At 45.1% G+C, this 57,671-nt stretch carries 47 protein-coding genes and 1 tRNA gene (2 of these 48 cut by a window edge); 14 read left to right on the top strand and 34 right to left on the bottom strand.

Annotated features, from left to right (window positions below; translation table 11 throughout):
- The 5 genes from lpdA to ACFPFU_RS11570 all read right to left on the bottom strand — a co-directional run.
- Positions 1-156, bottom strand: the 5' portion of a protein-coding gene (gene lpdA, locus ACFPFU_RS11590) for a dihydrolipoyl dehydrogenase (RefSeq protein ID WP_377064639.1). 1,224 nt of this gene lie to the left of the window's left edge; 156 of the gene's 1,380 nt are visible here — the first part of the coding sequence; its start codon is at positions 154-156; the stop codon falls past the left edge of the window.
- 21 nt (positions 157-177) lie between these two features.
- Positions 178-459 carry a DUF427 domain-containing protein gene (locus ACFPFU_RS11585; protein ID WP_377064637.1) on the bottom strand — a complete coding sequence of 94 codons (282 nt, stop codon included), beginning with the start codon at positions 457-459 and terminating at the stop codon, positions 178-180.
- Between the two features lie 67 nt (positions 460-526).
- Positions 527-1,570: a pseudouridine synthase gene (locus ACFPFU_RS11580; RefSeq protein WP_377064635.1), complete on the bottom strand. Its 1,044-nt coding sequence runs from the start codon at positions 1,568-1,570 to the stop codon at positions 527-529.
- 308 nt (positions 1,571-1,878) lie between these two features.
- Positions 1,879-2,439 carry an SMC-Scp complex subunit ScpB gene (gene scpB / locus ACFPFU_RS11575; RefSeq protein ID WP_377064633.1) on the bottom strand — a complete coding sequence of 187 codons (561 nt, stop codon included), beginning with the start codon at positions 2,437-2,439 and terminating at the stop codon, positions 1,879-1,881.
- A 3-nt stretch (positions 2,440-2,442) separates the two neighbouring features.
- The gene (locus tag ACFPFU_RS11570) at positions 2,443-2,826 is read right to left on the bottom strand and encodes a TraR/DksA family transcriptional regulator (protein ID WP_377064631.1); all 384 of its coding nucleotides are present in this window, start codon (positions 2,824-2,826) and stop codon (positions 2,443-2,445) included.
- Between the two features lie 192 nt (positions 2,827-3,018).
- On the opposite strand from ACFPFU_RS11570, the gene ACFPFU_RS11565 reads away from it, so the two are divergent.
- From ACFPFU_RS11565 to ACFPFU_RS11550, 4 genes are all read left to right on the top strand, one after another.
- The gene (locus ACFPFU_RS11565; RefSeq protein ID WP_377064629.1) at positions 3,019-4,098 is read left to right on the top strand and encodes an isoaspartyl peptidase/L-asparaginase family protein; all 1,080 of its coding nucleotides are present in this window, start codon (positions 3,019-3,021) and stop codon (positions 4,096-4,098) included.
- A 96-nt stretch (positions 4,099-4,194) separates the two neighbouring features.
- Positions 4,195-4,830 (top strand): 3-keto-disaccharide hydrolase, encoded by a 636-nt coding sequence (locus ACFPFU_RS11560; RefSeq protein WP_377064627.1) that lies wholly within the window; start codon positions 4,195-4,197, stop codon positions 4,828-4,830.
- A gap of 108 nt (positions 4,831-4,938) precedes the next feature.
- Positions 4,939-6,045: an Ldh family oxidoreductase gene (locus ACFPFU_RS11555; RefSeq protein WP_377064625.1), complete on the top strand. Its 1,107-nt coding sequence runs from the start codon at positions 4,939-4,941 to the stop codon at positions 6,043-6,045.
- 57 nt (positions 6,046-6,102) lie between these two features.
- Positions 6,103-7,263, top strand: a complete 1,161-nt coding sequence (locus ACFPFU_RS11550) for a hypothetical protein (RefSeq protein WP_377064623.1) — start codon at positions 6,103-6,105, stop codon at positions 7,261-7,263.
- 182 nt (positions 7,264-7,445) lie between these two features.
- Here ACFPFU_RS11550 and ACFPFU_RS11545 read toward each other — a convergent pair whose 3' ends face one another.
- The 9 genes from ACFPFU_RS11545 to ACFPFU_RS11505 form a co-directional block, all read right to left on the bottom strand.
- Positions 7,446-9,023, bottom strand: a complete 1,578-nt coding sequence (locus ACFPFU_RS11545; RefSeq protein WP_377064621.1) for a calcineurin-like phosphoesterase C-terminal domain-containing protein — start codon at positions 9,021-9,023, stop codon at positions 7,446-7,448.
- A 213-nt stretch (positions 9,024-9,236) separates the two neighbouring features.
- Positions 9,237-10,367, bottom strand: a complete 1,131-nt coding sequence (locus ACFPFU_RS11540) for an FG-GAP repeat domain-containing protein (RefSeq protein ID WP_377064619.1) — start codon at positions 10,365-10,367, stop codon at positions 9,237-9,239.
- Between the two features lie 58 nt (positions 10,368-10,425).
- The gene (locus tag ACFPFU_RS11535) at positions 10,426-11,172 is read right to left on the bottom strand and encodes a multidrug transporter (protein WP_377064617.1); all 747 of its coding nucleotides are present in this window, start codon (positions 11,170-11,172) and stop codon (positions 10,426-10,428) included.
- Between the two features lie 201 nt (positions 11,173-11,373).
- The gene (locus tag ACFPFU_RS11530; RefSeq protein WP_377064615.1) at positions 11,374-12,180 is read right to left on the bottom strand and encodes an alpha/beta fold hydrolase; all 807 of its coding nucleotides are present in this window, start codon (positions 12,178-12,180) and stop codon (positions 11,374-11,376) included.
- Positions 12,181-12,185: 5 nt separating this feature from the next.
- Entirely contained in the window at positions 12,186-13,010 is an 825-nt protein-coding gene (locus ACFPFU_RS11525; protein WP_377064614.1) for a sugar phosphate isomerase/epimerase family protein, read from the bottom strand.
- Positions 13,011-13,056: 46 nt separating this feature from the next.
- The gene (locus ACFPFU_RS11520; protein ID WP_377064613.1) at positions 13,057-13,908 is read right to left on the bottom strand and encodes a sugar phosphate isomerase/epimerase family protein; all 852 of its coding nucleotides are present in this window, start codon (positions 13,906-13,908) and stop codon (positions 13,057-13,059) included.
- A gap of 73 nt (positions 13,909-13,981) precedes the next feature.
- Entirely contained in the window at positions 13,982-15,025 is a 1,044-nt protein-coding gene (locus tag ACFPFU_RS11515; RefSeq protein ID WP_377064611.1) for a ThuA domain-containing protein, read from the bottom strand.
- 211 nt (positions 15,026-15,236) lie between these two features.
- Positions 15,237-16,736 (bottom strand): RagB/SusD family nutrient uptake outer membrane protein, encoded by a 1,500-nt coding sequence (locus ACFPFU_RS11510; protein WP_377064609.1) that lies wholly within the window; start codon positions 16,734-16,736, stop codon positions 15,237-15,239.
- Positions 16,737-16,761: 25 nt separating this feature from the next.
- Positions 16,762-19,863 (bottom strand): SusC/RagA family TonB-linked outer membrane protein, encoded by a 3,102-nt coding sequence (locus ACFPFU_RS11505; protein WP_377064607.1) that lies wholly within the window; start codon positions 19,861-19,863, stop codon positions 16,762-16,764.
- A gap of 355 nt (positions 19,864-20,218) precedes the next feature.
- On the opposite strand from ACFPFU_RS11505, the gene ACFPFU_RS11500 reads away from it, so the two are divergent.
- A complete protein-coding gene (locus tag ACFPFU_RS11500) occupies positions 20,219-21,172 on the top strand; it encodes a glycoside hydrolase family 43 protein (RefSeq protein ID WP_377064605.1) in 954 nt (317 codons plus the stop codon).
- Positions 21,173-21,391: 219 nt separating this feature from the next.
- A complete protein-coding gene (locus tag ACFPFU_RS11495; RefSeq protein WP_377064603.1) occupies positions 21,392-22,525 on the top strand; it encodes a hypothetical protein in 1,134 nt (377 codons plus the stop codon).
- Between the two features lie 36 nt (positions 22,526-22,561).
- Here ACFPFU_RS11495 and ACFPFU_RS11490 read toward each other — a convergent pair whose 3' ends face one another.
- From ACFPFU_RS11490 to ACFPFU_RS11480, 3 genes are all read right to left on the bottom strand, one after another.
- A complete protein-coding gene (locus ACFPFU_RS11490; RefSeq protein ID WP_377064601.1) occupies positions 22,562-26,710 on the bottom strand; it encodes a hypothetical protein in 4,149 nt (1,382 codons plus the stop codon).
- A 38-nt stretch (positions 26,711-26,748) separates the two neighbouring features.
- The gene (locus ACFPFU_RS11485) at positions 26,749-32,013 is read right to left on the bottom strand and encodes a hypothetical protein (protein ID WP_377064600.1); all 5,265 of its coding nucleotides are present in this window, start codon (positions 32,011-32,013) and stop codon (positions 26,749-26,751) included.
- Between the two features lie 395 nt (positions 32,014-32,408).
- Positions 32,409-33,344, bottom strand: a complete 936-nt coding sequence (locus tag ACFPFU_RS11480; protein ID WP_377064598.1) for a helix-turn-helix domain-containing protein — start codon at positions 33,342-33,344, stop codon at positions 32,409-32,411.
- Positions 33,345-33,798: 454 nt separating this feature from the next.
- Here ACFPFU_RS11480 and ACFPFU_RS11475 point away from each other — a divergent pair, with 454 nt between their 5' ends.
- From ACFPFU_RS11475 to arsB, 4 genes are all read left to right on the top strand, one after another.
- Positions 33,799-34,134, top strand: a complete 336-nt coding sequence (locus tag ACFPFU_RS11475) for an ArsR/SmtB family transcription factor (RefSeq protein ID WP_377064596.1) — start codon at positions 33,799-33,801, stop codon at positions 34,132-34,134.
- Positions 34,135-34,212: 78 nt separating this feature from the next.
- A complete protein-coding gene (locus ACFPFU_RS11470) occupies positions 34,213-34,704 on the top strand; it encodes a DUF6428 family protein (RefSeq protein ID WP_465263031.1) in 492 nt (163 codons plus the stop codon).
- A gap of 127 nt (positions 34,705-34,831) precedes the next feature.
- Entirely contained in the window at positions 34,832-35,443 is a 612-nt protein-coding gene (locus tag ACFPFU_RS11465; protein ID WP_377064592.1) for a low molecular weight phosphatase family protein, read from the top strand.
- A complete protein-coding gene (gene arsB, locus ACFPFU_RS11460; protein ID WP_377064590.1) occupies positions 35,443-36,477 on the top strand; it encodes an ACR3 family arsenite efflux transporter in 1,035 nt (344 codons plus the stop codon). Before ACFPFU_RS11465 ends, arsB begins: the two co-directional genes overlap by 1 nt.
- Positions 36,478-36,574: 97 nt before the next feature.
- On the opposite strand, the gene ACFPFU_RS11455 is transcribed toward arsB, so the two are convergent.
- The 7 genes from ACFPFU_RS11455 to atpB all read right to left on the bottom strand — a co-directional run bounded on the left by ACFPFU_RS11455 (position 36,575) and on the right by atpB (position 41,877).
- A tRNA-Thr gene (locus tag ACFPFU_RS11455) sits at positions 36,575-36,650 on the bottom strand.
- A gap of 227 nt (positions 36,651-36,877) precedes the next feature.
- A complete protein-coding gene (atpG, locus tag ACFPFU_RS11450; RefSeq protein ID WP_377064589.1) occupies positions 36,878-37,753 on the bottom strand; it encodes an ATP synthase F1 subunit gamma in 876 nt (291 codons plus the stop codon).
- A 45-nt stretch (positions 37,754-37,798) separates the two neighbouring features.
- Complete coding sequence (atpA, locus tag ACFPFU_RS11445; protein WP_377064587.1) at positions 37,799-39,379, bottom strand: F0F1 ATP synthase subunit alpha; 1,581 nt, start codon at positions 39,377-39,379, stop codon at positions 37,799-37,801.
- Between the two features lie 39 nt (positions 39,380-39,418).
- Complete coding sequence (atpH, locus tag ACFPFU_RS11440) at positions 39,419-39,979, bottom strand: ATP synthase F1 subunit delta (RefSeq protein ID WP_377064585.1); 561 nt, start codon at positions 39,977-39,979, stop codon at positions 39,419-39,421.
- 6 nt (positions 39,980-39,985) lie between these two features.
- Positions 39,986-40,480 carry a F0F1 ATP synthase subunit B gene (locus ACFPFU_RS11435; RefSeq protein ID WP_377064583.1) on the bottom strand — a complete coding sequence of 165 codons (495 nt, stop codon included), beginning with the start codon at positions 40,478-40,480 and terminating at the stop codon, positions 39,986-39,988.
- A gap of 75 nt (positions 40,481-40,555) precedes the next feature.
- Positions 40,556-40,813 carry an ATP synthase F0 subunit C gene (gene atpE / locus ACFPFU_RS11430; RefSeq protein ID WP_377064581.1) on the bottom strand — a complete coding sequence of 86 codons (258 nt, stop codon included), beginning with the start codon at positions 40,811-40,813 and terminating at the stop codon, positions 40,556-40,558.
- A gap of 41 nt (positions 40,814-40,854) precedes the next feature.
- Positions 40,855-41,877 (bottom strand): F0F1 ATP synthase subunit A, encoded by a 1,023-nt coding sequence (atpB, locus tag ACFPFU_RS11425; protein ID WP_377064579.1) that lies wholly within the window; start codon positions 41,875-41,877, stop codon positions 40,855-40,857.
- A gap of 226 nt (positions 41,878-42,103) precedes the next feature.
- Between atpB and ACFPFU_RS11420 the strand changes: the two genes are divergently transcribed.
- Positions 42,104-42,286, top strand: coding sequence for a hypothetical protein (locus ACFPFU_RS11420; protein ID WP_377064577.1), 183 nt, complete (start codon positions 42,104-42,106; stop codon positions 42,284-42,286).
- A 12-nt stretch (positions 42,287-42,298) separates the two neighbouring features.
- Here the strand turns inward: ACFPFU_RS11420 and ACFPFU_RS11415 are convergent, their stop codons facing one another.
- The 3 genes from ACFPFU_RS11415 to ACFPFU_RS11405 are packed head-to-tail and all read right to left on the bottom strand — an operon-like array spanning position 42,299 to position 43,812.
- The gene (locus ACFPFU_RS11415) at positions 42,299-42,538 is read right to left on the bottom strand and encodes an AtpZ/AtpI family protein (RefSeq protein WP_377064575.1); all 240 of its coding nucleotides are present in this window, start codon (positions 42,536-42,538) and stop codon (positions 42,299-42,301) included.
- Positions 42,501-42,935: a bactofilin family protein gene (locus ACFPFU_RS11410; protein WP_377064573.1), complete on the bottom strand. Its 435-nt coding sequence runs from the start codon at positions 42,933-42,935 to the stop codon at positions 42,501-42,503. Before ACFPFU_RS11410 ends, ACFPFU_RS11415 begins: the two co-directional genes overlap by 38 nt.
- 1 nt (position 42,936) lies before the next feature.
- Positions 42,937-43,812, bottom strand: a complete 876-nt coding sequence (locus ACFPFU_RS11405; protein ID WP_377064571.1) for a M23 family metallopeptidase — start codon at positions 43,810-43,812, stop codon at positions 42,937-42,939.
- Positions 43,813-43,922: 110 nt separating this feature from the next.
- On the opposite strand from ACFPFU_RS11405, the gene porW reads away from it, so the two are divergent.
- From porW to uvrC, 3 genes are all read left to right on the top strand, one after another.
- Entirely contained in the window at positions 43,923-46,589 is a 2,667-nt protein-coding gene (gene porW, locus ACFPFU_RS11400; RefSeq protein WP_377064569.1) for a type IX secretion system periplasmic lipoprotein PorW/SprE, read from the top strand.
- An 8-nt stretch (positions 46,590-46,597) separates the two neighbouring features.
- Positions 46,598-48,910, top strand: a complete 2,313-nt coding sequence (locus ACFPFU_RS11395; RefSeq protein ID WP_377064567.1) for a penicillin-binding protein 1A — start codon at positions 46,598-46,600, stop codon at positions 48,908-48,910.
- A 65-nt stretch (positions 48,911-48,975) separates the two neighbouring features.
- Positions 48,976-50,772, top strand: a complete 1,797-nt coding sequence (uvrC, locus tag ACFPFU_RS11390; RefSeq protein WP_377064686.1) for an excinuclease ABC subunit UvrC — start codon at positions 48,976-48,978, stop codon at positions 50,770-50,772.
- A 36-nt stretch (positions 50,773-50,808) separates the two neighbouring features.
- On the opposite strand, the gene porN is transcribed toward uvrC, so the two are convergent.
- From porN to ACFPFU_RS11355, 7 genes are all read right to left on the bottom strand, one after another.
- Positions 50,809-51,633, bottom strand: coding sequence for a type IX secretion system ring subunit PorN/GldN (porN, locus tag ACFPFU_RS11385; protein WP_377064565.1), 825 nt, complete (start codon positions 51,631-51,633; stop codon positions 50,809-50,811).
- A 60-nt stretch (positions 51,634-51,693) separates the two neighbouring features.
- A complete protein-coding gene (porM, locus tag ACFPFU_RS11380) occupies positions 51,694-53,298 on the bottom strand; it encodes a type IX secretion system motor protein PorM/GldM (RefSeq protein WP_377064563.1) in 1,605 nt (534 codons plus the stop codon).
- Between the two features lie 58 nt (positions 53,299-53,356).
- Positions 53,357-54,169 (bottom strand): type IX secretion system motor protein PorL/GldL, encoded by an 813-nt coding sequence (gene porL, locus ACFPFU_RS11375; RefSeq protein WP_417574905.1) that lies wholly within the window; start codon positions 54,167-54,169, stop codon positions 53,357-53,359.
- Between the two features lie 90 nt (positions 54,170-54,259).
- The gene (gene porK, locus ACFPFU_RS11370; protein WP_377064559.1) at positions 54,260-55,354 is read right to left on the bottom strand and encodes a T9SS ring complex lipoprotein PorK/GldK; all 1,095 of its coding nucleotides are present in this window, start codon (positions 55,352-55,354) and stop codon (positions 54,260-54,262) included.
- A 116-nt stretch (positions 55,355-55,470) separates the two neighbouring features.
- Positions 55,471-56,436, bottom strand: coding sequence for a PorP/SprF family type IX secretion system membrane protein (locus ACFPFU_RS11365; protein WP_377064557.1), 966 nt, complete (start codon positions 56,434-56,436; stop codon positions 55,471-55,473).
- A 78-nt stretch (positions 56,437-56,514) separates the two neighbouring features.
- Entirely contained in the window at positions 56,515-57,288 is a 774-nt protein-coding gene (locus tag ACFPFU_RS11360) for a uroporphyrinogen-III synthase (RefSeq protein ID WP_377064555.1), read from the bottom strand.
- Between the two features lie 19 nt (positions 57,289-57,307).
- Positions 57,308-57,671: the 3' portion of a DUF4271 domain-containing protein gene (locus ACFPFU_RS11355; protein WP_377064553.1), read on the bottom strand. 755 nt of this gene lie beyond the right edge of the window; the window shows 364 of its 1,119 coding nt (coding positions 756-1,119); its start codon lies off the right edge, out of view; the stop codon is at positions 57,308-57,310.

The following is a 57,671-nucleotide window of genomic DNA, read 5'->3' as shown; positions in this document are numbered from 1 at the left end:
CATGGTTTTTGTGGGCGAGCAACCGTCATTGATACAAGTACCGCCTATCGCCCTTTTCTCTATAAGTGCTACTTTTAACCCTTTTTTACTGATGCTTCTGGCCAAAGGCATGCCCGCCTGTCCTGCCCCGATGATGATGGCATCATAATGTTTCATAGGTGCTGTGTTGTAAAATATTCACTTTTCAATTTTAACCCCCTTCCAAAAAGCCACATAATCTTTAAACTCACTGGCCAATGTTTTAGGACTGGGATAAAACCAAGCTGCGTCTCTGTTCAATTTTTTACCGACCCTTATATGATAATAATGGACGGTACCGTTCCAAGGGCATTCAGAGGTATTGGTGGACATTTCAAAAAATTCCCTCTTGATGGTATTTTGGGGGAAATAGTGATTGTTTTCCAAACACTTGGTTTCTTCTGATTCGGCCAATATTACACCTTTCCAAATAGCTTTCACAATGGACAAGAGTTGGGTAAGGTAAAACGTCAGCCAAATATCGTGCTAAAAACAAAAAAGCGGTTTTTTAATTCCGCTTTCTGTTTTTATGCTTATTCATATATTTCAGGTTGATGACCTCTTTTTCAGACAGAAACCTGTATTTCCCCCTCGGAATGTCTTTCTTGCTCAATCCGGCAAACATTACCCGGTCCAAGGCCACCACATCATAACCAAAATGGGCAAAAATCCTTCGAACAATCCTGTTTTTACCGGAATGAATCTCGAGGCCCAGGATGGTCTTGTCTTTCGACAACACCTGTAAGTCATCAACTTCAGCTTTGCCGTCCTCCAATTCCACCCCTTCCAGAATAAGCTCAAGGTCGTTTTTAGTGAGCGGCTTGTCCAATGTCACCTGATAGATCTTTTTGATTTCATTGGAAGGATGGGTGAGCTTATCGGAAAGTTCACCGTCATTGGTAAACAATAAAAGGCCTGTGGTATTCCGGTCAAGCCTTCCTACAGGAAACACCCTTTCTTCGCAGGCATTTTCTATCAGTCTCATGACCGTCTTTCGTTCAAAAGGGTCATCCGTAGTGGTGATGTAATCTTTTGGCTTATTGAGTAACAGGTAGACCGGCTTTTCAGGATTTAAAAACCTCCCCCTATAAGCTACCTTATCACTTCGCTTCACCTTCAGACCAAGTTCGGTAACTACCTTGCCATTGACTGATATTTCTCCTTTCCCGATCAGCGCATCAGCTTCCCTTCTTGAACAGACACCTGCATTGGCTATGTATCTGTTAAGCCTTATTTCGTCACCCTGCGGAGCTCCTTTTTGTATAGCCTTTATATCATATTGTGGCTTTTTCTCCGGCATATCCCCTGCAAAACGGGATTTTCGCTGTTCCGGAAAATCATCTCGTTTACGCGGCCCTCCTTTTTTTTCAGCGCGATCGTCAAAGCGGGGGTTTCTCCCGCTGCTTTTACCCCGGGAGGTGCTTCTGGAAGTTGGTTTGCTGTCGGACCTGTCAGGATAACGGGAGGTGCCGCCTCTCCTTACCTTATCTCCATTGTGCTCTCTGGTCTCTTTGGAGAAGCTGTTTCTGTTCTTTTTTCCGAAATTTCTCATAATTGTTGCAGCATCTCTGCTGTAATTGGATGAATAAATAAACCACTGACCCCAAAACACTTATAGGTGTTTATAAAGACTTGCAAAGGTAAGGGAATATTACGGAAAAAGCCCCATGGATTTTCATGTGTTTAAAATTGTTTCTGAATGGCCACATAGCCTGTCCCAGCCTGCCCCGAACTTGATTCGGGGAACTGGTTTCGAGGAACTTGATTCGGGAGCTCCTCGCGTATTTCCCCCACCTCCCGGTAACTATCGGGGCATCTCAATGTGTGAGGTCCGTCATCATGCCAGGTTTCAAACGAAATCTAATCTTTATTTTCTCCAATTTCGTTTTCTTCAGGTTTGAAATCTTTGGGCTGAGGCAGATCCCTGATATCATTGATGCCGAAATAATCCATGAATTTCAGGCTTGTACCATACAGAATAGGTCTTCCCAAGCTTTCTGATTTGCCTTTAATGACAATAAGCTCTTTCTCCAAAAGCTTCTGCACGGAATAATCGCAATTAACCCCCCTGATCTGCTCCACTTCAGATTTGGTCACCGGCTGACGATAGGCGATGATGGACAAAGTCTCCAATTGCGCGGTAGACAGCCTTTTCTGGGATTGTTGCTTGAGCAATATGGATATGCTGCTTTGGTAAGCAGGCTTGGTGAGAAACTGGTAGCCACCACCCGATTTTTCAAAAGCAAAAGCGAATTCATCAGCTCCGTATTTTTCCTGCAATGAAACCACCGCTTCTTCAAGGTGTTCCATAGGCACCTCCGATTCAAACATTTCCGTAAGGCATTTTTGCATATCTTCCAGTCCCAGCGGATCAGACGAACAAAACACCAGTGCCTCGATATGTTTATGAAGAAAATCCAATCCTTATTTTTTTGCCAATTTTGCTTCAATGCTGTGCATGGTATGGGGCACAGCTCTCAGTCGTTCTTTACTGATCAGTTTTCCGGTATCCACACAGACGCCGTAGGTTCCGTTTTTGATCCTGCGCAAGGCATTTTCCAAATTGATGATAAACTTCTGTTGTCTGGCAGCCAACTGGCTGAGGTTTTCTCTTTCCAGTGTATCCGCCCCATCTTCGAGCAACTTAGATGTAGAAGCAGTATTGTCCGTCCCACTGTCGTTCTTTTTACTCAAAGTTTGTTTCAGCTGGGCCAATTCCTCCCTGGCTACAAACAATTTTCCATTGATTAATTCCTCAAATTCCTTGAGTTCCTCCTGGCTATAACTGGTTTTTCCTTCCTGGCTCATATACTATTATATTTATAAATCTGTTTCTTTTTCAAGGGGCAGGCCTCAAAAATTTCCCTAAAATACGTTTAGCTTTTTAAAATCAAAAATCTAATTTTTTTAATTTTTTATGTTAATTTAACGCTAAGGAACTTAACCTATTATATATTTTAAGTTTTGCTATAAAATCTGTAAATAAAAAATTTAAATTTCATGAATTTACTAAAATTCATACTATTATTCTCCATATTGTTGCCAATCGAATTCACATCATTTGCTTTGTCTTTCCAAAAAAAGGCTTTTGGGCCGCCTCTTGAGCAGGGCCGGCCTGCCCTGGTAATCCACGGAGGAGCCGGTACCATCACCAGAAAAAACATGAGCGAAGATATGGAGCAAGCTTATAGAGAAGTCCTGAAGGAGGCACTGGAAACCGGCTATGCTATCCTGGATAATGGGGGAAGCGCAGTGGAAGCGGTGATAGCAGCGGTAATGGTGATGGAAGACAGTCCCCTTTTCAATGCAGGCAAAGGGTCCGTGTTTACCAATGAGGGAAAAAACGAAATGGATGCGGCGATTATGGAAGGGGAATACAGAAATGCAGGGGCCGTAGCCGGCATCACAACCGTTAAAAACCCCATTAAGGCTGCTTTCGAGGTCATGGATAACTCTCCTCATGTCTTAATGGCCGGAAAAGGTGCGGAAAAATTTGCAGCCGAGCGCCACCTTGAGATTGTTGATCCCTCCTATTTTTTTGAAGAAAAACGATATCAGCAACTCCAAAGGATCATAGATACAGAAAGACAGCAGCTGGACCACTCCCATCTATCGGAATTGGAGGAGGATCCTTTTTTCAAAGACCAAAAATTTGGCACTGTAGGTGCCGTGGCCCTGGACAAGCAGGGCAATGTGGCAGCTGCCACCAGTACCGGGGGCATGACCAACAAGCGCTATGGCAGGGTTGGAGATGTACCCATTATCGGCGCAGGCACCTATGCTGATAACCGTACCTGCGCTGTTTCTGCTACCGGTCACGGAGAGTACTTCATCCGGAACGTGGTAGCCCATGAAATCGCATCTCAAATTAAATATGCCAACAAATCCCTGAAGGAAGCTGCACATCATGTCATTATGGAACAAATGGTTGATTTCGGTGGAAGCGGCGGCGTTATCTGCATTGACAGTAAGGGAAACATCAGCATGCCATTTAATTCATCCGGTATGTACAGAGGATACATAAGAAAAAAAGGCAACCCCAAAACCTTCATTTACAATGATGAGGCTGAGGGGCTGTAAGATTAATAGTTTCATCCGTATGAAAGTTCTTGAATTATCTGCATTAAAATACTACTTTGGCTTTTCTAAATTACTATAAACCGCAATTCTACTATAATGAAACAATTTGTTTTAGTACTACTTTCCGCTGTTCTCTCCTTCACTGCATTTGGTCAAAAAGCTGACAAAAAAGGCTGGGTCACGATATTTGATGGCAAAACCTTCGAAGGATGGAAAGCCAGCGAAAACCCGGACTCCTTCTCTATCGAAGACGGCGTGATCAAGGTAGATGGCCCCAGAGCCCATCTCTTCTATGTAGGTCCTGTTGGGGATCATGATTTCAAAAATTTTGAATTGATGGCCCAAATCAAAACGGAACCCAATGCCAATTCAGGCATATTCGTCCACACGGCATATCAAGAAGGAGGATGGCCCGAAAAAGGTTACGAAATACAGGTAAACCAGACGCATGGCGACTGGAGAAAAACCGGCAGCGTATACAGTTTTAAGGATGTCAAGGAAACTTTTGTAGAAGACAATGAATGGTATACCAAACACATCATCGTAAAGGGCGATAAGATCACTGTAAAAGTCAACGGCAAAGTGATCAACGAATATGTAGAATCAAAAGACAGGGAATCACCTGCTGGAGACAGCCCCAAAAAACTCAGTAGTGGAACCATCGCCCTACAGGCACATGATCCAAAAAGTGTCATTTATTATAAAGACATCAGGATCAAACCATTGAAATAATCCTGTTTGAAACTGCAGTGTCAAACCATATTCTATCCAGCCCCTTTTTCAAGGCTGGATTTTTTGTTCCCATTCAGTCCCTCTTCAATGATCTATTAAGATAAAACCATGGATAACCTATTTAAACCCCAACACCTTCGGGATTTCATGACCGAAATATTTCTTTCTTTCGATCTACCCCATGAGGACAGCTTACTCGCGACAGATGTCCTGGCATATAGTGACGAACATGGCATAGATTCCCATGGTGTGGCAAGACTGAAAACCTACTATGACTTGCTAAAAGCCGGGAAGATCAACCCAAAACCGAAAATGAGGGTTGTCCGGGAAAAAACCTCTGTTTCCACCGTGGACGGGGATAATGGTTTGGGGCTGGTCATTGGCCCAAAATGCATGGAAATGGCCATGGATAAGGCAGGAAAACATGGATCCGGATGGGTGGCCGTCCGCAATACGAATCACTACGGTGCTGCCGGATACTATCCAATCATGGCGTTGCCAAAAAACATGATAGGGCTGTCCATGACCAACTCCTCTAAAGGTGTAGCGCCTTTCAACGGAAAGGAAAAGATGTTGGGAACCAATCCTATTGCGATGGCATTCCCCACAGAAAAGGAACCCCCTGTGGTGGTGGATTTTGCGAGCAGTACGGTCGCTTATGGGAAAGTGGAAATAGCCAAGAGAAAAGGAGAAAAAGTTCCTTTGGGCTGGTGCATCGACAAAGAAGGTCGCGCTACTACGGTTCCGGATGCCATGATGGAGGGCGGTGCACTCTTGCCACTGGGGGGCACCAAAGAGGGTAGCGGGCATAAAGGCTTCTGTTTGGCCACTATGGTAGACGTACTCACGGCTGTCTTGAGCGGGGCAAACTGGGGGCCGTTTGCCACTCCTTTTGCTATCCACGTGGCCCCGCCTGAGCGCAAGGTGGGAAAAGGGATAGGCCATTTCTTCGGTGCCTGGGACATTGATGGATTTATTGAGGTGGATGAATTCAAACGCAATATGGATGACTGGATCAAAACCATGAGAGCAACGCCCCCACTTCCCGGAGCAGAAAAGGTCATGATTCCCGGAGACCCCGAAAGATTGGCCTACGCAAAACGGATAAAAAACGGAATCCCTCTCAATGGGGAGGTCATCAAAAGCCTTGAAATCATCTCCCGGGAAACCGGAATCCCCTTGCCGGAACACACCTTATCATCGGGGGATGGATAGAACCGCCATCATTGAAAAATTGTTATGGGGATAACTTCCCGTCAATTCAGGCCATACATGATGCAACTTTCATCTCTCAGAATATGCTCCCCACCGCAGAAAGGCAAAAGCCTTCAGCAGGTGCTTCTGATACGGGTCGCTTTGGTCCTGATATCCCTTGCCCCTGCAAAAGCCGCACAGTTTTCTAACCTTGAGCCGATCGAGTTAAAAGTTCCCCAACAGCTTTTTGTCCCGAATGAGTTTTATATCAAGGGCCTTTTGGATGAGCGTACGGACCGTTCTCCCGTAGCTTTCCTGGTCCCATCCATCAGCAGTGGCAACCAGTTGCAAACCGTAGACCTCAAAGGAGGAGCCATACCGGCCTTGGAAAACTTTATGTTTAACAGTCTTCCCCAAAACCCGGCCCTAAGGCCGGTCGTGGTGAAAATAAAAGACTGTAAAATTATGGAGACACTGGTGGACAATCAAAAAGGCGTTGTTGAAGGACAGGTATTTTTGGATTTTGCTTTTGAGTTGGTGAGAGGAGATGATCTTGTGCATCTTTTGGATTTTCAGGGAGGCATGTCTTACAAAAGAGGCACCCGGCAACATGCAGTAATAGAACCTGTGTTCAGGCGATCACTGGGAAATGCATTGAATTATTTCAACGACTGGATAGAGAAAGAGGCCCCGGTCAATGAAAAACTGGCCAAAACCGTAAAAGTATCGATCCGCGATTACAGGCACGACTACGATGATGACACCGTCTTTTATGACCCCCAAAGACCCTTAAGATGGACGGATTTTCGGGGAAGACCCAGATTTAGCCAGTACGCTGCCTCCATTTTCGCCAGCATTTCTTATGAAGGAAACAGCAAAGTGGTGGGTGGTGAAGTCCATCTGGATTTGATCCTGAAAACCTACATGCTTAAAAGTTCTTCATGGGTGCGCGGCCAAAATCCGGATGGGCATGGTCTCAACCATGAACAACGGCATTTTGATATCGCCAAAATCGTCACAGAAAGGTTGCGGGAAAAAATATCACAACTGGAGCTGCTCCCCCATAATTTTGACAGGGTCATTTCCTACCATTATTTAGAAGCTTACCGGGAAATGAACCGGTTGCAGGAACAATATGACCAAGAAACCTCCCATGGGATGAACAAATCGGCACAGGAACGTTGGAACAGAAAAATCGACGATGAACTTAAAGCCTTTAACCTCCTAGACAATGGATAGACTCTAAAAGGCCGCAGATGAAGTACTAGCTGATGGCAGTATCACACGCAAAGCCCCAATATAATATAAGAGGAACCGGAAGGGGAATTCACATCACCCCTTCCGGTTCCTCGCTGTCCTTTTTAATGAATCAGTATGATTTTTAACCCAACCCGGGAAAAGGAAAAAAACAAACCTTTATCTTAATATGCTACCGGTTCCGCTATTCTGTAGTCGCTTTTTTCCGTAAACACCCTCCCGAACATATCGGTGGCCCTTACCTCAATATGGTGTTTTCCTAAAGACAAATTAGTAGGAATCGCTGCCCTCCAAAGATGCGTGGACGGGACCGCATTGGATGGCCTTCTTCCCGGCATCAATTCCTCGACAAGATCCCATTCCACGAGGCCCGCCGTATAATCGGGATCAGCAGCTTCCACCCAGGTCATCGGTTTCCATTCCCCGTTGTCTATACGGTATTCCACCTTGCTGTCTTGATGGCCCATGTAAAAGTTGGCAAATATCCCTGCAGAGGTTCCTCTGTTATTGGCGACCACTTTGGGATTATACAGTCTAATCTGATGTTGCAAAGGTTGGCCGATTGTCTGATAGTCTATGGTGTATTTACTCCCTTCCACGCGTAACAAGGCATACCCTTTAGGGGTGCCATCACGCATGGTGGACACCGGTACCCCTTCCGCATTGAGTTTTCCCGAATACCAGTCTCCGGAAGTAGTACCGGCATTGTATTCGTGAAAAGGCTGGGCGCCGTCCCATCCATCGCTTCCGGAATAAAAATTCTGCCGTTGCAGGTGCGTATGGGCAGACATGGCCAACACATTCGGATAATCTTTCAGTAAGTCAAACAATCGCTGCCTGTCGCTATTCCTAAAAGTATTCTCATTGACATGCCAAAGAGGGATATGAAAGGCCAAAACCACCAATTTGTCCTTATCTACGAATTTGAGGTTATTTTCAACAAAATCCAGCTGGTCTTCTCTAAAGCCTCCCCAATACCCTTGCCCATCCCTGGGATCGGGATATAAAATATCATCCAAAACGATGAAATGGGCATTTGCATAATTGAAGGCATAATTCGCCGGTCCAAAAGTAGCCTCAAATGCTTCGTCAGCGTGCTCGTCCACTTCTGCATCGTAATTCATGTCATGGTTCCCCATCACATTGTACCAGGGAAGGCCCATATTCCTCATCACCTGGGCATATTTCGGATGAAGGTCCAGATCATCACCCACCAAATCACCCAGGCTGATTCCAAAACTTGCCTTTTTTTCCTTTGTTGCTTTATCCACCACGCCTTTGGTGAACAGCTCCAGCTCCTTTTCTGTGTAGGGTTGGGGGTCTCCAAAAACGATAGCGGTGAAGTTATTCTCCTCCTGCTGGGGATACAAAGCAAAATCCACTGATTTAGGAAGTCTCCCGGTAGGCTCGACACCCTTGTACTTCAAATCAGGAGAACCATTGGGTTTATGGATATAGAAATATCGGGGCAGATTATTCTCATCCAAAGGTGCTGTGTAACTGCTTGGTTTGATGACAAAAATAATATTGTCATCATCTACCGGAAGGACGTATTTCCCCTGGTTATCTGTCAGAACCACCTCCTTACCGTTGCTGACGGCAACTCCGGGAATTCCTTTTTCACTTCTTTCTTTTTTTCCATTTTGATTGGCATCATGGTAAACAAAACCCGTGGCCTGCTGGCGGGCATCCACATGAATAGATAATGTTATTACACTGATGATCAATAATAATTTTTTCATAGCATAAAGAGAGTTTATTGAACGCTTAAAATTAATCCATCTCCCGATAATACAAGAACTCCCTGGCATTAAGGAATCATTATGTCATATATGACGCTTTTAAAACGACCGTCATAAGACCCTCGAAAAGTTAACCAGTCACCCCTAACCAAAAGAGGAAAACCATTTTCCCACTATCACGCTATTGGGAAAACCCGTCCGCCGAAGTCCATTTTATTCATTGCCAAGATTAAAAAATACCACAAGTCCATCTTTACCGGCTACGACAATATCCTGATAACCTGAGTCATTCAGGTCTTCCACTGAGAAATACAACCCTGCACCTTTGCCTTCCCCAAAAGGGCCATAACTGATGATATTTTTTGTAAATGATTCCCCGTTCCACTTAAAATAATAAAGTCCCAACGGGTCATCTGCACCGGGATCATTGCCATTGTGCGCCCTGTACCTTTTTCCGGTTACCAGTTCTTTTTGCCCGTCATTGTCTATGTCCACCCAAGCCATCGTGTGGTATTGGGATTGAAACGGATCAATGGGATGCTTTACAAACCTGATCTCCCCGCCATCCCTTACCTGTTCGTACCAGTCAAGGCCATATCCGTGCCCTTGGCCCACAATAAGATCGTTGAATCCATCACCGTTCACATCCTCTACCAGGATGGGTACGCTTGCACTTCCCAGTTCAAAGCTTTCATGGAGTTTCCATTCCCCATTATCTCTGTCTTCAGGAGCCTCAAGCCAACCCTCCGGAATGACGAAATCACCCCTTCCATCCCCGTTAATATCTCCAAAGCCAAGGCCATGCCCATGTGTACCCGTTACCTCCGTTCTTTTGAATTCCCCGGTTCCTTTTTCCGCAGCGTCCCTAATTAAGGTGTAATATGCTAAAGGTTTATTGGGTGTGTTGGGCACTATTTCCAGCTGACCATCCCCAGTGACGTCCCATGCCCTGACCGTTTCTACATTACCGGTTCCCGCGATCTTGTGGACCGGCCAGTCAACAGGTTTTCCCGGATTTTCTTTCCAATAAAGGGTTTGTCCAAACCAGCCTCCGGTAATATAATCCATCCTTCCGTCACCGTTGACATCCATAGGAATGGTAGAAAAATCATCAAAATATTCATTTACCCTCTCTACTTGCCCTATCAACTGTCTTTTGGAAAATTCAGGGCCTTTGTACCAATAGCTGCCGGAAACAATATCCGGAACACCATCACCATCTACATCGAAGACGCCGACAGATTCCGCACTCTCCATGGCAATCACCTGCTTTTTGAATTTAAGAGGTACAGGGTAAGGAGAAAAGAATAAAAAAGAGAAAACAATCAAATTAAAATAAGCCATCAGATCACGGTCTAATTGTCACAAATTCATTCCGCGTAAAATATTATTTTAAACGCTGTTATGCATCCTGTACTGTGCTGGTTAAGGCTTCTTTCTCTTCCGTTCCCGATTTATCGGATTCCCCCAAAACAAATACAATCCTTTCACTGTGACTGGCTATGTATCCTAGCAAGGTAAAAATAAATATCACCACGCCTACCATCTCAAGCAATTCTTCGAAGGTGTAATAGATGGCATATTCAACGGTGAATCCCTGCTCTTCTATCACTTTCCCTCCCAACATCTCAAAACCGATGGCACCTGTCACGAATATAGCGCCGGACAATACAAACAACCTAAACACTTTGCGGGGTAAACGCAGAAAAAAGGGAAGATAGATCAATATCATCACAATTAACGCCGCGCCGTAGGGAATTATCCAGGCGTAGTGGAAATATCCTGATGTATTCAGATGTTTTCTTGTAAACCCAATCAGCGCTTCGTGGATTTCAGTAGCTTCGTCAAGTGACAGGAAAAGAAACAGCAGGGCCAAGCCAAGCCAAGGCAGATACTTATCTCCGCGCTTCTTCTCGATGTAAGTAATAAGAAAAAGGAGAACGGAAGAAACCAATAGCATTATGGCTGAATAAAACGCAGGAATATTGGCTTCCTGGTTAAAGTCAAAATAGTTCATCACATACCAGGTGATGGTCGCTCCCTCAAAGTTAAAATGAAGTATGATTCCTAAAACGTTTATTATCAATAAGATGGAGACCACTGCCAGTAGCAATTTCAACGCGTCTTTGGGGATGAGCCTGATTTTCATGATTAGGGTGATTAAATAGTAATTATGGGTCTCCATCCGGATACCAAAAATCACAATGATTATGAATATGTTAAGGAAATGTTAATATTGTGTAAAAATATTAGATATCAAATATCCACTAAAATAAAGTATTTAAAAATCAAATTTAAACTTCAAAAAATACCATAAAGAGGGAAGAAAAATCCCTCTCTCTGTCAAGGATTAAGCATGGCGGCGAAGCCAATTTATTACCCTCTCGTTAAAATCATTCAGGTTTTCCCAGTGAAAAGCGTGTCCGCTTTTTTCATATAGGTGTATTTCTGCATTCGGTATTGCCCTGGCCACTTCTTCCGCCATCCACACCGGCGTAAAAATATCCTCTTCTCCCCCTACCACCAATACAGGCGCTGTGATGCTTGGAAGTTGGTCCAGAACAGCATGATTGACACATGCGGCAGCCTGACCTTCCAGCCCTATCAGAGGTTGGGGGTTGGTATCCTGAGCTGCGTTTTGCCTGTCTTCAAGCATAGCCTGATAGGCTTGGTCATCATCCCAAGTACGTTTGGAAAAAATAAGCAGTTGGATGAACCGGCTGAATTCTTCCGGGCGAAACCTGGCTTTACAGTCCACCATGTGCTCGAATACCGCTTTGGCGGTGTTATCACATCTTGCCCAGGGACACATCAGCACTATTGATTTTACCATCTTCGGATGGCGGATGGCCAACTGCTGGGCTATGGTGCTACCCATGGACACCCCAACTACGTGTACATCGGATAGCTGAAGGTAATCCAATAATCCGGCGCAGTCATCTGCCATTTGGGCGGTACTATAGGGTTCAGCGGGCTTATCTGAAAAGCCAACCCCTCTGTTGTCCACCAAAATGCAGCGGAAATGCTTTTCCCATGCTGCCACATGTTTTTCCCATACTGATCCGGGAGCTGTAATTCCCATGATAAGAAGCAAAGGGGCACCCTGTCCCCTTTCCTCATAGTATATATTGATTCCGTTGCTTTTTATAACAGGCATTTCCCCTACTTTATTTTTGGTATCAATTGTTCATGAACCCACTTGCCATCGTGCAAAGTCACAAAATCCGGGTCGTCCAGGGCTTCCTGTCCTTCATCTTCACAAATGATCCATCCGTCAAATCCGATATCTTTAAGCCACTGGGTTATCCCCACGAAGTCGACTTTCCCTTTTCCCATCAACGTAAATTCCGGATTCCCGTCCCAATCTTTATAGTGGACATGATTGATCAGCGACCGATATTCTTTCATCTTCTCCAATGGGTCCATATCGCCGTTAATGATATGACCCACATCCGGACACCAGCCGGTTACCGAACTGTCGAGTTCCTCCAAAATCACACGGTAATCTTCTTCAGTACGGGTGATGGAAGTATGGGGTGAATTGGGGTGAAAGCTGCTTATCACACCTTGATCAGCCGCTCTTTTTGAAACTTTGTTAACTATATTAACCAGGTTTTTTCTCCGGTTTTCCAGATCATGCCTGCCTGTAGGAATCTGCACCGTGCATAAAACAGAACCGGGGAATTGGGATAACAGCCTTATGGCATTGTCCGCAATCTCTTTTTCTTCGGCTGTTTCTTCTGTTCCGTTCCAGTCCAAAGCCAGCGCCACCGCGGCCAGATCAATTTGCTGTTCGTGTAATTTATCGGCCAGCAGCTGTGGGTCCGATAATGGACCCATCCATGTAAATATCGGCTGGATTCCCGTAAAGCCTGCCTTGGAGATCACCTCTATCATGTGGCCAAGCTGACCTTTGTACGTTTCTCCATTGTTGCTCATGAACCAGGTATAAACTTCCGCACCAAAGCGGAATGGCAATTTTGACATTTCTTTGAGTTTATGAGGTTAGTAGAATAATTTATAAATATGTGGATCACAATCCATGTTTTTCACCCATCTCCCTGATGAATTTGTAGCCGTTTTCAGCCATTTCCCAAGGCTGGGAAAATTCCCTCCATACCCCGATTGAATTGGCAAAGTCAGGATCGTTTCGGGTAAACCCCTCTATGGTAAGCCATCCTTTAAATTTAATTTCCGCCAAGGTCGCAAAGGTTTCATCCCAGGGGACATGGCCGGAACCCGGAGTTCCCCGGTCGTTTTCACTGATATGAACATGGCCTAAAACCGGAGATATTTTTCTCAGTGCATCCCCCAGCTTCTTTTCCTCTATATTGGCGTGATGCGTATCAAACATGGCTTGGACATTGGGATGTCCCACCTTTTCAATAAGATGGGAAAGCTGGCCCATCGTGTTGCAAAGGTAGCATTCAAATCTGTTCAACGCTTCAGGAGTAAGCAGTATTCCCGCCTGCTGGGCGTACTCTCCCGCCTCCCTTAAAACCTCTGCACTCCATTCGTACTCATCTTCTATGGGGGCTCTTTTTGCAAAAGTGGAAAAAGCGGAATGAAAAGGACCGCATATGACCCGCGCCCCCAAATCATGGGATCTGTCTATGGTCCATTTAATCTTCTCAATACTTTTTTTCCTCACCCGGGGATCAGGATCGATTGGATTTTCATCCGGTCCTAACACAAAAACCGTAGTGGTTTCCATATTTATATCCCTTACATAATCGCCAATATTTTTATATGCTGCTTCGTCGGGAGACCCCACAAAAAACTCCACACCATCATATCCTATTTTCTTTAATCTGTCGATAACCGGTTTAAGATCATCTGAAACAGCGGCTGACCAAGCCAACACATTGAATCCAATTTTATTCATGGTAATTTCACGTTTATGGTTTTATACCCAAAAATCCGTTCATCTATCCCAATGGAATTACAGACAATTTATTTTACTCAAAATCAGTTACTTTCATACCCAATCTGAAATTATCAAAACCAAACATAGTAGGTTTGTAGTCCCCGACAATGTCCGCTTTGGCTTTCTCAGGAATTTGATTTTCCATTTCCAGGCACCAATAAGCGGCATTGATAATCAACCTTCGCAGGTCCTCGCTCTCCAGGTCAACCGAAGCGCCCATCGTACTCGTAAAAACCTTCCCCTTGTTGCCCTTCTCACTGGTATAGGACTGCGTCCAAGCTATGGGCATGAGCGATTTTCCCCAGTTGATCGGGGTATCGGGCTCCATCCCTTTGGTGGGGATTCCGTGGATGAGCACCTTCGCATCTTCACCAAGGTTCTTTACGGTATAGACATCAGAGGCTACCCATATGTCCTTAACACCCTTCAGAACAGGATGACCTGCCTCCGCCTGGATCCCATCCAGAAGTGCCCTCGTACCTTCCACCGCATGGTGACCATGGTGGGCTACCCACGTTTCTCCGAGGATTTTACGTCCAAAACCTTGTTCCCACTCTGATACTGTACTTTGCCAGTGGTATTTGGCATAGGGGCTTTTATTTTCTTTACCATAATTGAATGCATGGGTGGAAGTACGTAACCCGATGATCGGTTTACCCGCCTGAATATATTCATCTATATATTTCATCTGATCATCCGGCAGTTCTCTGAACCGGATCAACATAATCACCAAATCAGCATCCCGGAGGTGTTCTAATCCGGGAATGTTGTTTTTATAATTGGGCACCACCTCATTTTTTTCCGGATCTATGGAGAAAAGTACGGTAGTATGAAAACCATGGTGGGCGGAAAGAATTTTCGCCATCATGGGCATACCTTCTTCGGACCGGTATTCATCATCCCCGCTGATCAGGACTATCTTTTTGCCTTTCCCTGGTCCTGAATTTCCTTCAAACTGCAACCAAAGCTTTTCCTGCTGGCCGCAAGCCAATGAAACGAATAAAAAAGAACACAGGAGAAGGGAAACCTGCTTCAAATCAAATTTAAACTTAAACAAAGGAGGACTTGTCATCATTACTGTCATTTTATTTTGCGGGATAAATTAGCGAAATTGTCCGAAACATTCTTTATGGTTTTGGGAGATTTAAATATTTTATGATTAATGGGATATACCGGAAACATTTAATATCCCCGGCATATCCCATTTTAGTTAAAGCTGATACACTTTTTTCGCTGTGCCTGCCACTGGTTCGCAGCAGACACTTTGTCTGTGTATCGCGGACTTATCAATATCCCTGGTTTTGTGTAAGCTTGCCGTTGTTTCGAATTTCCGCCGTGGGGATGGGAAATAGCAGCTCTCTTTCCCGCAGTGTGGGTCCATAGGAAAACTGATGGCCGACAAAATCCTCAAATCTACCTTCAAGGGTATTATACGCCTTTCTTAACCTGACCATATCGTACCATGTTTTGTTTTCATAGCACAGTTCCACCCATCTTTCTTTCCAGATGGCTTCTCTAAGCTCTTGCTGGCTCAGCCCTTCCAGATCAGGAAGTTCAGCCCTTCTCCTGATTTGATTCACGGCTTCATAGGCCTCTGTGGTCGGGCCGAATGCTTCATTGGCGGCTTCTGCGTAAGTCAACAACACCTCGGCATACCGGTAAATCATCCAGTTCAGCCCGCTGCTGGTGGTGCTCAACTGTGCCTCCTCATCAAAGTGCTTGTACAGATAATAGTCGCCCAAGGGCAATATGGTATTTCTGTTGGAACTAAGGGAATATTCGGTATAGAAAAACTCTTTTTCTTCTGCCCGTTTGTCCCCTTCTTCAAAAGAGCGGACAAAGTTGGCGTTGGCAAAAATGCCTCCTGTTTCATCATTGTATGCACTTATTCCCCTGTTGTAGGGAATAATGGATACCTGCCAGCTACTGGGCATGATAAAAGCAGCATACTGCGCCATAAAGATATGTTCTCCCTGGTTTTTATCCTCTACATTGTGCAGGCTTTCATAGGAGCTGAAAAGGCTGAATTCTCCGGATTGGATCACCTCCTGGGCTTTTTCCGCAGCAAGCTGATAATACTCCTGGCCTTTTTGCAATGGATAACCTGCCATGGTCAGGTACACACTGGACAACATGCTTTTTACCGCCCCTAAAGAGACCCTTCCGGTGGTTTCCTTATAAGGCAAACCGGAATCCTCCGCTATGGTCAAATCCTCCACGATCTGATTGTAAACTTGCTCGGCGGTAGCGGGGTCCGGGTACATTTCAGGAGATGAAAGATCTATTGGCTCGGTGATAAGCGGAATATTTCCGAAGATCCGTATTAAGCCGAAGTAATAATAAGCCCTTAAAAACCTGGCTTCACCCAACAACCTGCTTTGCGCGGCGGCATCCATTTCAATCTCCGGAATCTTGGCGATGGCCAGGTTCGCATTGGCGATGCCCCTGTAATAACTGGTCCAGTAAGTCTGCCCATAAGCATTGTCCGAATTGTTGATCAGACTCCTTACAAACAAGCTGTTCTGGGCTTGTCCCAATTCTGTATCCGCCAAACCCGTGGCAAATTCCAGCATCATCCACGGGCCGCCATTAAAGCCGCTTTGCATGGTAGGCCTTAAACTTTCGTAGATGGAATTCACCACACTGGTGGCATGTTCCGGTCTGGTAAAATAGTTTTCCAGCGTGAAATTGGATTGATCCACTTCATCGAGAAAGTCATTACATGACCAACCAAAAACAACGAGTGTCAGAATCAGTACTTTATGGATATATTTAGATGTTTTCATGATTTTTTCAGAATTTGGTGTAGCATTAAAGTCCAATGTTCAAACCGAGCATGAATACCCTGGGCTTGGGATAGGCATACAAATCCACTCCCTGGTCAAAGGGAGATCCCGAGGTGGAAACTTCAGGATCATATCCTTGAAACTTGGTAGCCAAAAAGAAATTCTGTACAGAAACAAAGGCCCTCAACCTGCTCAAATGGAGTTTTTCGATTAAGTTAGGCTCAAAGGTATACGCAAACAACAGGTTTCTTCCCCTCAGGAAAGAACCATCCTGCGACCTGTCGGAATCATTAAAGGTATTGTAACCGGCCGTCAATGGCCTCAACTCCGCAATGTTGGTATCTTGGTTTTCCGGGGTCCAGGCATTCAGTACTGTCCGGAAACTGTTGGCGATGCCCTGCCGGTCTTCAGCTGAATGTTTGCTTCTCCATAGTACGTTGTTTCCGTACATGAACTGCAAGTCCACCATCAATTCGAAGTTTTTGTAACTAAAAGTATTCATCAAAGTACCAAAACCTTTGGGAATACCCTGACCGATGATCACCCGGTCATCATCGTTGATAACCCCATCCCCATTTACATCTTCATACTTGATGTCTCCGGGGAGTTTTCCATAACTGGCCGCTACGTCGGCCTCATCCGAATTCCAGGTCCCCTGATGGACAAAGCCGAAGAAAGAACTCACCGGTTCCCCCTCTCTGATAATGGTTGATCCGGAAAAGATATCCGCTCCGCCGGTCAGTTCGAGCACCTTGTTTCTATTAAGGGAAATGTTGAAATGGGTATCCCATTTAAAATCATTGGTAACCATATTGACAGAATTCAAGGCGAATTCAATGCCCCTGTTTTCCATACTGCCGATGTTCTGGGTCACTTGGGTGTAGCCGCTGCTGGAGGGAACAGGTGCGTTGAGCAGCATGTCTTTGGTCAGTTTTCTATACAGATCAACCTCCAGGGTCAACCGGTTGTTGAAAAGTCCCAACTCCAATCCGACATCGGTCTGAAATGTTCTTTCCCATCTTAAATCAGGGTTTGCCAGCCTGTTGACACCCAAGCCAATGGCCCTTTGGTCGCCGAATATTACGGTATAATTTCCCATACCTGCCAAAGCCTGGTAGGCAGGTATTTCAGAGTTACCCGTCACGCCGTAACTGCTTCTCAGTTTCAGGTTGGATACGGTACGGCTGTCTTTGAGGAAATCTTCCTCTGAAATCCTCCATGCCAAAGCCGCCGAAGGGAATACAGCATACCGGTTGGCTTCACCGAATTTGGAAGAACCATCTATCCTTCCCGTAAAAGTGGCCAGGTATTTTTCCTTGAGGTTATAGTTAAACCTTCCGAAATAAGAGTTCAATCCATAAGCATTCCTTCCTGAGAGTGTCTGAAACACATTGGCACCCGCGCCGAGATTATTGAATTTGAAATAATCGTCCGCAAAATCCTGGGAGCGGGCAGTGGCGTGGAACCGGTCCACATGTTGCCAGGAAACACCCAAAAGCGCATTGATGGACTGGTTTTCATCAATCTCTTTGTTATAGGTCAAATAGTTTTCAAACTGCCAGGAATTGTGCCTGTCGTTCATTACCGATGCGTCTCCTCTTTGGTTTCTTGCAATGAAATTCAATTCCCGGCCCCCGTAATAATCTGTCCGCTGATTGATGATGTTTGTAGCAAAAATAGAGCGGAACTCCAAGCCCGGCGCCAGGTAAAAGTTGGCATATACATTTCCCAAAACCGTTTGCGTGCTGAGTTCGTAGACCCTGTCTTCAACCACATGAAGCGGGTTATTGCCTCCTTCCATGCCCGGGTAATCGGCATTTCCAGCCCAGCTGCCATCCTCGTATTTCACGGGAATAATGGGGAGGGCTTCCAACACCTGTCTCATGGCAATAATTCCCCCCGCGCCCAGGGGATCTATCTGGCTTTCTTTTTGGTCATTATAGCTTAAAGATCCGCCTACTTTCAGCCATTCCTTTATTTGGCTGTCAAAAACAAACCTGGCCGAGTATCTTTTCAGCCAGGAACCCCTCATCAGCCCCTGTTCGTCTCTGTGACCTAAATACACGCCGTAACTGTCTTTTTCATTTCCACCGGTTAAAGCCAATTGATGATTATGGGTGATGGCTTGCCGGAATGACTCATCCTGCCAGTCCGTATCATGCAGCGGATTTCCATTGGCGTCAAATAACCTGGGATCTGTTCTTTTCAGCCTGGGGTCACGATATATACCGTTTGCCCAACCTGTAGGGTCATATTTTTGGGCATTTTGATAAGCAATGTCCTCTACCCTCAAGAACTCCTCGGAATTTAACAAAGGAATTTTTCTGGGTAATACGCCCACGCTAAAATCCGTATCATAAGTAATGATGCCGCCTTTTTGGCTGCCTCTCTTGGTGGTCACCAAGATCACCCCGTTGGCTCCCCTTGCTCCGTATATGGCAGTAGCGGATGCATCCTTCAACACCTCTACTGAAGCAATGTCATTAGGGTTGATATAATCTATGGGTGTACTGCCATTGGCCAAGCCTGTAGAGTGGACGATCACACCATCTATCACATACAGAGGGTCATTGGCAATGCTGACAGAAGTGTTTCCCCTGATTCTGATATTTGCCCTTCCCCCGGGACGGCCTGAATTAACGGAAACGTTAACCCCCTGTATTCTGCCGGAAAGGGCCTGGTTGAGGGAAGCAGCCGGGCGTTCCTGCAGGGCTTCGGCACTTACCGAGCCTACCGAACCGGTCAAATCAGATTTTCGCTGGGTACCGTAACCCACCACTACCACCTCCCCAAGGTCTGAATAGGAAGAATTAAGCAGGATTTCCAATTGGGTAATCCCCGATGTTACCGGAACTTCCTTGGTTTCATAGCCAATAAAACTGGCGACGATCACCTCTCCATCGGATACCTGGAGGGTAAATTCCCCATCAATATCCGAAACAGTACCTCTGGTGGTGCCTTTTACGAGAACTGAGACACCAGGTATCAGTTCCATGTCCTCCTGAGACTTGACCACTCCCTTGATGGTCCGTTCCCCCTGGGCGAACGTCCCTGCTCCTGACAACATGAGACAGAGCAGGAAAAATAAAGAAGCAATATTTGCTCTTTTAAGGTAATATTTATCCATAATTCATTAGGTTTATTGATTAATTGATTTAAACAATGATCTTCTAGTAAATAATAATTCTGTATTATTCCTATTGATTATAAATTAAGGGGTTAATTCAATATTTTCTATCCTGTACTATCCTGCTTTAATAATTTATATTCAAATTATAGCTTTATCCACGATTAATACGTGGTACCGATGGTCAAAAACAAGGACCAACGTCACTGTTATATATTTAGGTGGTTCGCAGACAGCTTTTCAAGAAGGGTTTTGCACACAATATTTACCGACTAACATGCAGGAATTATCCATTTTTGATATTTTTACCTTTTTGCAGTCCTTTAGCTATAGAAAAATCATTAACTTAATCAAAATGAACTACTTGCAGCATTTCATAAAAATCATTTTAAATGTGGGAACGGCAGTTGCCTTCCTTTCGTGCAGCCCTTCCGTGGAGGAAGATGATGTATACATGTTTTCGTATTTCACGGGTAACGGTGAAAATGGACTACATTTCGCTTACTCCGGGGATGGGTACCATTGGCAGGCACTCGGAAACGGAAAACCATTTTTAACGCCTACTGCAGGAAAGGACAGACTTATGCGGGATCCCTGCGTTATCCGGGGAGGCGACGGGAAATTCCACATGGTATGGACGGTCAGCTGGAATGAAAGGGGAATAGGTTATGCCTCATCTGAAGATTTGATCAATTGGTCGGAGCAGCGGTATCTTCCTGTTATGGAACACGAGCCCAATGCCAGAAATACCTGGGCACCGGAAGTTTTCTATGATGGAGACGAGGATATTTATATGATCTATTGGTCCACGACAGTTACAGGGCTTTATCCGGAAACCCAGTCCGAGGAAGAAAACGCTTATAATCATCGGCAGTATTACGTCACCACCAGGGATTTTAAAGAATTTTCGGATACCCGGCTTTTCTATGAACCCGGTTTTAATGTTATTGACGGCACTTTAATCAAAGAAAATGGGGAATATATCCTTTTTGTGAAAGATGAAACAAGGGTCCCTCCCCAAAAGAATATCCGAGTGGCCCGGAGCAAAAACCTCACTCAGGGTTATGGCCCCGCGGGCCCTCCCATTACAGGGGACTACTGGGCAGAAGGCCCTACTGTGGCCAGAATAGGCGACCGTTGGGTGGTTTATTTTGACAAGTACATTGACCATCGCATGGGTGCAGTGGCGTCATACGATTTGGAAGACTGGAAGGACATATCGGAGGAAGTCAGCTTTCCTGAAGGCACCAGGCATGGTACCGTTTTTAAGATTACCCAGAAGGAATTTGAAAAACTCCAGGAGTACTGATCACCATGAGGGGCAAATGCCCCTTAGTTTGTTTTTAGCTAAGTCAAAACCAAATTTTATATTTGTGGCATGAAGAAAGTGGAAAAATGCCGGAAAAAACTTGTCAGAAAGGAAGGCTTTTATCATTGGGGTATTTTTCCCATAATTTTTGGATGCATTGTGCGAGGCATAACACGAAAACCCTTTTGGCCAGACTGAACCCAACGATTATATTTGGGAATGGAAAAAAAAGAGCTGCATTTGACTTTGGAAGAAAGAAAGAAAAACATTATCAAAGCAATATCAGCATGCGACAATCCCTATCTTCTGGGCCATCTGGAATATCTCCTTGAAAGGGAAGCATCCCTGGTCCCACTCTCAGGATTGGCCCGCAAATTCCCTCTTCTGCTGGAAAAGGTTCTTCCCAGAGATACGAAACTGAAAACGAATCTCCAACCCGGAAATAGCGGTCTTCTTGGCCAATACGAAAAAATCGCCACTCCCCTATTTTTCTATGTCAGTCTGTTTATGCTGATAATAATAGCGGCTATCGTCAACGCCATATCCCTTGACCATGAAGGGTTTTTCAGTCCCTTTCAGAGTCAATTGGCAAAAATTTATTGGATAGGCTGGTTTTTCTACTTAGCAGATTTTTTGGCAATCATTGTTCTTGCGAGAAAGACCAGTGAACAGTTGGCCAGCAGCGAATTTATAGCCCGGGCCCTGGTGCTGATATTCCCCCCTATCCGTCTTGCGTCAAGGCATATCCAGCAACCCGAACTGGTGTGGATTCCCTATTACCGCTGGTCTAAAGCCAATGAGGGATTGTTGAAACATATCAAAGAGAAATTTTCTATTCCGATGATCGTCATCGCCTTGTTGATCATACCGGTGTTGGTCATCGAATGGAAGTTTTACGACGAAGTTTCATCATTCCTTCAAGCCGATCTTTCATTTATTCTGGACATGGTACAGGCATTTATTTGGTTGGCGTTTGCGTTTGAATTCATACTGATGATTTCCATCAGCAATGAAAAGATCCACTATACTCAACTAAACTGGATCGATGTATTGATCATTCTGCTGCCCTTTATTTCCTTCGTCAGAACCATGCGGATCATCAAAATAGCAAGGCTGTCACAGTTGGCGAGAGGATATAAACTCAGGGCTTTGTTGATGAAAGCCCGGCAAGGGCTGATTTTTGCCAGCTTCTTTCGTCGAATCCTAAGCATCAAACCGGATTTTCAAATCAAAAAGCTGAAAAAGAAACTCGATCGCAACCAAAAAGAAAGAGAGGCTATAGAGGAGGAACTGATGACGCTTTATGCCGTACTAAATGGACACGAAAACCATATTAGTCAGGATCTGATATAAAAGGAGGCCTGAAAACATGTTTCAAGCCTCCTTTTTTTACTTCTCGCAGGTCGGACAACAAACAAACGGCACTTTGGTCAAAGGGGAGGTCCTGAGAATCCTAAAATGCCCTAGAGCTGTACTCAAAGGCCGGATGATGTCATGTGGATTGGTATCCACTGCGCTGCTTCTGGCTTCATCAAAAGTCCTCCTGTCCATCATAGCCGCACCCGCCACTCCAAACTCCGGCATGTGATCCCTGAGGTTGGTGATGTTTCCAAACACTTCTACCACCAGCACACTCAGCGGGCTGTCTTCCGGAAGACCAAAACGCACCAACTGGTCTGCAATTTCCTGACTCTCGAAGGCTGCCGTTCCCACAGGATGAATGTCTTTCATCAATGCCACCAATCCTCCCCATTTCATTTTTTCGGGAATCAGCTGGAAGCTTCCTGCCACATGTTCCGGCTGAGGCGCGGGAGAAAACGTCATCGCAGTAACGAGCTTCCTTTCTTTTGCTTTTTCATCGCTCTCGTTGACCTTAAAATCAAACCGCATCTCTTTTTCACCGATCAGGATATTTCTGTAATCCCTTCCATCTGCCTGTGTTACCTGTGCATATAGCAGGGCCCAAAGACTGGTCCTGGGAGGCTTGGCCGTCACATTTTTTCCTTTATGAACCGCCTTGGCAAAAGGCGCGCTGACATAAAGGTGATTTTCATCCCGGTTCAGGGAACATAATAAAGTAGGAGCAGGATGCTGGATACCTGTCACCCTCAAAGGCCTGCCAAATCTTCCCTGAGCAGTGGACCAAAGGTTATCCTCCCGGTCAGGCCACTGTCCGTGACCTAACCTGAACTCATAGGTAAAGAACCCGAACAATTCCGGGCTTTCGGCATGTAATCCGGGAGGTAACGGCAATATGTAATGTTTGTCACTATCGGACGCTTTCAGCATAGGCTGCATGGCTCCCAACCCGGCCATATCGTCACTTTGACCAGGCACGATTATTCTGGTAAATTCCGGGTCCAAAGCAATGGACGGTTCTTCGGGAGCCACCAGCTGGTCAAATTTATTATTGCTCAAAAGCTGATCAGGCGCATTGGCCAACACCCTGCAAAAATAAGTGTCGTCCTGATTTTCCACGGGCTCCTCAAATTCTACCCATAGGTACCGCTTTCTTGCCTCCGTACTGCTGTAGTCTTCACTTCGTTCATAAGGAGAAAAGGCAATCCCTACACTGGCAATTTTAGGGATCTGGGAAGGAGGAAGGACTGTAGGAAGCTTGATCTGGTCCAAATCGACATCCGGATGAGTTGCGTGGTGTTCCTTAAAAGAAGGCTTCAAAGTATAATCCACCCAAATCTCGTCCGGGAACCTTGGGTTCGGATCGGACTGGCTTCTTGGCAAGCCGCTCTTTGGCTCAATGGCATCAATATAGACGATCCTGGTATAGGACCGGTTGATATTCCCGAACCGGTCGGGCTGCAAAGCCTCGAAGGACACGGTATGCTTGAATTCTATATCACCCAGATTTTCGATGATGCTGGCTTCGGCATCCTCATCCCTGCGGAATTTGGTTTTTCTGTCAATAGCAAAAGCCACATCCTGAAGGGAATCCCAGGTCCAGTCCCTGTTTAGCTGATAGCTGATACAACCCAGCCAGTGGTCCTGCAGCTCGGCCCTGTTGGCAAAGGTGACACTGCATCCATCGGGCGCCAGCGAATGCCGTATCCTGCTGCTGATGCCGAATATCACCCGTTCTCCTTTCGGAGCCACCAAGGTAAGCCCTTTGGCTTTTAATCCCAATGCATCCGCAAGCCGTTTGACAATATCCGGATTCCCTTCCGTGGTCTTGGGCAAAAAGAGGGTTTTGAAGATATTGTTTCCTTTGATCAAAGGCACTTCATTGGGTTTCAAAAACAGCCCCTGCAACACAGGGATGGCTCCGAATGGACGAAGAAGTTCGCTTTCATCCTGCGTTTCCCTGTAAAACATCAGTTGCTGCACTTTGCCATATCTGCTGTCCGATTCCGGCTGCGATTCATTGATTACCCCGAAATAACTGTGCTCATTAACCTCTCCGCTACCAGCAACAGCCCGGAAACTCACCCTTACATGCCTTCCTGTGGGGAGCACGATTTCTTCCATGTCGTCCAGATCCTCTTTCTTAAGATTATCCACCAAAAATGGATTTACAGGCACGCCCAGATTCAATACAGGCACATCTATGAATTGGACGGGAATTTCCAACTCTCCATCAAAATCGGCAGGAAAAGAACGGTGGGTGGTGTACAAGGTGATGTAATTCTCCCGGCCATCCTGACTCAGAGAATTGTCCATCTCCAAGGTCCTGACTTCCACCCTTACCTCTACCTTGTTCACATCCGGATCGGGCAAACCCAAGGTAAGCTGCTTATGACTGTCAAATGAAAGGGCCTTCAGCATGGCTATTGGATCCATACCCGCCTGCTGGTATTTGTCTGTAAATACGACGGCAGGATATTCCAATAATGGTCTTTTGATCCTGACCACTGGATTCACCAGAAATTCATTCTCTTCCCCATTGACTGAATTATAATACTCTGCTTTGGAATTCAGCAAGGAGTCCGGCTTGCTTATGATCAATTTATCAGGGGCGATATACCTCCTGAACGAAACTGTAGTCTGGGGCGATGGTCCGCTATGGATAGGATCGTCCTTCACGTCCGGCCCTCCCCCGCTGATGTCCGACATTCTCACCCTGAACTGATAAGTTTTGCCGTATCTGAGCTCGGTATTTATCGGAACCGGTTCCAAGGCCTTGTTGACGGTAGCTTTTCTTGGCGTAGTTCCGTCGATATCCGCTGAATTGTCCTGATCATTCTTATAGATTTCCAGTGCGTCATCATCCCCCACGGCCAGATTTTTCCCAATCCAGTTGGCGAAATACATAGGTAACCAATAATTGCTTCCCATAAGGGTATTCACTTTGGTGGGATAAACCTGATGGGACAGCTCCACCGGTTGGGGAGGAAACATTTTCCCCAAATCAGAAGCCCCCTGGTTGACCGTTACCTGATGGAGGCTTTCCCATTCCGCATCGGGGACCTGTTCCCTCACGTCAATTTTATAGCCGATCACGCCGAGCGGAGCATCTATCCTTTCCCCGCTTCCCGGTGCTTCCGGATTTTCCGTAAGTTGCCGTATATACCAGATTAAAATCTGTTCATCATCCCAGGCAAGCCTGATCCCGGCATCTTTTTGGGGATGAAGGCCATCCTGGTGTTCTTTGAGGAGGTTGCCACTGACGGGCTGGTTGGCATGTACAATTTTCGCAAATCCGTCACTGTAAGCCAGGGATTCTTTGAAAAGCTCATCCCAAGGTGCAGGCGGAACCACTTCCGGCTGACCGTTCTTTTGGTAAAGGACCGGAAAAAGTACAGCAGAAAAAACGGGTCTCGCCACACCGGGTTCCAGCTTGGGAATCCTGGCAGCATAGCGTTTGATCAAAGGTCCGTCATTATCTTCCAGCAACAGCTCCTGCGCATCCTTCCAAGGGTCATTGGTAATATCAACGTACAGGTACCCGCCTTCCTCAAACCAGTCTTCTTCTACTTCCACCTCTGCTTCATAAATCATCCCACAGGCCTTGGCCAATAAAGGCTGCCGCAAGATATGGGCAAATACCTTTCCCCAACTGAGGCTGTCTTTTGGAACATAATTGAGAATGGGTTCTACTTTGTCCCTTAAAGCACATTCATAGCTATCATCCGTTACCGCGTTTTCATGCCGGGGCTGGGTAAAATTAAAGCTGTTCCGGTAAGAAAAAGGCAGGTACTTTTTGACGCTTTTATTAAGGGGAAGCGGGGCGGGGATTTTATCATTGGTATCTGAAATAGGTATAGGAGAAAATGATTTTGCAACGGCTTCAATCGTATCCGATTTTTGTGGGACCGCGGAGACCGTAATACTTTGTATTTTCGGGATTCTTCCGGGAGCAGTGGCATTGCTCAACGGAAAGTCATCCAGACCGCTGACCACCCCTATCTGGAACTCCGGCTGAAGGGAGGCAAATCCCGGCACATCTGCGGGATCAGGTTTGCCGGTAGGAAAGGGTACAAAGGGATCTGCATTTCTGGGTATGACAACGATATTGAAGATCAGCTTCTCCCCATCGAATCTTTGGGGAAAAACCATAAGGGTCAATGCTCTTCTTGGTTCCATAATGTTAATTTTTTAAAAAGATGAAAAATAGATCTGTCTTAAGCGATTTGCCTGGATTCCTGCCAGGTCTCTTCGAAGCTGATGTTAATCACAAGGAAAATACTGATATCCAGTCCGAAGGTAACGGAAGCAGTGCATTCGGTCTTATTCCCTATACGCTTTACGCCTCCGCTGGCCTCAATGTAGATGGTCACCGTAACAAGGCCGCCCGCAATGCTGGCCCTTCCTTTAAACAGCATAAATGCCTTGATTTCGATCATCTGGGCACTGGCATACATCTCCGCTCCCACCATAAAGGTGACACTGACACTCCCAATTACGGGCAACCCGGCGGTGATATTGGCCCCAAAGCCAAATTTCATTTCAAGACTTGGCCCTATTTTAGTGTCACAGGCAACTTTGAGCGCGACTGCTCCAATCGCGTAGATGGTAGCGCCTCCTACTGTGGCGCACATGACTTCCAGGCCGCCTTTGAACTGGATAAACCCTCCGGCTGTGGGAAGCAGCTGTTTGGGATCCGTGGTGACTTTTAATGCCGCATTGAAATACACGCCCAATGCCAGAGAGGCCTCCAGCCGCAAGGGCGTCTGCGGATTATTATAGAGTTCAGCAGTGGGTGGAAAACGGACGAGAGGAATTTCCTTGGTGGCCTCGAATTTGTATTCCCAGATCTCCCCGGCATTGCCCATGGCTATTTTCAGCCCCTTTCTCATCACGTCGCCATAATCACCGGTGCTGAGGGAAGCCAGGAGCTGCAGGATTTCGATAACCGGCTTCAATTCATCACTGAATTCCACCTCGGGAACAGGAAGCCCTCCAAAAGGACTGCTGTTACCGGCCGTATCTCCTTCAAAACCGGATTCTTTTCCCTTTTGGGCATCAAAGTTTCCTTTGATGGTCATCAGTCTCTTGAACGAACCCAGGTCCACTACCATCCCCACATTGTTCATGCGGCTTTTCCAGGTTTTGGACAGATCATTGCTGAACGACTTGACATCGAAATTAAGTTTGCCGTCCACATAATTGCCTCCGCCTTGTCCTTTGCTTTTGGTCTTGTATTCGATATAAATCCTTAAGGAGTCCATATTCACCAAGTCCACTTCCAGATCAGGCACATCAAAGGCAATCGCCTTGTTCAGAGCATTGTTGGCCTCGCCGGCCAGCAATTGAAACCCTTGTTCCACCACTGCCTGTCCCTGCTTCTGGGCATCAATCTGCATCAGTTCAAGGACTTTTTTACCGGCATCCAGCATATTGCTTTCCTGAAAAGCTTTTTCCTTAATACCATTTTCATCCACCCCTTCAAACAGGACCGAACCGGATCCGAAATTATCTATGGCATTGCCTACATTCGGGAAGATCCCATTACCGGTCATTAACTTATAGGCATCAGCAAAAATGGGCGGTGTTTTGCTGAGTAATTTCTGCGTATTAACCTTGTAGCTTGGCGTCAGGAAAAGTGCTTTTTGGGTGGCGGTACTCTGTAAGAAACCGTAATTGAGGGTCTCATTTAAGGGAGTCCTTAAGATCTCTGTGGGATTAGCTACCCTGACCAGCTTATTGTTGACGTTCACCGGATCTATCACCACCTCGGGTTTCCACTTTCCTTCACGAATCAGTGGAACAGGAAGGTGGGCAGGCAAAGGAGTGACTTCCCCGCTCCCTACATTGTGCTGCACCATGGACCAGCTCCCCTCTTTGGGGAGCAGCACACTGCCCCGGGCAGATACCACAAATATCGGTTTTGATGTGTCGTTGTCAGCGCCCACAGAAGCAGTGATGTCAAACCTGCTGATCCGCATCTGGTGACCGCTTTTATTGATATCCGCCACACAATCTATATCCCCTCCGATGATGCCGCCTTGCAGACCCAGGAGCATTTGAAACTGCTGGGGTGAAAGCGGCAGCCCTGCAGGTGCCAGTTGGACATATCCGAGAACTTTTTTCGCCGGAATTTTTCCGTTTTTGTGGCCCTGGACCACATTCTCAATGGCCACATCTGCATCGAACCATACGGGAACACAGTTTACAGCTTGCTTCTTCGGCTGAGCGCCGCCATGTTGGACTTCATCACCAAATTCGTTAATGAAATAATCACCCTGGTTATAAACATTCTCTGCAGTGAATTCCGGCAGGGTTCCATCTTCCCGGATATTCTTGACATTGAACAATCCTTTTATTATGCCGGGATGAAGCTCATAGGGATTGACTTCTACTCTCTGTCCGTTTTTATTGTTGAACTTGTACCTGAAATCGAAAAGCCCATCGGATTCAGGCTGCCATCCACTGTCGGTTCTGAAAACATAGCCGCTGCTGACCCTGAAGAGCGTGATGGTACGTACCACCCGTATACCCCATGGATATACGAGGCTTTTCACCTGAATGACTTCATGGGCGGTTCTTCCCAGCATGACATCGAATCTTGCCTGGCTGGTTTCCGCGATAGCGGCCGAAGGGCTCAGCCAGTTGCTGAAAATACTGGCCCCGTATCCGGTAAAATCCGCCCTGGAGACAGGCACACCCCTTTCTTTGAGGACGCCGGGAGCGGCAGGATCCATGAAAAATTCCCCATTGAATATCTTGGTCACACTCTGTCCCAACGTGCTGGCGCCCTTTGCCACCCCGGACAGATCAAGCACATTGTTCAGTTGCACCGTAAAACCTGCAAACATGGGCAGGTCATTTAAATGGGACTCCCCTGCCGGTTTCTTGCCATAGTCACCTGCCAAGGCAGAAATCTGGATCCCTCCCTTGGTTCCATCGGGAAACGAGGGGGATATACCGGTCAACTTGGGTTTTATTGTTTCCCTGGGTTCATTATGGGTCAGTTTGGCTACCGCTTTCAGCCCAAAAGGCAAGGTGAATTGTAGTGTCACATTGTTGTTTTTATCCGCATACTCCTGCAGAATAAATTGGGTAAGCGGAATAGGCGCCAATACGACCGGTTTGTTGCTGCTGTTGATAAACCGGGTCGGGCCGCCGTCATTGGGATAATAGTTAAACGAAAAATCAGGATCACCAGGCATCCCCGGAGCAGGGGGTGTCAGGTTAAACACCGGTTCCCAGGCAATCTGGGGCATGGTAAACAAACGGGTCATCGTCCCGGGTAAAAACACCTGCATGCCCTGTATCATCAATCCGGCATTGTTGACGGATGTGATACTTGCCGAACCTTCCGTATGATGCGTAGCCACGCCTGTCACTACCCTTTGCTCCCGGCCTATGCCTATACTGATTCCCAATTGATTGGCATTGCTACTCACATCCAGCAGGGCAAAATAATCCAGCAGATTTTGTCTCATTGTCTCCTCATACTGGGACTCATAATTGGGAAGTCCCTCGTTGAAAGCGGAGGCGGAGGCATGGCTTACCGTTTCACGAACTGTTCCGGAGCTGAGGTGGTTGGCCGCGACAGTTTCCACAAGTGGCTGAGCAGCTGCGCCCGACGCGCCGGCGGTCGCGGATTGAAAATGATCCCCATAGTGAAAACTGACCGTAACGGTGTCTTCCTGGTCATCCACGCTTTCCTGCTTAACGTGACAAACCAACCAGCTCCTGATCCCATCCCACCCTTTTCTGTCACTGCCCATATGTTCCCTCAGCCACCCGAAATTGGCCACATAGGGATCCGGCAAGGTGGGCATATAGGAAAGCAGTCCGAAAACGAAAAAAGTATGGCTTTCGGTTATCCTGGTCCAATCCTCATTGCATTTGCCGAATAGAAGACAGCCATTGACAGGAGAAACGGAAAAAAGCGCATTTTCAAGTGCCAGAGCAATGGACTTGAACTGGGGTACATTATCAAACGGAAGCTTGTTGTCCCAAAGTATGTTGTCATCGTAAAGATAAAAGAGGTTGTTCTTTTCCGAGGCCATCATGAGCAACGCGCTGTGCTTGGTTCTGACCGCTACGGGAAGCCCATTGGCCTGTACAGGGCGATCTGTCTTTACATCAGCATGGGCTTCTGTCATGATCATTTCCGTTCCCTCTGCCAGGCTGTTGTAAAGAAAGGGTGTGTTATTTTGATAATCCAGGGAAACAGAAGTACCATACGGATTAAGGCCGTCTTTCCAATGACCTATTTCCTGATAAGCTCCCAACCAATCAGAGGACAGATCCGTAATGCTTACCCTTCCAAATTCAGCCATGATAAATGCCTCATTCAAATGGCCGGTTTTTCCCTCTTGCCCCTGCCAACTGGCTTTGAGGCCTTTTTCGGTCAATATAGCCAAGGCTCCCGGCCCGGCCGCCTCCAACGGCTGCTGGATATCCAACAGGGCTGCCGGAATGGCCCACCAGGGCTCCTGGATCGGAGCCTCTCCCTCAATATTAAGATAGGGGCTTTGGCAATCCTTAATTCCGATGACAGATTGATCACCTTGGTAAGGGATCATTACCCTGTTCAGCTTGTCGTTGAAAAAGGGAGCGCCGGATCTGTTGTGCTGAAAACCTGTGGGTTGCCCATATAAATTCCATTCCGCATCACCTGCAGCCGTGATTTGTCCTAATGCTGAGCCGGTAAAGGAAAATTCAAGGAACTTTGGGAACTGGAGTTTCAGATCAGCAGCATCTTTCCCAAATCCACCTTCCCCTACCTGTACATTGGGTGGCGTAGTGTTGACATCCAACTTTACCGAGACCTTGGTATTTCCGGAAATAAACAATTTGCCTAATTTTTCCACGGGCTTTGCGGAAAGTGAGATTTTTCCACCATTGACCGCCAATCCGAAATACCTGTCATGAGGTGCGTTGGGTGCAAGGACATCTGCCCTCACCCAAATGCTTCCTTTTACAAGATTGTACTCATTTTCAGCACCACCCGCAGTGACCGTAAAAAGCAGTGCCGGATTGGCTTTCCCCGGCTGGTAGATTGACAGCATTTTTTGTACTGCAAAGAAGTCCAAAAATACCCTTCTGCCGTCTGTCCTTTCAAAGGGCCCGGATGTGATGGCGGGTTTTGATCCGGCAGCCCAAAGAGGTACACTGGCGGGTAATTGGGTGGTTCTCACGGGAACTTCCCTGATGAAAACCTTCATGTCCGAAGCCTTTCGCTCTTTGACTGCAGCCTTGGTTGCTTCCTCGATGGTTTTGAGTTTTTGCGGATTCACCCTTTCCCGGTGAAACAAGTCGGTTTTGTCAATGGTAAATGATTGGTTTTGGATCTGCGTTGGATCCTGTCTCAGTAGGGTCGCTGCCATTAAAGGCAAAGAAGCTTCCCATTCCTTTTTTTGCTGTACTGTACCGGCATCCAGATTTCCAAAAAGAGAGGATAACAATGCCTGAACCTCATCCAGTTCTTTCATGGTTTGAAAAGATTAAGTTTAAAGTCAACTGATCTATTGTTATTAATTATGAATAAAAAATCTTCCGCCTTTGAGATAACTTGTACCTGCATGCTTCACGCTATCGGCAAAACCGGGGACAATCGTTGCTTCAAACGGTGGAAAATATAGCATCCATCAACAAATAATTCCATTTGTTTGTATCTGCCTTATTGCTGCTGCCGGCTTACGGGTTTTAGCAAATAAGGATAAAATGCATTCACATCCTTCTCACATACTATTGGGTATGGATCGCGGAAAAAACCGACTCAAAAAGTGACAGAAGTGGAAATGCTTCTTTATTTAATATCTTATTTTCACGACAAAGGAACACAAACTGAAAAATCAACTTTCCAAAATACTTGAAATTCAAAAAATTAGGACGATTTTTTATACTTCTTCTCGTATTCGCTCGGGGTAATACCCGTATGTTTCTTAAAAGCTGAATAAAATGATGATTTCGAATGGAATCCCGCCTCATAACCGATTCCTTCCATGGTATAGCCGGAATAGTCCGAATGGGTTATGCAACGCATCGCTTCCTCAACCCGCAGTTTATTAACCACGTCGGAAAAATTACTGTCACATAATTTATTGATCAATTGAGAAAGGTAATTGGCACTGATATTAAGCTGTCCGGCAACGGTGGAGAGGCTCAGACTTTCGTTCTTGTATATTTTTTCATCTTCCAGAAGCTGGCAGAACTGTTTGAAATAGGCATTGTCATTGGTAAAACTGTTCTTATTGTTTTGTATAACATGGGACAGTTTTTTAACCGTGAGTTGAGCTATCAATTCGAATAAGTACAAATGAGAAGTATCATAGAAAAATTTCTCCGAATGCTCCGAATCAATAATACCTATTACTTTTTCATCGAGCAATAACGGAACCGTCAGTTCCGATCCCCTTTGCAGATCATCAAGAATATAGCGGCTATCCACGGATACATCGTCTATGATTTCCGCCTGCCCGGTCATCGCCACGTACCCCACTATTCCCTTTCCAAGGGGAATGGTTATTGGACTCAGAATCTTCCTCTCACCCTGACTTTTATTCCCATAAGCCGCTTTTTGAATCAAAAGCTTTTTTCGTTCATCCAAAAGATAAATTACACAATCCTCTAAACCCAGTTCGGCTATACAGTTTTCGGCGATATCCCATAGGACATCATCTATTTTATTTTTATCAAATAAAGAAGTCGCAAAATAACTCAATATGGAAATAGCTTGGCTCTGACAATCCATTATATCCACCAGCTCACTCGAGGAAAATATTCTATTTAAGCCAAGGATTCTGTAATCTGTAGGTTGCATGTAAGACACGATAAAAAGATTCCGTAAAAGCCAGCTCCGAAACCTTATAAACTTAATTAGTTATCTATGGATTCTCAAGCTAAAATAATTTTTTTATTTATTTATTTTTAGAAACTGAAATTTTAGACCATGGTATGTTCATATACAAAGTATAACTATTAAAATAGGGGCATATAGTCCATTGAAATGTCCTAATTGGAGTAAATAACAGAAGGTTTAGATTCAAGTATGCTACTGCATAGGATCAAAAAAATACTACGTGATTTTTCACTTTTCTTCTGTTACGCTTCCTGCATGGTATATTTTTTCCCTATCCCGCGTCCAAAGCTTGCGATTGTCTTTTTCCAAACGGACCAACAGGTCCGCCATCGGAAATTCAGGTCCATCATAAAATTTATGTGATGGGTTGCATGGCTGGATAATTCATCGTAATATTGCAATAAATAAATAAAACATGGGCGTTACCAAATCCGATCTCTTTACAAAAGCGCAAAACGAACTCGCGAAAACCGCCAAAGTATTTGCCCATCCGGCGAGGGTGGCCATCATTGAGTACCTGATCCAATCCAATACCTGCATCAACGGGGATTTGGTCCAGGAACTCGGTCTGGCGCAGGCCACCATCAGCCAGCACCTCCGCGAACTCAAGGAAGCCGGGCTGATCAAGGGCACCATAGAAGGCGTCAGCATCTGTTATTGCATAGATGAAGGCCGCTGGAATGAAATCAGAAATCTATTTGACCGGTTGTTCGGCAGCTTTCCGCTAACTGACGGAGGAAAATGCTGTTAACAGCGGTTCAGAAAACAGTTTGCAACCAAAATTATCTTACCATGAAAACACAGGCATTTATCGACTTGCTCAAAAAACATCCTGAGAAACACCTATTATTTTGAATATCGTCCCGGTGTATTCGTCCGGCCAGACTACCATATCACGGAAATTAAAAATGTCCATTATGACACGGTGGATTGTGGCGGGGCCCGCAATGAATGGGAAGAGGTGCATGTGCAGCTTTGGGAAAGCCAAAGCCCTGAACCCAACCATCAAGTGAATACCACTAAGGCACTGAAAATATTTGAGGCTGTAGGCAAGTCAAGGCCTACACACGAAGACGCGGAAGTCAAATTTGAATACGGCAATGGACTTTTTCATACCGCTGTACTTCCTGTTCAGAACATCGTTGTGGATGATTCCAATCTGGTGGTCAAACTGATGGCGGAACAGACTACCTGCAAGGCCAAAGACAGGGCTGCGACACCGGGTGAAAAGGCTGCGGCCTGCTGTGGCACTTCCGTCCCCTCTCTGGGTGTTAGATCGACGGAAACCTCAGTCCGCACCGCCGCCTCGGGATGCTGTTAGACCCGATTTTCATCCCCTCCTCACAAAGGAGGGGATTCTCAGACTGAATACGGGCTTCGTGCCCAATATCTTTTCTTATTCCGAACAAATCACCTAAATCCTATTCTACAGAAAACCTGCATATGCCATGTCAGTCTATCCCCAATTAAAAACCACCATAGAAAGGGCCAAGTCCCTTCCGGTACCCAAAGAAAGAAAAGCCGCACTGGAGGAGCTGATCATTTATATCCGGAAGAAAATAGATCAAGGCAAAACCGTAAACCTGAATTTTATCTGTACCCATAATTCCAGAAGAAGCCAGTTCTCACAGATTTGGGCGCAGACTGCAGCGGATTGTTACGGTGTGGAAACTTCCTGTTTTTCCGGAGGGGTGGAGGTAACTGCCTTCAATGAGCGGGCCGTGGCATCTATCAAAAGGGCCGGTTTCAGGGTCACCCAAAATGGGCGACATAACCCCAAATACCATGTATTCCATTCCGATGATGCGGCCCCTATTACCGCTTTTTCAAAGGTTTTTGATGATCAGGCCAATGCTCTCTCTCAATTTGCAGCCGTGATGACTTGTTCGCATGCCGACGAAAATTGCCCTTTCATCCCAGGTGCCGAAGCCAGGATTCCCATCAGGTACGAAGACCCAAAAATCTTCGACGGCACACCGGAAGAAGAAGCCAGGTACGATGAGCGAAGCCTGCAGATCGCTTCTGAAATGTTCTATGTTTTTTCAAGAATCCATTCCTGATGACAAAAGGTAATGTAAAAGAAATAGGTTTTTTTGAAAAATATTTGACATTGTGGGTTGCTCTCTGTATAACGGGAGGTATTTTGATAGGCCATCTCGTCGGAGAGGACATTTCATTCTTGAGTGAACTGGAAGTATATAATGTGAACCTTCCGGTGGCCATCCTTATCTGGCTGATGATCTACCCTATGATGTTGCAGGTTGATTTTTCCAGCATCAAAGAAGTGGGCCGAGCCCCTAAAGGTCTGGTATTGACCTTGGTGATCAATTGGCTGATCAAACCCTTCACCATGGCTTTCTTTGCCTGGATATTTTTTGACAAGCTGTATTCTGCCTATATCAGTCCAGACCTGGCCGGAGAATACATTGCAGGAGCCATTTTGTTAGGCGCTGCTCCTTGTACGGCCATGGTATTTGTGTGGTCATACCTGACAGATGGGGACCCCAATTATACATTGGTACAGGTGTCTGTCAATGACCTGATCATCCTGGTGGCATTTGTACCCATTGTGGGTTTTCTCTTGGGCATCACCCACGTAAGCATCCCCTATGAAACATTGGTCGCCAGTGTATTGATATTTGTGGTTATCCCGTTACTTGCCGGGGCTGTCACTAACAAAATCCTTGTCCGGAACAAGGGAGAAGCCTGGTTTAAAACTGAATTCCTGCCGCGCTTCAAACCCGTAAGCATTATGGCACTGCTGCTTACCCTGATCCTTCTATTTGCTTTTCAAGGACCTAATATCCTCAATAACCCCTTGATCATTCTTCTTATCGCTATACCGCTGACCCTACAGACCTATTTTATCTTTTTTCTCGCTTGGTTTGGAGGCAGGAAACTGAATCTGCCCCATGCAATATGTTCGCCGGCGTCCATGATCGGTGCAAGTAATTTCTTCGAGCTTGCGGTAGCTGTGGCCATTGCTTTGTTTGGATTGGAAAGTCCCGCGGCTCTGGTCACGGTTGTTGGCGTGCTCGTAGAGGTTCCGGTAATGCTTTCATTGGTCCGCTTGTCCAACAAATGGAAATATTAGACTATAAAATCAAACAGTTAGGATTTTGATTGGTCCCTGCTCTCAGGCACTCATGGGCGTAGGATCTACGGCTGGCTTATAATGGCTGGGGAAGTCATGGAGCCTCCTACAGGACTTGAACCTGCGACCTACGCATTACGAATGCGTTGCTCTACCAACTGAGCTAAGGAGGCGTGATTTTTACCAAATTTAAATCAGATTTTGATTTATACAAACCGTTTTATGTCACTTCAATATGGTCCTTGGGATCAGTGGGTCCAGCTGTTCTGGTTGGACCTGTTTCTGGAACCTGTAAAAATCATAGGCACGATTGCTTTGACAAAGCAATGCTGTGCAAATTGAAACAAAAAAACCGGCAACATCAATTGCTGCCGGTTGAATATCAGTGTACCATATGTCGTTAGTCACTGCTTTCCAAGGCATTGGCACCGGCTACGATTTCAAGGATTTCGTTGGTGATGGCTGCCTGGCGTGTCCTGTTATAGATCAGCTTCAGCTCTTTCAACAGCTCGGCGGCGTTGTCGGTAGCCTTGCTCATGGCAGTCATCCTGGCCCCATGTTCAGAAGCGTTGCTGTCCAAAACGGCCTTGTAAAACTGAATCTTCAAGGAGTTTGGTACCAGTTCTTCTATAATGTATTCTTTGGAGGGCTCTACGATATAATCCTGCTGCTGCTGGCTTGTTTCTTCAGATGCTGTTTTTACAATGGGAAGAAATTGTTCCTTCACCACAATCTGGGTGGCCACATTCTTGAATTCGTTGTAGACCAAAATCACTTTGTCATACTGCCCTGAAACAAAAGCGTCCATTACCTCTTCAGCCGCTCTCTTAACATTGTCAAAAGAAACATCTTCAAATAACTGGTAATAATCAGCCTTAAGCGGATAGGACTTCTTTCTGAAATAGTCGAAAGCCTTCTTTCCTATGGGCATTATGGTGATGGCCTTGCCAGCATACTCGTTTTCCAAGGTGGCCATAGTGGCCTTTATGATGTTGGAATTGAAAGCCCCACACAAGCCTTTATCCGAGGTAATGGGCACGATCAACACATTTCCAACCGCACGTTCCTGGGCATAAACAATGTCGGTACTGCCTTCACTGCCTGATGAAATATTGTTCAGGATGGCAGTAAGCTTTTGGGAGTAGGGCCGCATCTGGATGATTTTATCCTGGGCTCTTCTCAGTTTGGCAGCGGCCACCATCTTCATTGCTTTGGTGATCTGCTGGGTAGAGCTTACCGAATTGATTCTTTCTTTTACTTCCTTTAGGTTAGCCATGATAATCTTTAATCCTCCAATTAACCCCTATTAACCAATGAGGCCTTATTTTTTGGCATATTTCGGCGCCAGTTCACCGACGGCTTTCTTCAAAAGATCACCTGCAGTGTCCAGATCACCCTTTCTGATAGCAGTCAGCGCTTCAGGATATTGTGCCGTGATCAGCGTATAAAAGTCTTTTTCGAAAGCTTTTACATTTTCTACCGGCACACTGTCCAATAAACCTTTGGTGGACACATAGATGATAGCCACCTGAAGCTCTACTTTAACAGGAGAGTACTGCCCTTGCTTTAGAATTTCCTGATTCCTTCTACCACGTTCAATGGTACGTTTGGTGGTGGGGTCCAGATCAGATCCGAATTTGGAGAAGGCTTCCAATTCCCGGAACTGCGCCTGATCCAGTTTCAAAGTACCGGCCACTTTCTTCATGGCTTTGATCTGGGCATTCCCTCCAACCCGGGATACAGAAATACCCACGTTGATGGCTGGACGGATGCCGGCGTTGAACAGGTTGGTTTCGAGGAATATCTGTCCGTCTGTAATGGAGATTACGTTTGTAGGAATGTAAGCTGAAACGTCCCCGGCCTGTGTTTCGATGATCGGGAGTGCCGTCAAGGATCCGCCCCCCTTTACCAAATCTTTGATGGAAGGTGGCAGGTCATTCATTTGCTGGGCAATTTGATCTGAGGCGTTGATCTTAGCCGCCCTTTCCAGTAGTCTGGAGTGGAGGTAAAACACGTCACCGGGATAGGCTTCCCGTCCAGGAGGTCTTCTCAGCAACAGGGATACTTCCCTATATGCCACGGCCTGCTTGGAAAGATCATCATAAACCACCAAAGCCGGTCTGCCCGTATCACGGAAAAACTCACCAATGGCGGCACCTGTAAACGGGGCAAAGAACTGCATCGGAGCAGGGTCTGCCGCCGCTGCACTCACCACGGTGGTATAAGGAAGGGCGCCTCCTTTTTCCAATGCGGCCACCACGTTGGCAACTGTAGAAGCTTTCTGGCCCACGGCTACATAAATACAATAAACCGGTTCCCCTTTGTCGTAAAATTCTTTTTGGTTCAAAATAGTATCGATGGCCACCGCGGTCTTACCCGTTTGTCTGTCCCCGATAATCAACTCCCGCTGTCCCCTTCCAATGGGGATCATGGCATCTATGGATTTGATACCGGTTTGAAGCGGCTCGTTTACAGGCTGTCTGTATATTACACCCGGAGCTTTTCTTTCAAGGGGCATCTCATAAAGATCTCCTTCAAGAGGACCTTTTCCGTCTATGGGGTTCCCCAACGTATCCACTACCCTTCCGAGCATGCCTTCCCCTACGTTGATGGCGGCAATTCTTTTGGTCCTTTTTACCGTGTCACCCTCCCTAATGGTTTTGGAATCACCGAAAAGCACGGCACCTACGTTATCTTCTTCAAGATTAAGCACCATTGCTTTCATACCGCTTTCGAACTCAATCAACTCACCGGCCTGCGCTTTGGAAAGTCCGTATATCCGGGCGACACCGTCACCTACCTGTAGGACGGTACCCACTTCTTCAAGTTCAGCCTGTGTTTTGGCTCCTGAGAGCTGCTCTTTTAAAATTGCCGAAACTTCATCAGGTCTTACATCTGCCATTACTATATTGGATTATTATTTACTACAGCGATCTATTTTTTAAAATTTCTTTTCGTAAAGATTTTGGGTAAAATCCAGATGAAGTGCTCTCAGTTTACTTTTGAGGGATTCATCCAACTGTCTGTCTTCTATCTTTAACACAAATCCACCGATAAGGTCTTTATCCACCTTCTCGTCCAACTCCACCTTATCCTTACCGGAAATTTCCTTCACTATTTTGGAAAACTCCGCTCTTAGCTTGTCACTTAGAGGGACAGTAGTTACCACTTCAGCAGACTGTATGCCTTCGTGGACATTGTATTGTTTTAGAAACTCCTTGGCCATCAAAGGCAGAAAAGCTTCCCTCCCCTTATGGCTGACCAATTCTAAAAATGACAAGGTCAGTTCTGAGGATCCTGTTTTGAAAAGGGATTTCAGTACCTCCAGTTTTTTTTCCGAACTGACTATAGGGCTTTTGATAAGCGTTGCAAACTCCGCATCGGTTTCATTAAGCAGGACAAGTCTGTTCATATCCTCACGCACCTGCTCCGTAATGCCTTTTGCTTCGGCTAGTTCCAAAAGCGATTTGGCGTACCGGGAAGCTACTCTGTATGCTGACATGGATCTTTAATTTAATTTGATTTCCTTCACGAATTTCTCCACCAGTTCTTTCTGGGAAGCATCATCAGAAAGGTTTTGCCGAAGAAGTTTCTCGGCAATCTGCAAAGAAAGCTCCGCTACCTGGATTCTTACATCCGCCAGTGCAGCCTGCTTTTCTGTTTCTATAACCGCCTTAGCCTCTTCAATCATTTTCGCTCCTGCTTTTGAAGCCTCTCCTTTAGCCTCTTCCATTATTTTGGAAGCATAATCATGGGCAGATTTAAGGATTTCATCTCTTTCCACCCGGGCTTCCTGAAGAAGTTTCTCGTTTTCGGCCACGAGGTTGGACATTTCCATTCTTGCCTTTTCAGCTTCTGACAGGGATGCCTCAATGGTCCCCTCCCTTTCTTCCAAAGCAGAAAGAATAGGCTTCCAGGCATATTTTGCCAATAAAATAAACAGGATGGCAAATCCAATGAATTGCCAGATAATCAAACCTAAATCGGGACTAATCAGATCCATGATATTATTGTATTATTTATTCCGTTATTGTTCAACCTGCAAAAACAAGGACTGGCCTAATGCCAGTCCCGTTTTTTAGAAAGTTAAGTTATCGTTCAGAGCGATCAGCAAACAGACAACCACTGCGAACAGAGAAACCACTTCAATAAGAGCGGCAATGATCAACATGGCAGTTTGGATTTTTCCAGCTGCTTCCGGTTGACGGGCAATGCCTTCCATAGCTTGTCCACCGATACGGCCAATACCCAGACCTGCGCCTATCGCGACAATTCCGGCACCGATACCAGCACCCATAAGTGCAAAACCGGCAGTCAATAATAATGAAGTTAACATACTCGTGATTTATTTATAAAATTGAACAAAGAAATGCTTGATTAATGATCATGCCCATGGTCAGCGACGGCCGCTCCGATATACATCGCCGAGAACAGGGTAAACACATATGCCTGGATAGTGGCAACCAACAATTCGATCAGGTTGATGAAAACCACCATCAAGGTACTCGCCAAACCTACCGCATAGGATTCAAATACAAATATCAATCCAATGAAGCTCAGGATGACGATGTGACCCGCCGTGATGGCCACAAAGAGACGGACCGTCAAGGCAAATGGCTTCGTAAACAAACCGATGATTTCAACGGGCACGATGATAAATAACAACGGCAGTGGCACGCCCGGAGTAGCCACCACGTGCTTCCAATAGGCTTTGTTGCCATTAAAATTGGTAACAAAGAAAGTAAACATGGCCAATGTAACCGTAACCGCTATATTTCCCGTAAGATTGGCTGCACCGGGCAGCAAGCCCAGCAGGTTACCGATCCAGATAAAGAAGAACAGCGTCAATAAGTAGGGTGTAAACTTTTTGTATTTCGGCCCGATATTAGGCAATGCAATCTCATCCCTGACAAAGATGATGATGGGTTCTATAAATGAGGCTATTCCTTTCGGCGCAGCATTGGGATGTCTGCGGTAATGTTTGGATGCGGAAAGCATCAGGTAAAGCATCACGGCCAAAACCAAAAAAAGCATGGCCACATTTTTGGTAATGGAGAGATCCACAATCGATCTGCTTTCATCTACAGGCCTGATCTTATCATGATCGTCTATATAATAGCCGTTATGCTCTTTTCCAAATAGATGGGTATCCGGATCCACAAATGAGGAGGAAGAATATACTTCAAAACCTCTATCGGGTGAGTAAATAATCACCGGCAGGTGAAGGGTAATATGCGTGTGTCCTATAGTGGCAAAATGCCAGGCGTGGGAATCTTTCACGTGGTGCATGATGAAACCTGTCTTGTCTTCATCATCTCCGGTGGCAGCATATACTGCGGACGAAAAAGTCAGCAAAACCACTGACAATAAGATAGTTAACCTTAAGAATTTGCGGACCATCAAAATATTTTTTATTGCCTATTTCGAATGAAGGCGCAAATTAGTTATTAAGCCGTACATATCAAACAATAAGTACAACAAATAAATCATAAAGAAATCAACCACAAACCAAAGTATATTTTCATCCTCCTGCCATAAAATCAAAAAAACGAAGCCAATACTGCACAGTAGTCGGAAAACAACGGTCGCCAAAATGACGGATACGGAATTAAATTCTTCTCTCTTCATGAGTTTTTCAGAGACCACGGCTGTAAGGGCGGTAAGTACGGCAAAAAAAAGGATGATGTGCCAGATTTTGTCATGGATCCATTTACCCGGAAAAAATATCTCAGCCATTAGCGTTATAAAAGCCAACGCCACAGTCAAAGTAAGCAGGCGGAAAAGGGAGGATTTGAGAAGGGGCATTTAATTATCGGGACATTTATTTTTCTTTGTCGGCATCTGACTGGATGGACCGGTATAATTGATAAAACGCAATAAGGATGGAAAGAAAACAGAACAACAGTAACCACAAAGGGAAATTCATTTGGCTCTTCTGGTGCAGGACATAACCAAAATAAGTGCCCAGCCCAATAATGATGGACATCTGAAAGGCCAACCCGAAATATTTCACATATACGGGTCTATCGGCCTGAGGAGACTTGTCTTTTCTCACTGCCATCCTGGACCCTGTCCACTTTTAGGTGATCTTCCTGGGATTTTCCCATTTTACATTGGCCGTTGAATTCGGCGCCGTTTTCTATAATCAGTTTTTTGGTGTAAATATCCCCCAAGATTAAAGCCGTTTTTTTGAGAAATAACAATTCCGAACATCTGATTTCCCCATCTACTCTACCGGCGATTTCCACATCTGCCGCTTTGACGTCCCCGTTAACCTTTGCTGACTCCCCAATGATGATTTTTTGCTGGGATTCCAGACTGCCCTCCACGGTACCTTCCACCCGGATATTGCCATGGGTTGCTATATTTCCGACAATGACCGTTCCAGTCGCGACAAGATTACTTGAGGTAACTATTTCATTTTGGTTTTTCCTGTCTTCCGTATTTTTTTTTACCATATCAATCAAACGTAATGAACTCCTGGGGGTCAAGGGGGTTTCCTTTGTACCATATTTCCAAGTGAAGGTGTTGGCCTGTGGTTTGTTCCCCGGTATTCCCGATGATGGCCACAATTTCACCGCCCCTTACCGGATCACCAACAGATTTCAATATTACAGAATTATGTTTGTAAATTGAAATCAATTCATTGGAATGCTGCACACCGGCTACATAACCGGTTTCCAATGTCCATGAGGCAAAAATAATGGTGCCATCAGCTATTGCCTTTACCGGTTCGTTCTCAGCGGCGACCACATCTATCCCAAAGTGGTTTTTAGAAGGCGTAAAACCGCTCACCACCACCCCCTTTACGGGTGGAAAGAAATAATTATCAGAAAAAGACCCGCTGCTTATTCCGGCAAAACTGCCTTCATCCAAAGGCAGCGACTCAAATTCACTGATGATGCTCTTGGTGGCATCACTGGATCGGTACAGGTCGATTTCACCGCGGGTGGCCTCAAGTCTGCCATCCTCAATCTTCCCCCCTTCTTCCCGGAAATCTTCCTGCTCGTCTCCGGAAATCACCTTCTGGATGTTTTTCACATACCTGTCTTTGGCCTGAACTTCCAGAATAAGTGAGTCTATCGATTCAGATAAAGCATATATTTTTGCCGTATTTTCAGATTCAATATAACTGGGGTCAAACCATCGGGCCAAGAGGGTCTTTGACAGAAACAAAGAAACACCAAAACAGACCATGATCAGCAGAAGCAACAATAAACCTACCTTGATTTTCGTAATATTAAATGAAGTGATGACGGAAAAGTCTTCCTCTCTCCTTATTACTATAAGGAATTTGGTTTCTATCCAGTCATTCAGTTTTTGTTTTATGCGCAATGGATCTTTGTTTAGTTAAGTTATGTTCTACAAAAATAGAATTTAAATGCCAGCATTTAAGTTTTTATTTCAAAAGAGCTAATTTGGCAGAGATTTCAAATCATAATAAATTGAACAAAATACTCTTGTTTGCGGTTGCCCTTTTGGGTACAAGCCTGGTGTTTTCCTGCTCCTCCCAAAAAAACACCTTTACTAACCGGCTCTATCATAATACAACGGCCCGGTTCAACGCCTATTATTTTGCCAAGGAAAAAATATCAGCGTTTGAAGACGAGGTGGAGAACGCATACAGAGAGGACTTCTCACAGGTTTTACCGGTTTTTTTTCCCATAGACAGTGCCATCGTAGAATCCCAGGAAGATCTTCTGAATGAAGCAAGAGAAATGGCCTCCAAAGCCATCGACTGGCACAGAATCAGCAAATGGGTAAATCCCTCTTATTTTCTTGTCGGAAAGATCGATTATTATAAAGGTGAATTTGATGAGGCACAAAATACTTTTAAGTACCTCAATGTGAATGCCAAACAGGATGACGTCCGGCATCTTGCCTTAATCCAACTCCTCAGGTCATTCATAGATCTGAAAAAATTTGACGATGCTGCTTATGTCATTGACTATCTGTCTAAAGAAACCCGTATAAGCAAAGAAAACAAGCAATATCTTTATAAGACCCTCGCCTACTATTACGAGACGAGGGGGGAACAGGACATGATCGTACCGTCTCTTTATAAAGCCTTGGAATTTACCGACAATAAAAAAGAAAGTTCCCGTCTTAATTTCATCATGGGGCAACTCTACCAAAAAGCGGGACTTGATGCCTTTGCCTATGAATACTATCAAAAATCACTGAATGGGAGCCCTAATTACGAAAGGACTTTCTTTGCCCAACTGTATTCCCAACAGGTGGCTGAACTTGAGAAAAGCAAGGACCTTAAAAGGGTGAGGACCTATTATGACGACTTATATAAGGACCGGAAAAACATAGAATTCAGGGATGTAGTGCTTTATGAAAAAGCAAAGTTTGAACTCAATCAGGGAGAGACTGAGGAAGGTATCAGGTTACTGACTTTGGCAGCCAAAGAACCGAATGAAAATCAGAGACAAAAAGGGTATATCTATCAGGAATTGGCGGAAATATTCCTCAATAAAAAAAACGACTACCTCACCACCAAATATTACCTGGACAGTGCCCTTCAGAATTTCAGGGAAACCGACAGGAATTACGCGGCTTTGGCGATGCAGAAAGAAATATTTGATCAATACGCGGACAACTATGAACTCCTTCAGAAAAACGATAGTCTTATCCGGTTGAGCCAACTCAGTCCTGAAGAGCAAGAGGTCTTTGTGGAAAAATTTCTCAAAAGTGAAGAAGACCGTTTGATCAAAGAAGCAGAACTGGCCAATGCCAAAAAGTCGGCTGGCATCTTTGACAATCTGCTGGCATTTGGGGGAAGAGGTTCAGGCTCGTCTTTTTATTGGGACAACGCCGTGGCGATGCAAAGAGGCGCTTTGGAATTTACCAGAGTGTGGGGTAACCGCTCTCTTACCGACAACTGGAGAAGAAGTAACCGGAGCTTTCAGGATCGGTCGTCAAATGATTCTCTTGAAGCGACGGATTCAGGGGATCCGGATGAAGCTTTGGAAACCACTGCAGGGGAAGATGCTGAAGACCAACAACCTTTGGCCTCACAACTTCCTGATAAAGCAACCCTCCTGAGCCATATACCCAAAGACCAAGAAAGCATTGACCTCATGATGGATGAAATGGAAGGCGCCTATTTTAATCTTGGCAAGCTTCTTTATTTCGATCTCAAAGAACCGAAAGAAGCGATAAAATACCTGGAAAAACTGGTAGAAAACTATCCCCATTCACCTAAAAAGCCCGAAGCATATTATACCCTATATCTCGCCCACAAAGACCTGGGAGGGGATTTTAAGCGGTTTGACAATCTCCTCAATACCGAATATCCCGAATCCCAATACACCAAATCAATCAATAATCCCGAGGAAGTTTCAGGGTCTCAGGCCAATTTTGAATCTGCCCAAAACTATAAAGAGGCTTATGAATTGTTTAAAAACGGGGAATATGCCCAAGCTAGATCCATCATAAGGACCTCGCTGGATGCCTATCCACTTTCAAAAAATGCTGAAAGGTTACTTCTATTGGACATCATAATCACCGGAAAGACCGAACACCTGGATTTATACAGAGAAAGGCTGGAAACTTACGTAAACAATGCCTCAAACAAAGATCTGTCGGAGCTTGCCACAAAAATGCTCCAGGCAGTAGTCAAGGGGGACCCTGATGCAGATCAACCGGGTCAGCTTGCAACAAGTGAATCTTCTCAGGAAGAAAATGGCTTGGATGAAAAAGGAAACAAGGAATCCGAAAGTGATCAGGGAGATCAGTCTCCTTATAGGGACAACAAAAACCAAACCCACATCTTTATATTGACGTTGAGTCCCGACGTGGCTTCGGAGGCAAAGAACCTTACCGCAGATTTAGAGAACTTCCACACACAAAAATTCCCGAATGACCGTTTAAGAACCGGTACCATTGCCCTTACCCGTGAAACCACCATTTTGATTATAAGCCCGTTTTCAAATGCCAACAGATCCATCAGCTATCAGAAAGAGTTTTTAAATAGTTTTAACACAGAATATTTAACTGAGGAGTTAAAAAAGAGTAGTTTTGTAATCTCGATTGAGAATTTCCAGCAACTCAATAAAAGAAAAGACATAGAAGAATACAGGGCTTTTTACAAAGTCTCTTATTAAGTATCAAAATGAATAAAAAGAATAAAATGAGTTACCAGCTCAACGATGATAAGATCATCAGGTATTTATGGCTGGTATTTATAGCAGGAATAGTAGGACTTGTGATCTTTGTATTGGCTGTCGGTGTTAATTTCCTGGGGCTGTTTGGGGAGATCCCTGAATTCAAATCGCTTGAAAACCCCGAAAGTGAACTGGCCTCGGAACTATATTCGGCTGATGGCGTGCAATTGGGTAAATATTACCGGGAAAACAGAAGTCCTGTAACATATAATGAATTGTCTCCCAACGTCATCCAAGCTTTATTGGCTACAGAGGACATCAGGTTTGAAGAACATTCGGGGATTGATGCAAGAGGTTTGTCCAGGGTACTGTTCAAAACCCTTTTGTTGGGTCAGAAAAGTGCGGGTGGGGGCAGTACACTGAGTCAACAGACCGCGAAGAACCTCTTTAAAACCAGAACCCAGGCTTCCCAGGGACTCCTGAGCAGGGTTCCCGGCCTCAGCATGTTGATCATCAAAACAAAAGAATGGATCGTGGCGGCACGACTGGAAAGGTCTTATACAAAAGACGAGATCCTTACCATGTATCTGAATACCTCGGAATTCGGAAGCAATGCCTATGGAATCAAGACAGCGGCGAAGACCTTTTTCAACAAGGAGCCCAATGAACTGACGATACAGGAGTCTGCAACCCTGGTGGGTCTTTTCAAGGCACCATCCTATTACAGTCCGGTATACAACCCGGATAATGCCATGAGGAGAAGGAATACCGTTCTGGGTCAAATGCGGAAGTATGACTTTATTACCGCCGCCGAATATGATTCCATATCATCGCTGCCCATAGAACTGGAATATCAGGTTGAAAACCACAATCAGGGGCTCGCCACTTATTTTCGGGAAGTGGTAAAAGCGGATTTGCTGAAATGGACCCGTGAAAACCTGAAGGCAGATGGTACCAACTATGACCTTTTTGGTGACGGACTCAGAATCTTCACGACCATTGACAGCCGTATCCAGCGTTACGCAGAGGAAGCCGTCGCCGAACATATGCCCGGTCTTCAGGAAAGATTCGAAAAAGAGGTAGGGAACAGGGAGCCATGGATTGATAATCGGGGCAGGCCTATACCGAACTTTATAGAAACCGCAGTGAAAAGGACAGAAGCTTACCGGAACCTGCGCAACCGCTATGGTGACAACATGGACAGCATCAATCACAAGCTGAACGAGAAAAAAAGAATGAAGGTGTTTTCATGGGAAAAAGGGGAAATTGATACGCTCATGAGTACCATGGATTCCATGAGGCATTATAAAAAATACCTTCAGGCGGGCTTTGTTTCCATGGATCCCCATACAGGACACATCAAAGCCTGGGTCGGGGGGATCAATCACAAACATTTTAAATATGACCATGTGAAGCAAGGGAAAAGGCAGCCGGGTTCCACCTTCAAGCCATTTGTCTACGCCGCCGCCATTGAAAACGGCTATGGTCCTTGCTACACCGTAATTGACCAACCTGTAGAGGTGAATATCCCCAATCAGCCTACATGGAGACCAAGTAATTCCAATAACAAATTCACCCATGAGAGGATGACCATCCGCAAGGCCATGGCGCAGTCTGTCAATTCTGTCACCGCTTATATGATGAAAAAATTAAGTCCTAAAGTGGTGGTAGAAACCGCTCATCGGCTTGGCATCAGCAGCCAGCTTGATGAAGTCCCCGCATTGGCATTGGGGACAAGCGATGTATCCATCCTGGAGATGGTGGGCGCATTCGGCACTTTTGCCAACAAGGGCGAGCATATTACCCCTATGTATCTGGACAGGATAGAGGACAAAAACGGCAATGTACTGCATCAATTCGTGCCAAGAAAGAAGCCTGCCATGAGTGAGGAACACGCCTATATTATGCTTTATATGCTCCGTGGCGGCACGGAGGAAGAGGGGGGTACCAGCCAGGGAATCCCCTGGGCCCTGAGAGATGAAGGCAATGAGATCGGGGGCAAAACCGGCACCACACAGAACGCTTCAGACGGCTGGTACATGGGAGTGACCAAGGACCTTGTAAGCGGCGTGTGGGTAGGCGGTGATGACCGTGCCATACATTTCAGGAGTTGGATCAGTGGGCAGGGCTCAAGGACAGCCCGTCCTGTTTGGTCAAATTTCATGGCAAAAGTATACGATGACACTTCTTTGGGTATCACAAAAGGTCCCTTTCCAAGACCGGAGAGACCTTTGAGTATAGAAATAGACTGCTCAAGATATGATCTTGAAAGGGATATTTATGGTGAATTTGACTATGACGCCACAAGCACGGATTTCTAAAAAATCCAGTGGCATTCCATGAAAATTTTTGAATCGAAAAACAGTGTGTGCATGCCATGATGGACATGTTATCCCCTTCTTATAAACCTGAGGACTATCCCCTGCTCCCGGACCTTCCCGGAGTTTACAGGTACTACAATAAGGAAGGAGAGCTCATCTATGTGGGCAAGGCAAAAAACTTGAAAAAGCGGGTTTCCAGCTACTTCATCAAGAGCTCCGGTATCAACCACAAAACAAGAAGAATGGTAAAGGAGATCAAAAAGATCGAAATTGCCATTGTCAATTCGGAATTCGATGCTTTACTGCTGGAAAACAACCTTATTAAAAAATCACAACCCAAATATAATGTCCTGCTCAAGGATGACAAGACGTATCCCTACCTGCTTCTTACAAAAGAGCATTTTCCGAGGATATTTCCCACGCGGAGGGTAATTCCCTCCAAAGGAACCTATTTCGGTCCCTTTGCCAGCGTTAGGGGAATGCACAACGTATTGGACCTTATCCGTTCACTTTTCAATATCAGAACCTGCAAACTGGATCTTTCTCCCGGGAAAATCGCCACCTCAAAATACAAGGTGTGTCTGGAATATCATATCGGCAACTGCCTGGGTCCCTGTGAAGGGCTGCAAAAAGAACACGACTACCTTCAGGACATAGAACAGGCCAAAAACATTCTCAAGGGAAATTTAGCCGTTGCCAAATCCCATTTTAAGGAAAAAATGAGGGAGGCGGCAGAAAAGTTGGCTTTTGAAGAGGCGCAGCATTATAAAGAAAAACTGGACTTATTGGAAATGTACCAGGCAAAGTCTCTGGTGATCAATCCCAACGTGAGCAGCCTGGATGTGTTTTCCATTGTCAGCGAAGAAAAATTCGCTTTTGTAAATTATCTGAAAATAAAAAACGGGGCGATCATCCTCACCAAAACGGTTGAGCTTAAGAAGAAACTGGATGAACCGGACGCTGAGCTGCTGGAAACCGCCCTTATCCACTTAAGGGATCAATTCCAAAGCGACGCCAGGGAAATTCTTGTAAACACCCCCCTGGAAACAGCCGTGGAAGGTTTGCAGATCACCCTGCCAAAAATAGGAGATAAAAAAAAGCTCGTTGACCTCAGCTTAAAGAATGCCCTCTATTATAAAAAGGAAAAAGCACTGGCATCCGGTGAAAACCGTGATAAAAAGAACCGTGTCCTCAAACAGCTCCAAAAGGACCTGTCATTGCTCCAACTACCCGATCATATAGAATGTTTTGACAATTCCAACATTCAAGGAGCCAATCCGGTAGCCAGCATGGTTTGTTTCATGGACGGCAAACCCGCAAAAAAAGAATACCGGCATTATCATATCAAAACTGTTACGGGACCTAATGATTTTGCCAGTATGGAAGAAGTGGTAGGCCGCCGGTATAAAAAACTACTGGAGGAGGCTAAACCTTTGCCCAAACTTGTTGTGATTGACGGGGGGAAGGGGCAATTGTCATCGGCAGTCCAGGCTTTAAAAAACCTTGGGATTTATGGTCAGGTCCCCATTATAGGGATTGCCAAGAGGTTGGAAGAAATCTATTTCCCCGGAGACAGCTATCCGTTGTTCATCGATAAAAAATCAGAGTCATTGCGATTGCTGCAGAAGATAAGGGATGAAGCGCATCGTTTTGCCATTACTTTTCACAGGAATGTCCGAAGCAAAAATGCGTTTGGCACGCAACTTACTTCCATACCAGGCATTGGCGAAAATACTGCCCAAAAGCTCTTGAAAGCATTCAAATCCGTGAAAAAAATAAGAGAAGCGAAAAAAGAAGACCTGATTACGGTTGTTGGACCGGACAAAGCTGAAAAACTCTGGCACGCTTTTCATCATTCATAAAAAAAGCGGGACGTTCATCCCGCTTTTCTTCTTTTCTTACCATTCCCAAAGGGTGTTTTCCCATTCCAAAAGTCCATATTCAAACTCCAACGAGTTGAGAAACGCCTGGAGCTGTGGATTGGGACTGTCCGGATCAACCATATCCGCAATCAGTGCATTATCGGGATTGGTGTATTTTCTTACTACAGATCTAAAAAGCCTTAAATCAAAAGCCTGACTGTAGGACATATTTTTAGATGAATTCTGAAAATTCAGCCATTTGGCATCGGGATGATCTTTGAAATGGTTATAAAAATCCTTGTACCGGATAAAGGCGATGGTTTGTTGCCCAGCTCCCGCGTTGGTTTCGGAAGGCATTACCAATTCGATATATTTCACATCAAATTTTATTTCCGAACGATGCTTATCAAAGAGAAAATCTTCCTTAAAATCAAGAAAATAAAGATCCTTTACGAATACACTGTCTCCATTTGCGGCGATCCAAAAATTACTTTGGAACTCACTTATGGAAAGAGGTTGGGTAAATTCCTCATCGGCAAATATTTCAAAAGCATTTTCATTTACCACGGCATTATAAATATTATTAATAATGCCATCCGCTTTTAAGCCACCGGTTCCATACAGAGGAAGGTTAAACTTTTCCCTGAGATCAATTCTTCTCCAGACGCCAATTTGATACATTTTATCGTCTTCTCTGATCGGCAAAACAGAATAAACGGTATCAATATCGAACTCGTTATCACCATTTAAAGCTGGGCGCTGGCTACTGGCGGCATCTTGAGCGCATAATTCCGCTCCACCCAAGCCAACAAAAGCAATCAGCAGGCAGGCTGACAAAATTGATTTAAATGATATCTTCATGACTTCTTGTAATTTACTTGCTCCCTTCCTTTACATTCGAACGAATTGATTTCTATTATATTATCTCAATGAAATAGGAAACACTTCGTTCACGCTGCTTTTGATCTTATTCCCCTGGAAATTGGTTCGTGTCACTTCATTCACGATAACCACCAACCTGTCCCCGGGCTGCGCCTGGGCCAGCAGGCTGGTCCGGATGGCCACATCCTCACCGCTTATGTTAACGGTGGCTCTCGGCACATCATTTCTCACCAATCTCACTTCCCCAGCCGTCACTTCAAAGTTGGCATCCTTCGGCATGGTCCGTCCAAAAGTCGGTTCCGGTATGGCCCTGACTTTAAAATTACTCAGCGCACTGATTGCTGAAGGGTTTTGCAAATCTATGGCCCTGTCTCCACTATAGGGTCTGATAGTAGGTGCCGGCACCGGCCTTATATCATATTCCACAGATCCAATCCTATTCCCTCCACTGGATACACCGATATTAACTTTCCCTGATGACCCCGGTATGATGGTTACATCTCCGGGACGTGATCCCCTGATCGCCTGTCCTCCGCTGACCGAAAAGTCCGGTGCATAGGAATTCCCGAGGGCAGGGACATCAATAAACAGTTCATTGGCACACTCTGCAAAAAGCTGATTCACAACTTCGGAGGATACCTTGATGACGGGTTGGGCAACAAAATATTCGTAATCGATTGTAAATAAGCTGTCCTTTCCGCCTATCGGAACTGTAATTTCCCCTTTCAATATTCTTGGGGCCAAGCCCCTGTCGTCATAATTAGATGCGGGGGCCACGTTGAACTCGATTTTACCAAATCCATCTACGACCGGAACTTCCCTACCGTCAGCCGACATTCTAAGTTCTGCTGAAGATGAGGAGGAAGCCAAGAACAAGTCTGCCTCAAACTTTGTGCCTGCCGCCACGACATTAGAGTTGGCAGCCACACGGGGCATCAATTTATCTGCTTCGAAAATAAAAGATCCCAGGGAGTTGGTAATCGCAGTAAGCGCTTCGCTTTCCACATTCAGCACCTCATTCTGATGCTGGCTAATGATAGCTAAAACCGCCCCGATTGGGGATTTTACATAATTCAGATTAACATAATCTTTATAATTGACATCGACATTATTCCTGAACAAGTCAATGTCTCTGGCATCTTTTGCAAGATTTTCAAACGTAAGATTGATTCCCAGGCCCGCTAAAATTCCGGAGATTTCGTCAGGATAGCTGTTGAGCCTTTCCTGCATTTCATAGCCTATCCTGTTGTTGTTGAATATATTCCCGGGAATATCCACGTTTTTCAATGCAGCGGTCTTAAAATCCCCTTCGTCATTGATCGCATTGGACACTTCTATCAAATTTCTCTTTTGATCTTCCAGATACTGATAAAGATCCGCACTCATCGTTCTGATTTGTCTGGCAGCATCTACTTTGGGCAGATCCAACTCGTTGCTTCCTTGCTGTTCCACCGTGGATGCGATAATGTTTACCGAAAACTCATTCTTCTGTATATAGTTTTTTGAAGTTCTTTCCAGACCATCGTTTATGAGTACAAATTTTTGTAATATCTGATTACTAACTTGCAGAGCCAAAAGCGCGGTGAGGACCAGGTACATCATCCCGATCATCTTCTGCCTTGGCGTTTCTTTACCACCCGCCATATTATCTCGTAAGTTTTACTAAATTCAAGTTTGACATATACCAACCGTTAAGAGCGAATTATCCCTTCATCGCGGTTAGCATTCCACCGTATATTTTATTAAGGGCATTCACGTTACTGTTGAGTTTGGCCAACTCATTTTTGAAAGCCTCCGTCTCTTTGCCCGCTTCGGTAATCCCCTCCATAGCAGCAGTGACGTTGGAATAAAACTTGTTGATGGTTTTGGCGTGCGTGTTAGCGTCTTTTAATTCTTCCTCATAAACTGAATTAAGAGCCGCCAGGTTTTTAGTCACAGTGGAGATTTGGTCCCTGTATGCTTTTGCATCCTGGGTTGCAGATGTCATCTCAGAGAGTGCCACCGCTGTTTTAGAATAAGATTCATTGATGTTAATCAAGGTCTGTGAAGCCCTTTTTACATTGTTAGCATAGTCGTTTGTGGCCAATGCTGCATCGGATAAGTTGCTCATTTTCTCTGTAGAACTGGCAAGATTTTGCATGCCTTTACCGAGGCTCTCAATCAGTTCCGGACCTATTTTGGCTTTTTCAAGCATTTCGTCCAGCTTTTGAGAAGTTTGGTCAGAAGGTGCCACAGCAGTTCTCCTTCTGGAAGGGTCAGCACCGGTGTTCTCCTCTCCCAATTCAGGATACACCTTTGTCCAATCAAGGTCTTCCGCCTTGGGTTCAAATGCAGACAAAAAGAAAATAATTGCTTCAGTTGTAAGTCCCACACCGATCATCAATGAAGCAAAGGGCCAGTCCAATATTTTAAACATGGCACCCAAGATTACAATAGCGGCACCTATACCGTAGATCTTCGGCATTATGGTGCTATAAAATTTATGAGCGAACGAATTGTTTTTTTCTGTTGACATATTTTTCTAAAAAACTTTTTGTGTATAGTATTATCTATTATCTGGTTTTTATAAATAAGTGATTATAGTTAGATAATTAATCAATTATGTTTATCTTCTGCTTCTTCTGTTGGATTTGACGTCCATAGAGCCTGATCTGCCTATAAACGTCATCGCAGTGCGAAAGCCAATATGAGCGGTCTGCACATGCTGGTACTCATAATTTCTGGCACTGGTTTCCAGAAAATGGGCAACATCTTTCCAACTCCCCCCACGTACGACTTTTCTCGGCTCGTTCTCATCATAATAGGTAGGGTTCATATCCCATATCAGAGCTCCTGATGCCGGGTTGTAGGCATCTTCCACCCATTCTGACACATTGCCTGCCATATTATATAAACCGAATCCATTGGGTGCAAATGCATCGACAGGAGCGGTATACGCAAAGCCATCATCGATATAATTTCCCCTTCCCGGTTTGAAATTGGCCATGAGACACCCTCTTCTGTTTTTGAGATAGGGCCCTCCCCAGGGGTATTTTGCGATTTCTTTCCCGCCTTTGGCAGCATATTCCCATTCAGCCTCAAAAGGCAGCCTGAATTTGGGCATGTCGTATTCCGACCTGTCATTGGCGTTCATGTGATAAGACTTCCATTCACAAAACTTCTTGGCCTGATCCCAACTTACGCCCACGACGGGATAATCGTCAAAGGCTGGATGATCGAAATAATACTCCATCAGAGGATCACCGTAATGGTGTGTGAAGCTCATAGACCAAACTGTAGTATCCGGGAGCAATTCTTCTATGTTGAATTCCGGAGGGTCAGCCTGGGTGGTGGGCGTTCCCAATGCCAGGTCCCCCATTCTCACCGATTCCAAGAACTGTCGGTATTTGTTGTTGGAAACCTCATATTTATCCATAAAGAACTCCGAAATAGTAACCTGCTTATTGAGGGAAGACATGCTCAAAGCGATGTCTTCATCGGCCTGTCCCAACCAAAAAGTACCGGCCTTTACGGGGGCCATCTGATATGGCAACGCCTGCTGCCATCCGGACCTTTTCGGTACACCTGTCACTTCACCTCTGCGGTTAAGTTTTTCGCTGGCTGTACCCTTGTTCCCAAAAAGCCCACAGCCCTGCAGTAAGATCATCGCGGAAAGGCCCAAAATCAAGGTCAAAAAACGCGAATTCATTTTTTTCAACATAAATGACATTAAATTAACTACATTCATTTCCAACCATTTAATCGAGCGACTAAATCGAAATTTAACAGAAATTATCAGAAAAACACAAGTTATTTATGTAATTAATATGTGAAATATTAAAACCTAAACCGTGGTGTTCTCTGAATCACCCTGTCCAATTCCCTTGATACTTGAGGGAGATCGTATATCAACATAAACTCATGCGATGTGGGTGATTTGGCTTCAAGACCTCCTACTACAAGATCAAATGCATATCCTAATCTCAGCGAATTATCCCTTAATAAACTGTACCCCAACAAGACGGAAGCAGACTCTTCTCCTCTATAGGCTAACCCCGCACTTATTTTTTTATTGTACGTGCCTATAACGCTTACATCATACGAAAAATTATTCAAAGAGACTGTTTTTAATAATATACTTGGTTCTATAGTGAACAGCGCAAAAGTGTTTATCCTGTATCCAGCCATTAAGTAATTATGGTTTTCCAAACGATTGCCAAATGCCCCGTCTCCAAAGTCAAACTCCGGCTCATTCAAATGCCTGCTGCTCGCTCCCACATAAAAGTTGCTCCTGTCATACATCAGACCAACAGCCACCTGTGTATTGATCTGGTTTTCCCTACCCCCCTGAGGTATGTTGGGATCCGGGTTTACCGGAAATAATTCGTCGTATTTCACCGTACTTGAAAAAAAACCTCCGGAAGCACCAAACCGCAACACGCCCCGTCCTATGTTCAGATGGTAAGCGAGGGAAAGGTTTACTTCTTGGTTGTTGGTAGGGCCTATGTCGTCATTGACCAGCACAAGTCCAAACCCAAGCTTTGCTTTATCCAAGCTGCCGGAAACAGAAAGCAGCTGGGTATTCGGAGCTCCCCCGGTTCCTGCCGAACTCGTATACGCTAACCATTGGCTTCTGTGCAACGCTGAAAAAGAAAGGCCTCCGTCTTTGCCCGCAAATGCCGGGTTGTAAAAGAGACCATTGTACATATAATGTGTGAATTGAGCATCTTGTTGGGCATGGGCCTGTCCCAACATCACAAAACTAAAAAAAACACAGGCATACAAGTAATTTCTTTTTGTCATGTGTAAAAGATATTTTGCATTTGAAAACCTATTCTACACATTTTAACTGAAATTACCTTGAAAAAGATTTAAAAGATTTCAGATTTTATTGGCTTTTTTGATATACAATTCCAGTGCTCCAGTCATACTTGGAGCGTTAGGAAGAGGGGCTTCAATATCCAGAATCAGGTTCTGGTCCCTTACCGCCTGAGCGGTGGTGGGGCCAAAGGCGGCTATCCTCGTGTTGTTTTGCTTAAAGTCAGGGAAATTCTGGAAAAGCGACTTGATCCCCGAGGGACTGAAAAAAGCGAGGATATCATATTTAATGTCCTTGAGATCGGAGAGGTCAGCCGCTACGGTATGATAGATAATCGCCTCTGTAAAAGCTATGTTGTTTTCCTTCAAAAAGTCCGGAATATCTTCCTTGCGGATATCGGAGCATGGGAAAAGATATTTTTCATTTTTGTGCTTTTTAAAATAATCGAAGAGGTCGGAAGCCGTTCTTCCCCCCACGAACAATTTTCTTTTCCTGATTACTATGTATTTCTGCAGATAATGGGCGGTCTGATCAGATATGCAGAAGTATTTCATGTCCGCAGGCATTTCTACCTTAAGTTCCTGACAAATGTTGAAAAAATGATCTATGGCATTTCTGCTCGTGAAAATGATTGCGGTATGATTTAATATTTCAATCTTTTGTTTTCGAAAATCTTTAATTGACACGGGTTCAACTTGGATAAACGGTCTGAAGTCAATTTTGATTTTGTACTTCTCAGCCAGTTGGAAATAAGGAGACCGTTCATCAGTAGGTTTAGGCTGTGAAACCAAAATACTTCTTACCTGGTTTAATCTGTCTTTCGTTGATTGAGTCATCTTACTATTTAATTTTCCTTTATCCCAATACCCATTTGCAAATCGCTAAAAAGGGAATCAATTCAGCGGTGCAAAGGTAAGAAAATAAATGATAAATCTTAAATTCAATTTTTTTTGTCATCCATGTAAGCAGCACCAATATGCCTATCAAATAAAATATCAAAAAGCCCAATAGCACATAAATCAAGTAGGTTTGATCCCTCATCATATCATTAGCATACAACGCGATCAGCAAAAAAATCACTGCCGCCATACCCAATCCTTTTACCCTTAAAAGAAAAAAGAAATGGGGCAGTTCAAATTTCCATAAACTGAAAATAAAAGTGTTGATTTTGATCCAAACAAATTTCAGAAAAGCGAGAATTGTCAAAAGGACAGATGCC

This window comes from Negadavirga shengliensis, assembly GCF_042652345.1.
Taxonomy (GTDB): Bacteria; Bacteroidota; Bacteroidia; order Cytophagales; family Cyclobacteriaceae; genus Negadavirga; species Negadavirga shengliensis.
Note: the sequence above shows the minus strand (reverse complement) of the source record. Positions and strands in the feature narration are given on the sequence as shown.

Excerpts from the sequence above, each read along its gene's own strand:
- ACFPFU_RS11560 (WP_377064627.1), top strand. The coding sequence starts at position 4,195 with ATGAAACAATTTGTTTTAGTACTACTTTCCGCTGTTCTCTCCTTCACT.
- ACFPFU_RS11510 (WP_377064609.1), bottom strand. The coding sequence starts at position 16,736 with ATGAAAACATCTAAATATATCCATAAAGTACTGATTCTGACACTCGTT.
- porN (WP_377064565.1), bottom strand. The coding sequence starts at position 51,633 with ATGAAGATATCATTTAAATCAATTTTGTCAGCCTGCCTGCTGATTGCT.
- ACFPFU_RS11490 (WP_377064601.1), bottom strand. The coding sequence starts at position 26,710 with ATGGAACCAAGAAGAGCATTGACCCTTATGGTTTTTCCCCAAAGATTC.
- ACFPFU_RS11580 (WP_377064635.1), bottom strand. The coding sequence starts at position 1,570 with ATGAGAAATTTCGGAAAAAAGAACAGAAACAGCTTCTCCAAAGAGACC.
- atpB (WP_377064579.1), bottom strand. The coding sequence starts at position 41,877 with ATGGTCCGCAAATTCTTAAGGTTAACTATCTTATTGTCAGTGGTTTTG.
- ACFPFU_RS11555 (WP_377064625.1), top strand. The coding sequence starts at position 4,939 with ATGGATAACCTATTTAAACCCCAACACCTTCGGGATTTCATGACCGAA.
- ACFPFU_RS11420 (WP_377064577.1), top strand. The coding sequence starts at position 42,104 with ATGAGTTTTTCAGAGACCACGGCTGTAAGGGCGGTAAGTACGGCAAAA.
- ACFPFU_RS11495 (WP_377064603.1), top strand. The coding sequence starts at position 21,392 with ATGGAAAAAAAAGAGCTGCATTTGACTTTGGAAGAAAGAAAGAAAAAC.
- ACFPFU_RS11395 (WP_377064567.1), top strand. The coding sequence starts at position 46,598 with ATGAATAAAAAGAATAAAATGAGTTACCAGCTCAACGATGATAAGATC.
- ACFPFU_RS11540 (WP_377064619.1), bottom strand. The coding sequence starts at position 10,367 with ATGGCTTATTTTAATTTGATTGTTTTCTCTTTTTTATTCTTTTCTCCT.
- porK (WP_377064559.1), bottom strand. The coding sequence starts at position 55,354 with ATGTTGAAAAAAATGAATTCGCGTTTTTTGACCTTGATTTTGGGCCTT.
- ACFPFU_RS11550 (WP_377064623.1), top strand. The coding sequence starts at position 6,103 with ATGATGCAACTTTCATCTCTCAGAATATGCTCCCCACCGCAGAAAGGC.
- ACFPFU_RS11500 (WP_377064605.1), top strand. The coding sequence starts at position 20,219 with ATGAACTACTTGCAGCATTTCATAAAAATCATTTTAAATGTGGGAACG.
- ACFPFU_RS11520 (WP_377064613.1), bottom strand. The coding sequence starts at position 13,908 with ATGAATAAAATTGGATTCAATGTGTTGGCTTGGTCAGCCGCTGTTTCA.
- porL (WP_417574905.1), bottom strand. The coding sequence starts at position 54,169 with ATGTCAACAGAAAAAAACAATTCGTTCGCTCATAAATTTTATAGCACC.
- atpA (WP_377064587.1), bottom strand. The coding sequence starts at position 39,379 with ATGGCAGATGTAAGACCTGATGAAGTTTCGGCAATTTTAAAAGAGCAG.
- ACFPFU_RS11515 (WP_377064611.1), bottom strand. The coding sequence starts at position 15,025 with ATGATGACAAGTCCTCCTTTGTTTAAGTTTAAATTTGATTTGAAGCAG.
- ACFPFU_RS11545 (WP_377064621.1), bottom strand. The coding sequence starts at position 9,023 with ATGAAAAAATTATTATTGATCATCAGTGTAATAACATTATCTATTCAT.
- ACFPFU_RS11465 (WP_377064592.1), top strand. The coding sequence starts at position 34,832 with ATGTCAGTCTATCCCCAATTAAAAACCACCATAGAAAGGGCCAAGTCC.
- arsB (WP_377064590.1), top strand. The coding sequence starts at position 35,443 with ATGACAAAAGGTAATGTAAAAGAAATAGGTTTTTTTGAAAAATATTTG.
- uvrC (WP_377064686.1), top strand. The coding sequence starts at position 48,976 with ATGTTATCCCCTTCTTATAAACCTGAGGACTATCCCCTGCTCCCGGAC.
- ACFPFU_RS11415 (WP_377064575.1), bottom strand. The coding sequence starts at position 42,538 with ATGGCAGTGAGAAAAGACAAGTCTCCTCAGGCCGATAGACCCGTATAT.
- ACFPFU_RS11525 (WP_377064614.1), bottom strand. The coding sequence starts at position 13,010 with ATGTCAAAATTGCCATTCCGCTTTGGTGCGGAAGTTTATACCTGGTTC.
- porM (WP_377064563.1), bottom strand. The coding sequence starts at position 53,298 with ATGGCGGGTGGTAAAGAAACGCCAAGGCAGAAGATGATCGGGATGATG.
- atpE (WP_377064581.1), bottom strand. The coding sequence starts at position 40,813 with ATGTTAACTTCATTATTATTGACTGCCGGTTTTGCACTTATGGGTGCT.
- atpH (WP_377064585.1), bottom strand. The coding sequence starts at position 39,979 with ATGTCAGCATACAGAGTAGCTTCCCGGTACGCCAAATCGCTTTTGGAA.
- ACFPFU_RS11435 (WP_377064583.1), bottom strand. The coding sequence starts at position 40,480 with ATGGATCTGATTAGTCCCGATTTAGGTTTGATTATCTGGCAATTCATT.
- ACFPFU_RS11410 (WP_377064573.1), bottom strand. The coding sequence starts at position 42,935 with ATGGTAAAAAAAAATACGGAAGACAGGAAAAACCAAAATGAAATAGTT.
- ACFPFU_RS11485 (WP_377064600.1), bottom strand. The coding sequence starts at position 32,013 with ATGAAAGAACTGGATGAGGTTCAGGCATTGTTATCCTCTCTTTTTGGA.
- ACFPFU_RS11565 (WP_377064629.1), top strand. The coding sequence starts at position 3,019 with ATGAATTTACTAAAATTCATACTATTATTCTCCATATTGTTGCCAATC.
- ACFPFU_RS11475 (WP_377064596.1), top strand. The coding sequence starts at position 33,799 with ATGGGCGTTACCAAATCCGATCTCTTTACAAAAGCGCAAAACGAACTC.
- ACFPFU_RS11480 (WP_377064598.1), bottom strand. The coding sequence starts at position 33,344 with ATGCAACCTACAGATTACAGAATCCTTGGCTTAAATAGAATATTTTCC.
- ACFPFU_RS11365 (WP_377064557.1), bottom strand. The coding sequence starts at position 56,436 with ATGACAAAAAGAAATTACTTGTATGCCTGTGTTTTTTTTAGTTTTGTG.
- ACFPFU_RS11360 (WP_377064555.1), bottom strand. The coding sequence starts at position 57,288 with ATGACTCAATCAACGAAAGACAGATTAAACCAGGTAAGAAGTATTTTG.
- ACFPFU_RS11570 (WP_377064631.1), bottom strand. The coding sequence starts at position 2,826 with ATGAGCCAGGAAGGAAAAACCAGTTATAGCCAGGAGGAACTCAAGGAA.
- atpG (WP_377064589.1), bottom strand. The coding sequence starts at position 37,753 with ATGGCTAACCTAAAGGAAGTAAAAGAAAGAATCAATTCGGTAAGCTCT.
- ACFPFU_RS11530 (WP_377064615.1), bottom strand. The coding sequence starts at position 12,180 with ATGCCTGTTATAAAAAGCAACGGAATCAATATATACTATGAGGAAAGG.
- ACFPFU_RS11535 (WP_377064617.1), bottom strand. The coding sequence starts at position 11,172 with ATGAAAATCAGGCTCATCCCCAAAGACGCGTTGAAATTGCTACTGGCA.
- ACFPFU_RS11505 (WP_377064607.1), bottom strand. The coding sequence starts at position 19,863 with ATGGATAAATATTACCTTAAAAGAGCAAATATTGCTTCTTTATTTTTC.